This window comes from Luteimonas saliphila, from assembly GCF_016774335.1.
In the GTDB taxonomy this organism is placed as follows: Bacteria; Pseudomonadota; Gammaproteobacteria; order Xanthomonadales; family Xanthomonadaceae; genus Luteimonas; species Luteimonas saliphila.
Map to the genome: position 1 here is coordinate 1 of NZ_JAETWA010000026.1, position 57468 is coordinate 57468.

Genomic DNA, 57468 nt, shown 5'->3' on the forward strand with positions numbered 1-57468 from the left:
ACGTAGAACTTTGCGCCACACTTGGCCGTCGCGCCAGGACTTAAGAGCAGAAGAAAGAGAAGTGCTAGGGATGTTCGCATTGGGGGCTAACGCCTGAATTAAGCCGCGCCGCGAAGCGGCGTCGGCTTGAATAAATTGTTAGGGTGCAGCCCGTGCTGTCTCCGCCACTGTCGTGGCACAGATTGAACCTGGCCATTGGCCAAGATGTCCCTGGATGGTGTGCGTGAAGAATCCAGTGACCTCAACATGCTTGCCGGAGAAGCTGTCGTCCACGCCAAACAGCCAGATCCCCGTGCGAAAGTTCTGAGCGTAGAGCTCTCGCTCCGGGTGTGAGTAGATGGCAGAGTGCTCAAAGTAGGAGTAGTAGTATCCGGAGACTTGAACATACGCGCCTTCATACTGATCAGGGGCATCCGCGAGGGTCTTGATGGACAGCGCCACTGGTGTGCTAAGGGAGGTAGGACATTTTGCATACGGAAAGCCTGATAGGTCCGGTCCAGTCACAGTTTGCTCGTTGCTGCCGCTAGGTTGGCAAGCGGAGAGCGCGATGACGATTACAAGGGCGTGAAGTTCTCGCATGCACCCTAACGCCTGAGTTAAGCCGCGCCGCGTAGTGGAGCAAAGCACATGGCAAGCTGTACCTGCCATGTGCTTTGTGTAACGAAGCGGCGTCGGCTTGAACGAACTGTTAGGCGGCACGCTACGACGAAAATCGGGGTGCGGCAAGCTCTTGGCTTGGGATGTGGCCGGAGCCAACGGCGCCCGGGTGCGCCGGCCCGGAACCTGGCTCCGGACCTGGTCGAAGCCGGCGAGGGACGGTCCGATTGCAACGCCTGCATCCAGCCATCCGAAGGCTGCCGCGACGAACTATCCCGGCGTGCTTGTGACTACCTGGCTGAAGTCAAAGATGCTGGCAGCACGTTGACCGATCCGATTGCGACGACACTTAATGCCATGACATTGCAGCGTGCCGCCTAACGCCTGAGTTAAGCCGTGCCGCGAAGCGGCATCGGCTTGAACGAATTGTTAGGCCTCATTGAGAACGGCCTGCCGAAACTGCTGCACATACGCAGCGCCAAGCCTTGGTTCAAGCCGTTCCACAGCCTCTAGTGCTTGCGCCACGTCGAATGCTCGCCCATCAAGTGTTGAGAGTGCTTGATTGTGAAGAGAATACGCAAGCCAAGCTGCATCACTTGCGGGGCTTTTCTCCTCGGGGTCGAGGTGGCCTGCAAGCAGAACCCGCAGATTAAACAAGGCAGCAGCCAGAAGTCGCTTCTCTAGGTCGACGTGCTGATCATCTGACATGAGGCCTAACGCCAGAATTAAGCCGACCCGCGAAGCGGGTTCGGCTTGAATGATTTGTTAGGCCGCAGCATGCGACGACAGACAGGGGCGTGCAAGGCCTTTGCTCTGGATGCGCCCTAGGCTAGGACCGTGAGCGCGCGGCGAGGAACTAGCCGCAGGGAATCTACCGAAGCCAGGGCGTGCCCCGCGATGCAGGCTGCCCACTGCCTGGCCGGCGGCCAAGCACCCGAAGACCAACAACCGGACGGCGGATCTGTCCCGCGCGGCGACAGACCGACCGGAGCATAAGGATGCTCCCCGATGCGATGCGCTGTCCAAGCAGGTGCAAGCGCTACTGCTTGCCTTTGCTCTTTGCGGCCTAACGCCTGAGTTAAGCCGCGCCGCGTAGTGGAGCAAAGCACATGGCAAGCTGTACCTGCCATGTGCTTTGTGTAACGAAGCGGCGTCGGCTTGAACGAATTGTTAGGCGGAACGCTACGACGAAAATCGGGGTGCGGCAAGCTCTTGGCTTGGGATGGGGCCGGAGCCAATGGCGCCCGGGTGCGCCGGCCCGGGACCCGTCCCCGGACCTGGCCGAAGCCGGCGATGGACGGTCCGATTGCAACGCCTACATCCAGCCATCCGAAGGCTGCCGCGACGAACTGTCCCGGCGCGCTTACGAGTACTTGGCCGAAGCCAGAGATGCCGGCAGCACGTTAGCCGATCCGATTGCGACGACACTCAGTGACACGACATTGCAGCGTGCCGCCTAACACCTGATTAGTCCCCAAACCCGAGGAATAACACAACTTTGCGCGCGCCCATTCACAACGTCAATCCTTTGTGGATCAGATGCTTGCGATCCGCTTGGCCGCCTCGACGCAGGTTTAGCATGCGGAAACGGGTTGATATCTGATATTCCCCGCGAATCTGTCTGATAACCGGTCGACGCCGACCGCCGACCGCCGACCGCCGACCGCCGACCGCCGATCGCCGATCGCCGATCGCCGACCGCCGATCGCCGATCGCCGATCGCCGATCGCCGCTGGCCGGCGCCTGGCGTCCTCACTCGGCCAGCAGGTGCCGCTCCCAGAACAGCATCGACGCCGCGCCGAAGTAGTCGCTGTTGCTCTTCTTGCGGAAGCCGTGGCCTTCGTCGTTGAACATCAGGAACCACACCGGCTTGCCGTTGGCGCGCACGGCGGCGGCGATCTGTTCGGCCTCGGTGTAGGGCACGCGTGGGTCGTTCCTGCCCTGGGCCACGAACAGCGGCGCATCGATGCGATGGGCGTTCTTCAGCGGCGAGATGCGGTCGAACACGGCGCGCATCGCCGAGTCGCGTTCGTCGCCATACTCCGCGCGCCGCAGGTCGCGGCGGTATTCCTCGGTATTGGTGAGGAAGGTGGTGAAATCGGAGATGCCGACCACGTCGATGCCGGCACGGATGCGGTCGCTGTAGTGCATCATCGAGGCCAGCACCATGTAGCCGCCGTAGCTGCCGCCCATCACGCCCACGCGCGAGGCGTCGAGTTCCGGCTGCTGCGCGATCCAGTCGAGCAGGGCGCCGATGTCCTTCACCGAATCTTCGCGCTTTTCCGCATTGTCCAGGGTGAGCCAGGTCTTGCCGTAGCCGGAGGAGCCGCGCACGTTCGGCACCAGCACCGCCACACCCAACTCGTTGAGCATGTACTGGATGCTGGCATTGAAGCCGGGCAGCGCCTGCGATTCCGGCCCACCGTGGATGCTCACCACCACCGGGAACCGGCCGCCCGCCGCCGGTGTCGCCGGCTTGTAGTAGAACGCCGGGATCGTGCGCGGCGCGCCGTCGACCTGGTCGAAGGTGGGGTAGCGCACCAGGGTGGGCGCGATGAAGCGCGAAGTCTCCAGGCCGCCCACTTCGCTCCTGGTCCAGCGTTCGAGTGCGGGCGCGTCGAGGTCGATCACGTAGACGTCGCTCGGCGAAGTGGTGGTATTGAGCGTGACCGCGAGGCGCTTGCCGTCGGGCGAGAACGCCAGCCCGCCGACCAGGCCCACCGGCAGCGCGGGCAGGTCCAGCGGCCGGTGCGAGGGCAGGGCCAGTACGGTGAGGCGGTAGATGCCGTCCTCGTTGGTGACGTAGGCGAGGTGGCGCCCGTCGTCGGACACCTCGAAGCCGTCCACGTCCCATGGCGCGGTGCTCACCCGCACCGGCGCGCCCTGGCCCGGCTGGTGGTGGCGCAGTATCTGGAATTCGCTGGGCGCGCCGTCGACCGGTTCGTCGGACACGTAGTACACGCCCTCGCCATCGGGCGCGTAGCGGAAGCCGCCGAACGCGGCCTTGCCGCCGTCGATCGGGAACATCCGCAGCCTGCCGCTGGCCACGTCCACTTCGCCCGGGTAGGACTCGTTCGCCGAAACGTACCTCGATACCAGCAGGCGCTTGCCATCGGGCGAGAAATCGAGTGCGCTCCAGGTACCGCCTTCCTGCAGCAGCACGCGCGACTGGCCGCTGCGGGTGTCGCGCAGCCAGATGTCGCGGTCGGTCCCGTTGCGCGCCGTGCTGCTGTAAGCCATCAGGCCGCCGTCGCGGGTGAGCACGGTGCCGCCGTTCTGGCTGCGCTTGCCGTCGGTGAGCAGCGTCGACTCGCGCGTCTGCGCGTCGAACCAGTACAGCTGCGAGAACTCGTCGCCGCCCCTGTCCTTGCCGTAGACGAAGCCGTCGCGCCAGGCGCCCGGCGGCGCGACGGTCACGCCGGCGACGGGCTCGGGATGGAACGTGAGCTGTTCGCGCATGCCCAGCGGCTGGCAGACCCGGTGCACCTGGCTGGTCTCGGCGAAGCGGGTGGACACCAGCAGGCAACCTTCCTTCGTCCAGCCGCTGACGCTGGCGCCGCGGGTGTTCTGATAGCGGTTGAGGCGCTCGACCAGTTCCGCGGGGATCTCGGGGAGGTTCTCGGTGACGCGGTTGCCCTGTTCCTTGCGCTCCACGGCGGAAGGAGGCGGGCCGGCGCTGCGCTGCGCCGGAGGCGGGCCGGCGCTGCGCTGCGCCGGAGGGGTGGCGGTCTGCGCGAGCGCGGGCAGGGCCAGGCTCAGGCCGAGGGCGAGGGTGGCGAGTGGTGGGCTCAGGCGCATGGGGCGGCTCCTGCAAAGGGTGGGCACAGGCTAGTGCAGATTGCGGGGCGACGCAGGTGCCGCGGCAGGCTCGCGAGGTGGAGGCGGGCTGCATACGCGGGCGCCCCACCGCAGCTGGCAGATGCCCGGCGGTCGCACCCGCGTGCGCAACTAGGGAGTGTGCGACGGCGCTCGCGGGCGGGCGGAGCTGCCCGGGTGCCCCTGCGGAGGCGGATGTCCGGATGACCGGCGTGTCCATGGCACCAGCCCGCGGCAGGGCCGAGGGGTGAAGACGCGCTTCCGGTTCCGCAAAGACCGCATCCGGTTCAACCGCGCGGCGTGAGCACCATCAGCACGGTGGCGCCCTCGCTGCCGGCCGGCGGCTGCACCAGGGCGGCCGCTACCACGCGGGTACCGTCGGTCCAGGCTTGGCGTGCATAGCCGGTGCCCTGCGCGGAGAGGCTGGAATGCGCCTGCCAGCCTGCGACACGCGCCTCCGGCGCGCCCCCATCTGGCTTCGGCACCTTTTCCCGCAAGCGGGAGAAGGAAATCGGAAGTCGCGTCCGCCCATGGCCCGAAGCGTGCGCCGCTACCGCCGCTGCAACAGCTCCCGCAGCTCCGCCTTGTCCGCCTCGTCCAGCCCGCCGCTGCGCTGCTTCTCCTGCAGTTCGTCCACACGCTGCTGCAGCGTCTGCCGGTCGAGCTGGGCGATGGCGTCGAGGAACTCGTCGCGCCAGGCCGCCTCGTCGCCGGGCATGGTCTGGCTGGCGAGCTTCTGCAGCGCGGCGCCTTCCTCGCGGTCGGCGAAGTGTTCGAGCAGGGCGCCGATGGTGATCGCCGGGCGCATGCTCACCAGCGCGATCAGTTCGGTCAGCAGTTCGATCCCCGGCTGGCGCAGCGCCACGAAGCGGTACGGAGGTTGCAGTTCGAGCGCCAGCGCGGGGTTCTGCAGCAGCAGCGCTATCGCGCTGCGCACCATGCTGCGCTTGGGCGGCGCCAAGGGACGGCTGCCGTGGCGGCGGATCGGCGCGGTCGGCTCCGGCGCGGCCTGGCGCGCGCCGACGCCGGTGAGTTCGGTCAGCCGCTGCTGCATCAGGTCGCCAAAGGCGCCATCGGGGATCTGCGCCAGCAGCGGCTTCGCGCGCTCGGCCAGACGCGCCTTGCCGTCGAGCGTGGACAGCGCGATGCCGTCGGACAGCGTGTCGAACAGGAACCGCGACAGCGGCGTGGCCTCGTGCAGGCGCGCATTGAAGCCTGCCGCGCCTTCCTTGCGGACGATGCTGTCGGGATCCTCGCCCTCGGGCAGGAACAGGAAGAACCCCTGGCGCCCGTCGCGCATGCGCGGCAGCACCGATTCCAGCGCCTTCCACGCCGCTTTGCGGCCGGCGCGATCGCCGTCGAAACAGAAGTACACGTCGGGCGCGTTGCGGAAGAGCAGCTCCGCATGGTCGGGCGTGGTGGCGGTGCCGAGCGTGGCCACGGCCACGCTCACGCCGTGCTCGAACAGCGCGATCACGTCCATGTAGCCCTCGACCACCACCAGGCGCTCGATCTTCGCGTTCGCCTGTCGCACCTGCCACAGCCCGTACAACTCGCGGCCCTTGTGGAACAGCGGCGTCTCGGGCGAGTTGAGGTACTTCGGGCCGGCGTCGCGGCCATCGGCGGGTGCGTCCAGCACGCGTCCGCCGAACGCGATCACGCGGCCGCGGCGGTCGTGGATCGGGAACATCACCCGGTCGCGGAACTTGTCGTAGACGTGGCCGCGGTCGTTCTTGGAGAACAGGCCGGCGCGTTCGAGCAGGCCCATGCGCCGGGCGTCGGTGCCGAGCGCGTCCTTCAGCGCGGAGAAGCCGTCGGGCGCGTAGCCGACCGCGAACTGCGCGCGCACCGCCACGCCGACGCCGCGCCGGTCGAGGTAGGCGCGGGCCCTGTCGCTGGCGGCGAGCTGGCGCTGGAAGAACGCGGCGGCCGCGTCGAGCGCCTTGAACAGATCCTGCGTGTCCGGGTTGGCGTTGTGCTGCTGGGTGTCGCGCGGCACGTCCATGCCGGCGCGCCGGGCGAGCTCGTCGACCGCGTCGAGGAACTCGAGCCGATCGTAGTTCATCAGGAACGAGATCGCGGTGCCGTGCGCGCCGCAGCCGAAGCAGTGGTAGAACTGCTTGGTCGGCGAGACGGTGAACGACGGCGAGCGCTCGTCGTGGAACGGGCAGCGCGCCGAGTACTCCTTGCCCTGACGCTTGAGCGGCACGCGCGCGTGGATCAGTTCGACGATGTCGGTGCGGGCAAGGAGCTCGTCGATGAAGGCGTCGGGGATGCGGGCCATGTCAGTGGCCCCGGCCGCGCAGGCGCGCGACGCCACGACCGGGGCGCCCCGTTTTCGCGACGGCGCACGCGCAGTCGCAGTCGCACGGAACGGCGTTTCGGGCGGGAATGGTGTCGGGAAGCGGGCTCACCGCACCATGATCGCATCCGCGCGCGGACCTCGGGCATGCCTCGGGTGAAGCGGCGGCCCGCTGGGCCCCGGCTCGCCCTCGGAGCCAGGTCGGCGCGCTCGATGGCCGTCCAGTCCAGCCGGCAGGCGGGCATTCGGCGATCGCGACCGCCCCACCGGACCGACCCCGGAGACGGTCCGATCCCCCGGACTGCGCTCGCCGGTCGCCGCGCCAGCCGCGGCGGCCCCACCGCCGCATCGCAGCGACGTGCGGCGCCCTCGCAACGCGGGGTTGCGCCGTGGGTTCAGCCGCTGCCGCCGGTCGCGGACGCTTCGGAAGTGTGTTCGTCCTCGTCGCCCCGCTCCGCCCCGCGGGCGCGCTCGTCGATCACCGCGGTGATCAGCGCGCCGGTGTAGAACACCATCGCCGCGTAGTACATCCACACCAGCAGGATCACCAGCGTGCCCATCGAACCGTAGGCGCTGCCCGGTGCGGCATGCGCGATGTACAGGCCGATCGCCCAGCGCCCGAGCACGAACAGCAGCGAGGTGATCACCCCGCCCAGCAGCGCCTGCCGCCAGTGCACGCGGCGATCGGGCAGGTAGTGGTACATCAGCGCGAAGGCGAGCGTGTAGATCGCGAGCGCGGCGAGGTTGCCCAGCACCGGCAACGTCGGCGAACCGTCGAACGCGATTTCCAGCGCCGTGGTCAGCGCCGCCGACACCACCAGCAGGAAGCCCAGCGCGAACACCACGCCGAACGAGAACACGCGCTTGCGCAGCCACGCCAGCAGCCCGCCCAGCCGGGCGGCATCGGTGTGGAACACGAGGTTGAGCGTGTTCTGCAGCCGCGCGAACACGGCGGTGGCGCCGACGAACAGCAGCAGCGTGCTCCACAGCCCAGCCAGCGAGCCGACATCGGGCCGGGATTCGGCGTTGCGCAGCACGGTGGCGGCGACCTCCTGCGCGCCGCTGCCCGCCAGCCCGCCGAGCTGGTCCATCAGCGCCGCCTGCGCCGACGGATACAGCGACGCGGTCAGCCACAGCAGCAGCACCAGCAGCGGCGCCAGCGACAGCAGGGCGAAGAACGAGAGCGACGCGGCCTGGGTCAACAGGTCGATCTCGACGACGCGGCGCAGCAGTTCGGCCGGCAGACTCTGCTGCACGCGCTCGAGGTGCCTGCGGAGTGTCGGGGACAGGCGCATGCGTCCCATGATCGCCGTTGCGGCGTCGCCGTCGCGTCAGCACGCCTCGCGCGCCGACGGCTCCTCAGGGTCGCGGTGCCGGCGCCAGCACCGTGTCCGCGAGGGCACGGCCCAGTGCCTGGAACGCCCGCTCGGCCTGCGCCAGCTCGTCGAAGCCTTCGGCACAGGCGACCACCACGGTCGCGCCATCGGTCCCGCGCGCGGCATCGAGGATGCCGACGTTACAGGCGCGTCCGAGCTGGGTGCCGGTCTTCTGTGCGAAGTCGGTGCCGGGCGGCAGTTCGGCGGCGATCCGTCGATCGCCGGTGGTGATCGCGCGCATGTGCCGCAGCAGCAGGTCGGTGCCGTCCCGGGAGAGCAGTTCGCCGGCCACCAGCCGCTGCAGCAGGCGCGCGAACGCCGGCAGCGTCGCCGCGTTGCGGCCGGTGGCGTAGTAGTCGTCGAACACCGCCTGCAGCGAATCCGTGCGCAGCGCTTCGCGCTCCACGCCCAGCGCGTTCGCCAGCGCCCGCAGCCGCGGCTCGCCGGCCTCGGCGTTGCGCAGGGCGACGATCTGCATGTTGTCCAGGTCGGCCACGCCCGGATGCAGTGCGCCGTAGGCGTCGTAGCGCACCTGCACGATGGTGGTGAGCGGGCCGAAGCCCTCGCCCACCCAGTCGGCGAGGCGCGCGTTCAGGTGGTCTTCGCCGATGCGGCGGATCAGCATGTCGGTCGCGGTGCTGTCGCTGTCGCGCAGCGACTTCTCCAGCAGCGTCCCGATGCGCAAGCGCGTGCCCGGATCGTGCTGCAGCAGGTCGCCGGCGCCGTCGACGAAGTCGCTGCGCGCGAGTTCGATCTCTTCGTCGAGCGCGATGCGCCCGGCGTCGACCGCCTCCAGCACCGCGATCGCCACCGGCACCTTGACCGTCGATGACAGATACCAGCGCCGATCCGCGCCGCGGTCGAGCGTGCCGGCCTGTTCGCCGAAATGCGCGACGTGGACGCCGAACTCGCCCGGCATCGCCTCGTCGATCGTGGCGATGGCGGCGTCCAGCGGTGCGACCCAGGCCGGATCGGCGGGACGCGATCCGGCCTGGCGTTCGACCGGGCTCGCCGGCTCGTCGCGGCAGCCGCCCAGCAGCGCCAGCAGCGCCAGCGGCAGCAGCAGGCGCGTCGACAGGCGTGCGGTACGCGGCGTGGCGAGGCTCATCGGGTGGGGTCGATCGGCGACACCGTCGGGCGCGGCGGGGCGTCCACGAATACCCCGGACGCGGTGACGGCGGCGCCAACGTCGCGCAGGGCGCGTTCGCCGGCGGCAGTGCCGGTGCCGCGCGCGCAGGCGGCGATCACCACCCGCGCGGGCGGCGTGCCGGCGCGCGTGGAGGGCACGGTGGCGATGCCGAGGTCGCAGCTGCGCCGATGCTGGGTGCCGGTCTTGTGTTCGAAGCGCGTGCCCGGCGGCAATCCCGCGCGGATGCGGCGATGGCCGGTCTGCACGCGCGCCATCAGGTCGAGCAGATAGGCGGTTTCGGGCAGGTCCAGCGCGCGCCCCTCGGCCAGCGCGGCAAGGATGCGGCCGAAATCGACCAGCGTGCCGCTGTTGACGTGGGTGGCGTAGTAGGCCTCGAAGGCGCTGTCCAGGTCGGGCGCGCGCAGCTCCTCCGGGGGAATGGCCAGCATTCGCACGAGCGCGTCGATCCGCGCCTGGCCCGCGCCGCTTCGCCGCAGCGCCAGCAGGTCGCGCGACTGCAGCCGGGCGGCCGCCGGATGCAGCTGGCCGTACGCGAGCCGGCGCACGTCGGCCAGGGTGGTGATGCGCACGCCGGCCGCGTCGGTGAGTTCGGCGGCCACCGCATTGACCGCGTCGATGCCGACCGCGCGGATCAGCACGTCGCTGGCGGTGTTGTCGCTGTGCACGATCATCTGCTCGAGCAGCCACGACACGCGCAGCCGCGCGCCGGCGCGGAACGCATTGGTGCCGCCCGCGCCGTCGACGAAGTCGTCCTCGCGCAGCGTCAGCCGCGTGTCCAGCGCCAGGTCGCCGCGCGCGACCGCGCGCAGGACCGCGATCGCCACCGGCACCTTGACGCCCGAGGCGAGATACCACGGCTCGTCGGCGCGATAGGAGAAGGATTCGCCTCGCTCGAGATGGCGCACGTACACGCCGATGTCGCCGGCGTAGCGGGCATCGGCCTCCGCCAGGCGGCGCTCCAGGTCGAGCGTCCACGCCGGTACGCGCAGCCGCGAACCCTCCGCGGGCGCGGCCGCGGATGCCGGCGGCCACGACAGCAGCAGGACCGCGGCGAGTGCGGCGAGGGCGGGCAGGCGCTTCATCGCCGCCCGAGTCTGGCGTGAAGGCGCGCGACCTGCGCTGAACATCAGCCGCGAGGCGTGCCCGCTGCCGCTTCGCGGCGCGAGTTGCGCCATGCACGCGCCGCCGCCTGCCATAGCCGGATCCACAGCGCGGTGAACGCCACCAGCGCCAGCGACAGCCACAACGCGCGTTCATACGGCACTGCCTGGTACAGGCCGAGCGTGTGCCGCAGCAGGAGGAAGATCACGCTGATGTGAACGATGAACGCCATCAGCGCGTCGCTGCCGACGATCGCGACCGGTCGCAGCACGCGCGCCAGCAGGTTGCCGCCGGCGATGCACACGGCCAGCAGTCCCAGCGCACCGCCCACGCTGAACAGCGAGAACAGCAGCCCCGGCGGGTGCTTGCCGTCGTTGCGGCCGATCGCCACCAGCGCATCGGACAACCCGTCCCCCACGCGCAGCTGGAACCAGGCCAGCAGCGACAACGCCACCAGCGCGATGCCGGAAGCCAGCAGCAGGCGACGGCTGGCGCGCGCATGGCAGCGCAGCAGCAACCCGCCGATGAGCAGGCCGGCCAGCACCAGCGGCAGGCGCGAGAGCTGGCCCCAGGTGTAGTAGTCCGGATGCTCGACGAAGATCGCCTGCCGTTGCGGCACGCCGCCGAATCCGGCGTTGTTCAACAGCCACCACGACAGCCACAGCACCGGCAGGGGACTCAACCAGCGTAGCCACGCCGGTGCCTTCGCCCACAGCGGCAGCAGCCAGGGAATCCACAGCAGGGCGATGGCGTAGAAGCCGAGGATCTCGACGAACGAGGGGAAGTCGCGGTACAGCAGCGCGTCCGCGATCTCTTCGCGGCTGCGGTCCCACAGCTCCACCACCGTCAGCACCTTGTACCAGAACAGCACCACCAGCCCGCGCCACAGCAGCCGGTTGCGTCGCCGGGGCCAGTCCGGCGCCGTCGTCTTCGGTACGAACGCCACCGCCAGCGCCATGCCGAAGACGATGAAGAACAGCGAAGAGGAGAACTTGGTGAGCGCATGCACCGGCACCTGGCCCCAGTCGGGGAAATCGCCGTAGGGCATCAGGCCGTTGGTGCCGTGCGCGACGATCATCAGGCACACGGCGAGGCCGCGGGCGAGATCGATCGAGTCGATCCGCCCGCCGCGCAGGGGCTGTCCGTCGGCGGACTCGGCCGGACTCACTGCGCCGTTGCCGGCGCGCGGGCCGGCGTCGTCGCGGTCGTTCGCCGGCGCGCGTTGCCGGCGTCCGTCGCGACCGCCAGTCCGCCGTGCGCATCGACGAATGCCACGCGCATCGACGCGACCGGCGTATGGACCACCGGACGCCGGCGCCGCGGATCGTGGCCGGACGGGGAGCGCATGGGCAGGAGCCTCCTCTCGCGGGAGGCGCCATTGCAGCAAGCGTGCCGTGACGGCGCGGTCAGCGCGTGGCGTCAGCCTGCCGCCGCGGCGAGCCGCCGCAGCGCCTCGCCATCGACGCGCTGCACGGTCCACTCATCCATGCCCACTGCGCCGAGGCTGCGGTAAAAGGCGATTGCCGGCGCGTTCCAGTCCAGCACCGACCACTCGAAACGGCCGCAGCCGCGCGTCAGCGCGAGTTGCGCCAGGTGCGCCATCAGCCGCCTGCCGATGCCGTGTCCACGGAAGCGCGGTTGCACGAACAGGTCCTCGAGGTAGAGGCCGGGCCGGGCGAGGAAGGTGGAATAGTTGTGGAAGAACAGTGCGAAGCCGGCGGCCTCGCCTTCGGCCTCGGCGATCACCACTTCGGCGCAGGGCCGCTCGCCGAACAGTGTCGCCGCGAGTGCGGATTCGTCGGCCTCGACCTGGTGGGCGAGCTGCTCGTATTCGGCCAGCCCGCGGATCAGCGCGAGCAGAACCGGCACGTCATCGCGGCGCGCCGGCCGCAGGAGGATGTCGGGTGAAGGGGTCATGCCCCGGATTGTCCACACAACCCGGCCCCGCCTCCACCGCTCCCGCAGGAGCGCCTTCAGGCGCGACCACCCGACAGCGCCACGCCCCCAACCTGCGCCACCGCAGGTCCGCGCAGGTCGACCCCGCACCGCGGCCTCCGTAGGAGCGCCTTCAGGCGCGACCACCCAACACCGCCATGCCCCCAACCTGACCACCGCAGGTCCGCGCAGGCCCGCGAAGGTCGACCCCGCACCACGGCCCCGTAGGAGCGCCTTCAGGCGCGACCACCATCGACAGGCATTGCCCCTCATGCAGCTCTGCGGAGCGCGCCTGAAGGCGCCCCTGCACGGGCATCCTTCAGCCGGCGAGCTTCTTCCTCACCAGCGCCGACACCTGGCCCATGTCGGCCTGACCCGCCAGCTTCGGCTTGAGCACGCCCATCAGCCTGCCCATGTCGGCCGGGCCGCTGGCGCCGGTGTCGGCGATGGCGGCGTCGATCGCCGCGAGGATCTCCGCTTCGCCCAGCTTCGCCGGCAGGTAGGCCTCGATCACCACGATTTCGGCGCGCTCGATCGCGGCCAGGTCCTCGCGATCCGCGGCCTCGTACTGGCTCACCGAATCCCGGCGCTGCTTGACCATCTTCTCCAGCACGGCCAGCACCGCGGCATCGCCGAGCTCGACCCGTTCGTCGACCTCGCGCTGCTTGATCGCCGCATTGATCAGGCGGATCACGCCGAGGCGCTCCTTCTCGCCGCTCTTCATCGCGGCCTTCATGTCTTCGGTGAGCTGCTGTTTCAGGGTCATGGCGATCGGGTCCGGTCGATTGGGGCGGAAGGCACGGTCGTGGCCACCGGGGAAGAGGGCTCTGGATCGGGCGTGACCATTGTCACTTCCCGGTTCGCGGGGTGCCAGAAACACAAAAAGCCGGCAGCGCTCGCGCGCGGCCGGCTTCGGATGCGGCGTCGCCCCGGATCAGTACAGGCGCTGGCGCTTGGTGACGTCGCGCGAGGTGCGGCGGGCCTGGCGCTTCACGGCGGCCGCGGCCTTGCGCTTGCGCTCCTGGGTCGGCTTCTCGTAGAACTCGCGCTTGCGGGTCTCGGCGAGCACGCCGGCCTTCTCGCAGGTGCGCTTGAAGCGGCGCAGGGCAAACTCGAACGGCTCGTTTTCGCGGACTTTGACGCTGGGCATAGGAATCTCGGGGTTCTTGGGACGTCCGGCCCGGTGGCCGGCCTGTGCGAAGGACTCGCACCCGCCCGGCGGCGCTGCAGCCAGGGCGAGCCGCGTATGATAACTGCCCGACTTGCAACGGCGCAACCGGCGCCCCTCCGTCCCGCATGAAGGTCCTGGGCATCGAATCGAGCTGCGACGAGACCGGCGTGGCCGTGTACGACACGGCCCTGCCCGGCGCCGCCGGCCTGCGCGCCCATACGGTCTACAGCCAGGTGGCCCTGCATGCCGAATACGGCGGGGTGGTGCCGGAACTGGCCAGCCGCGACCACGTGCGCAAGCTGCTGCCGCTGGTGCGCCAGACCCTGGCCGAGGCCGGGCTGGGGGTCGGCGACATCGACGGCGTGGCCTATACCGCCGGTCCGGGCCTGGTCGGCGCCCTGCTGGTGGGGGCCGGGGTGGCGCGCTCGCTGGCCTGGGCGCTGGACGTGCCGGCGGTCGGCGTGCACCACATGGAGGGCCACCTGCTGGCGCCGCTGATGGAGGACGACCCTCCCGAGCCGCCGTTCGTGGCCCTGCTGGTCTCGGGCGGCCATACCCAGCTGGTCGCCGTGGACGCCATCGGCCGCTACCGGCTGCTGGGCGAGACCCTGGACGACGCGGCCGGCGAGGCCTTCGACAAGACCGCCAAGCTGATGGGCCTGCCCTATCCGGGCGGCCCGCAACTGGCCGCGCTGGCCGAGACCGGGACCGCGGGCGCCTACCGCTTCTCGCGACCGATGACCGACCGCCCGGGGCTGGACTTCAGCTTCAGCGGGCTCAAGACCCAGGTGCTGCTGGCCTGGCGCCAGTCAGACCAGTCCGGCGGGACCCGCGCCGACATCGCCCGCGGATTCGAGGATGCGGTGGTCGACACGCTCGCGATCAAGTGCGAACGCGCGCTGGATGCGGCCGGCAGCGACGTGATCGTGGTCTCGGGCGGCGTCGGCGCCAACCGCCGGCTGCGTGCGCGGCTGCAGGCCATGGCCGCGAAGCGCGGCGGCCGCGCCTGCTTCCCGCGTCCGGCCCTGTGCACCGACAACGGCGCGATGATCGCGTTCGCCGGCGCCCTGCGCCTGCAGGGTGGCCAGCATGACGATGCCGCGGTCCACGTGACGCCGCGATGGGACATGGCGTCGCTGCCGCCGGTGGCGGCAGCGACGTGATCCGTGATTCGTGATTGGTGATTCGAAAGGGAAGTAGCGCCATACCCTTGTCATCCCGAGCGCAGCGAGGGATCTTGCGGCCGATGCAACGCCGAGCAGATCCCTCGCTGCGCTCGGGATGACAGCCAGCGCCGCAACTTGCAACCCTCCAATCACCACCCCAATCGCCAATCACCAATCACGGCCCCTCATGGACAAAGTCTTCATAGAAGGCCTCGAGATCGAGGCACTGATCGGCATCTACGACTGGGAACGGCGGATCCGGCAGACCCTGGTGTTCGACCTGGAGATGGGCTTCGACAATCGCGTGCCGGCGGCCACCGATTCGATCGCCGACACCCTCGACTACAAGGCCGTGAGCAAACGCCTGATCGAGGTCGTGTCGCAGTCGGATTTCGGCCTGGTGGAAACGCTGGCGGAGCGCTGCGCCGGGATCGTGATGAGCGAGTTCAAGCTCGACTGGTTACGATTGAAGCTGAGCAAGCCGGGCGCGGTGCGCGGCGCGCGCGCGGTCGGCGTCATCATCGAACGTGTACGCACGCAGGACGGGAACGGGTAATTGCAGGCACATCTGGAGTCTTTTCGCACGGCGCTCGCGCCGTATCCCTGGGCCTACGCCGCGGTGGTGATCGCCGCGCTGCTGCTGGCGGCGTGGCTGGCGAACTGGCTGACCAAGCGCGTGCTGCTGCGCGGCATCCAGCGCGGCCTGCGCGCGACGGCGCTGGGCGGCGCGCATCACGACCGCGACGTGCAGTTGCGGGTGATCCCGCGCCTGGCCAACGTGGTGCCGGCGCTGGTGATCGCGGGCGGCGTGGCGGTGGTGCCGGACCTGCCGCCGCAGGTGGTCACGGTGGTGCGGGCGCTGTGCCAGGCCTTCATCGTGCTGACGGTGGCGCTGTCGGTCTCGCGCGCGCTGGACCTGGCGAACCAGTCCTACGAGCGGCGCCCGGACGCGCGCAACAAGCCGATCAAGGGCTACCTGCAGGTGGCCAAGATCGTGATGTTCGCGCTGGTGGCGATCTCGATCGTCGCCACCCTGATCGGCGCGCAGTTCCTGCACATCCTCACCGGCCTGGGCGCGGCGACGGCGGTGCTGATGCTGATCTTCCAGGACACGATCCTGTCGCTGGTGGCGAGCGTGCAGATCAGCAACGACGGCCGCGTGCGCATCGGCGACTGGATCGAGATGCCCTCGCAGAACGCCGACGGCGACGTGATCGACATCGCGCTGCACACGGTGACCGTGCAGAACTGGGACAAGACCATCACCACGGTCCCGACCAAGAAGCTGATCAGCGAATCGTTCAAGAACTGGCGCGGCATGACCGAGGCAGGCGGGCGCCGGGTCAAGCGCGCGCTGTACCTGGACCAGCACTCGGTGCGGTTCCTGGAGGACGACGAGATCGCGCGCCTGCGCCGCTTCGCGCTGATCGACGGCTACCTCGACGCCAAGGCCGGCGAACTGCGCGAGTGGAACGCGACCCTGGCCGAGCGGGGCACCGAAGCGGTGAACCGGCGTCGGGTCACCAACCTCGGCACCTTCCGTGCCTACGTCGAGCGCTACCTGCGCAGCCATCCGGGCGTCCACCAGCAGCTGACCCTGCTGGTGCGGCAGCTGCAGCCGACCGCCGAGGGCCTGCCGCTGGAGATCTACTGCTTCACCAGCGACACCGGCTGGTCGGCCCACGAGGCCATCCAGTCCGACATCTTCGACCACCTGCTGGCGATCCTGCCCGAGTTCGGACTGCGCGTGTTCCAGGCGATGGGCGATGGGCCCCTCGACGTCACCCTGCGCCGCGCCGAAGCTTCGCCGTCCGGCGACGATTGAGCCACGCCGCGACGGACGTGCGTTGACGGACGCGCGTTCCGGTGCCGCCGCCGATGCGCGATCATGGGCGCCCTCTCCGAGAGCGCGCCATGCCCACCGCCCACCTCAGCCTCGGCAGCAACCTCGATCCCGAGCGGCACCTGCGCGCTGCGATCGCGGCATTGCGCGAACGCTTCGACGAGGTGCGAGTATCGTCCGTCTACCGGTTCCCGGCGGTCGGCTACGATGGGCCCGACTTCCTCAATGCCGCGGCCTCGCTGCGCACCGACCTGTCGCCCGCCGCGCTCAACGCCTGGCTGCACGCGCTCGAGGACGCGCACGGGCGCGACCGCAGCGGGCCGCGCTACAGCGACCGCACCCTGGACATCGACATCGTCCTCTACGACGAGCTGGTCGCCGAAGGCGCAGGCAACCTGCGCATCCCGCGCGACGAGCTGCGCCACGCCTTCGTGCTCAAGCCGCTGGCGCAGATCGCGCCCGACGCGCTGCATCCGCTCGCGGGGAGGACGATCGCCGAGCTGTGGAGCGCGCATCCCGATCACGGCGTGGATTTCGAGCGGGTGGCGCTGGACTGAGCCGGCCGGGGCCGGGGCCGGGGCCGGGGCCGGCGCCAGTCGGAAGTCGGAAGTCGCCCCACCACTGTCATCCCGAACGAAGTGAGGGATCTTGCCTCCGATGCAACGCGGATCAGATCCCTCGCTGCGCTCGGGATGACAACTTCAATCTCGACGCTCTGCTCGGCGACGGTACTCCCCACGATTTCAACTTCGAACATCGCCGCGCAAGCAGGAACACCCGCTGCCTCCGCCCACCACCCGGATGTCGCCCTTCTGTCGAGACGACAGGCGGACCGATGTCCTTATCCCCAGTCGCCCGGACCCTGGCTCGGACGCTCGCACGGGCGCAGTGCGTTCCACGGTCACATCCGCCGCCCAACCCTGGTCGAGTAGGTGACATCCGTCAATTGCCGGCGCCGGGGCGTCCGGGCACGATGGCGGACATCCACGGAGGCGACACCATGTTCGACAAATTCTCGCGCAGTTGGGACCTGGTCAAGGCCAGCGCTTCGGTGCTGCGCTCGGACAAGGAGCTGATGCTGTTCCCGGTGATCTCCGGCCTCGTCACCCTGGTGGTGCTGGCGACCTTCCTGCTGCCGATGTTCGCGCTGCGGATCTTCGCCGACGGCTTCGGCGTCGGCGGCGTGGTGTTCGGCTTCGCGTTCTACTTCGTGCAGTACAGCGTGATGATCTTCTTCAACTGCGCGCTGGTCGGCGCGGCGATGATCCGCCTCGACGGCGGCGACCCGACCCTGGGCGACGGCTTCCGTGCCGCGCGGGCGCGGATCCCGGCGATCCTGGGTTACGCCGCGATCGCCGCGACCGTCGGCGTGCTGCTGCAGGGCCTGAAGCAGAAGGACAACTTCTTGGTACGCCTGATGGGCAGCGTGCTCGGCGCGGCGTGGACCCTGGCCACCTTCCTGGTGGTGCCGGTGCTGGTGTCGCGCGACATCGGTCCGATCGATGCGCTGAAGCAAAGCGTGTCGCTGCTCAAGCGCACCTGGGGCGAGAACGCGGTCGGGCAGGTCGGCATCGGCGCGGCGTTCGGTCTGATCACGGCGGCGGTGGCGATCGTCGGCTTCGGCCTGGCCTTCCTCGCGGCGCAGGCCTCGTTCGCGCTGGCGATCGTGGTCGGCGCGGTGGCGTTGCTGGCGGTGCTGCTGGTCGGCGTCTACCAGGCCGCGCTCAGCGGCATCTACTCGGCGGCGCTGTACCGCTACGCGGTCTCGCACGAGACCCCGGACGCATTCCGCGGGACCGACTTGGAGCACGCGTTCCTGCCGAAGGCCTGATTTCCGGAACCGAGGTCAGAGTATTCTCTGGCCCCGGTTTTCCCGATTCTCCCGGTCTTCTTCCGCATGTCATTTCGACCGGAGGAATAAATCTCCAGCCTCGGCCGCCCGGCTGCCTTTTCCTCGCCGGGTCGGCAGCAGCAGATTTCTCCCTTCGGTCGAAATGACAGTACGGGCTACAACGGCGTGCGTCCGCCGTCGACGGCGACCACCGAACCCGTGGTGTAGCCGGCGTCGCGCAGCAGCCACAACGCGGTGGCTGCGATCTCGTCGACCTGGCCGGTCCGCGCCAGCGCGGTATGGGCCAGGATCCTGTCCTGCATCGCCGGGTCGGGCGCGTCCTCCGGCCACAGGATCGCGCCGGGAGCGATCGCGTTGACCCGCACCGTGGGTGCCAACGCCACCGCCAGCGCGCGGGTCATCGCTTCCAGCGCACCCTTGCTGATCGCGTAGGCGGCCAGATCGGCGCGCGGCTGGCGGGCGTAGACGTCGCTGAGGTTGAGGATCGCGCCTTGCGTGACCGCCAGGTGCGGTGCCGCGGCCTGGGAGAGGAAGAACGGCGCGCGCAGATTGACGGCGAACAGCGCGTCCCACCGCGCCGGCGTCACGCTGCCCAACTGCGTCGGGAAGAACGTGGCGGCATTGTTGACCAGCGCATCGAGCCGGCCGAAGCGGCCGACGGCCTGCGCTACCAGTTCCGGCAGCCGGTCGAACTGCGCCAGGTCGGCTTGCAGCACGAGGGTGCTGTCCGCGCGTGCGGCCTCCAGCTCCGCGGCCAGCACGTCTGCTTCCGCACGCGAGTCGCGGCAATGAAGCGCGACCGCGTAGCCGGCTTCGTGCAGCCGGCGCGCGATCGCCGCGCCGAGGCGGCGTGCGGCGCCGGTGACCAGGGCGACGCGGGGCGGTACTGGCATGGCGTGCTCCGGAATGCCGTTATCCTGTGCATTGTCGCCGCTGCCGCCGCCCGATGCCCGATTCCCCGCTTTCCGACGAAGCGCTTGCGCACAGCGCACGCCTGCAGGCGCTGATCCGCGAACAGATCGCGGCCGCCGGCGGGGCGATCCCGTTCTGGCGCTTCATGGAGCTGGCCCTGTACGCGCCCGGCTTGGGCTACTACAGCGCGGGCGCCACGAAGTTCGGCGAAGCCGGCGATTTCGTCACCGCGCCCGAACTCGGCCCCCTGTTCGCCGGCTGTGTGGCGCAGGCGCTGGCGCCGGTGCTCCGAGAGCTCGGCAAGGACGCACGCCTGCTCGAGATCGGCGCAGGCAGCGGGCGGTTCGCCGAACACGCCATCGCGCGGCTGCTGGAGCTCGACGCGATGCCGGCGCGCTACGCGATCCTCGAACCCAGCGCCGACCTGCGCCAGCGTCAGCGAGAACACCTGTCGCGATGCCTGGCGCCGCCGGCGTTCGACCGGGTCGAATGGCTCGACGGGCCGATGCCGGACGACTGGAACGGCGTGCTGTTCGCCAACGAGGTGATCGACGCGCTGCCGACGCCACGGTTCGCGATCCGCGGCGGCGAAGTGTTCGAGGAGCATGTCGCGTTCGACGACGGCGGATTCGTGCGCAGCGAGCGGCCGGCCGACGCGCTGCTGGCCGCGGCGGTACGACATGTCGAGCGCCAGCTCGATGCGCCGTTCGCCGAAGGCTATCGTTCGGAGCTGCTGCCACAACTGCCGTACTGGCTGCAGGCGGTCGCGGGCGGCCTGAAATCCGGCGCGATGCTGTTCGTCGACTACGGCCATCCGCGCCGCGAGTACTACGATCCGCGCCGCGGCGACGGCACGTTGCGCGCGTTCCACCGCCATCGCGTGGTGGACGACGTACTGGCACGCGTCGGTCTGCAGGACATAACCGCCTCGGTGGACTTCACCGCGCTGGCCGAAGCCGGCACCGGCGCCGGCTTCGAGTTCGCCGGCTACTGCACCCAGGCCAGCTTCCTGATCGGCAACGGGCTGGAGCAGTGCCTGGCCGCGCACGAGGCGCGGGCCGCCGACGAGGCCGCGCGCTATGCGCTGCGCCAGCAGGCCAAGGCGCTGACGCTGCCGGGCGGGATGGGTGAGCGCTTCCAGGCCATGGGGTTCGCACGCGGGGCCGGGTTCGATGCGGCCTTCCTGCTCGGCGACCTGAGCTTCCGCCTGTGAGCGGGCTGCGCTTCGGCCGTTCGCTCAAGCCGCTGCGGCATCCGCGCGCCTGGTGCGCGCTGTGGTGTCTGGCGATCGCAGTGGTGGTGGTGGCTTCGCTGATGCCGCCGCCACCGATGCCGGACTTCGACCACAGCGACAAGTGGTCGCATTTTCTCGGTTACTTCGTGCTGGCCGCGTGCGCGGTGCAACTATTCCGCAACTGGGCGGCGCTGCTCGGCGCCGGGCTGGGGCTGGTGCTGCTCGGCATCGGCATCGAGCATGCGCAGGGCGCACTGTCCACCGGACGCACGTTCGACATGAAGGACGCGCTGGCGAACACGCTCGGCGTCGTCGCCGGCCTCGGCATCCGGCTCACGCCGTTGCGCGACCTGCTGCTGCGGATCGACGGAACGCCTGGCGGCACGGGTTGAGCGACGGCACGATCCGGGTCGCGGACAGCGGGAGCGCGGGATGGAGAAGATCGATTTCAAGCATGAGCTGAAACAGCTCTACCACGCGTCGGCGAAGGCGGTCGTGGAAGTGGATGTCCCGCGCCTGCGCTTCCTGATGGTCGATGGCGCGGGCGATCCGAACACCTCGCCCGCCTATGCGAGCGCTGTCGAAGCCTTGTATGCGTCGTCCTGGGCCGTGAAGTTCGCGGCGAAGAAGGCGCAGGGCATCGACTACGTGGTGATGCCGCTCGAAGGGCTCTGGTGGTCGGGGGACATGGGCGCCTTCGCCTCCGGCGACAGGGCGAAATGGCGATGGACGATGATGATCCTGCAGCCGGACGTCGTCGACGAGGCGACGATCCTCGCGGGCATCGCGCAGGCGGAGCGGAAGCGGCCCATTCCAGCGGCCAGCCGTCCCCGGCTGGAATCGTTCGAGGAAGGACGCTGCGCGCAGGTGCTGCACGTCGGGCCCTACCGCGAGGAGGGCCCCACCATCGAACGCGTGCATGCCTTCATCCGCGAACGCGCGGTGCTGGCAGGCAGGCACCACGAGATCTACCTCGGCGATCCGCGCCGCACGGCCCCGGCGCGGCTGCGGACCATCCTCCGCCAGCCGATGGCGTGAGGCGCGGCCGGACCGATGCCCTGCACGCGGTCGATCCGGCCGGCGGCGTAGCCCGGATAAGGCCGCAGGCCGCATCCGGGTTCCGGGCCCGGGACGTGACGCGCGATGGGAGGTGGAGATACGCCCCGGGTGCGCTGCGCTTACCCGGGCTACGCGGGGGGTCGGATTCGCGTAGCCCGGATAAGGCCGCAGGCCGCATCCGGGATCCGGGCTTCAGTGGGGCACGAGCGCGACGCGGTCGACCACCCACATCGCCGGGCGCGTGTCGCCGGTGGCGGTGAAGCACAGGTCGGTGCGGCCGCTGATCGCTTCGAACGGCACCTCGACCTCGATGAAGCCGTCGGCGCCGGCCGCGGCCGGCAGCGGCTGCCGTGCCACGGTCTGGCCATTGCAGCCGCCCGTCTGCACCAGCAGTTCGCCGTGCTCGGTCTGCGCCGCCATGAACTTGCGCGCCGGCTCGTCGTGGGCGAGCTGGAAGTAGTAGGGCATCCGCCCCAGCCGCACCTTGACCGATGCGATGCCGTCGAGATCGGCGTCGGTCCACAGCCAGCAGGGGTAGAAGATGGTCACGTTGTAGAGCGCGCGTTCGCCGTCGACCGGGCCATCGTCCTCCAGGCGCAGCAGCAGGCGGCCGGTGTCGGGACAGGTCGCGAGTTGCTCGTCGCTGCGCACCAGCAGGCTGGCGGCGTCGTAGGCGTGTCGCGTGGCCGCGGCCAGCGCCGTGGTGCCGGCGAATGCGGCGGCGCGGATCTCGACCGGCAACGGTGCCGCGACCGGCGCCTCGTACAGCGGCGAGTCCGCATCCGGCTCGCTGCCGTCGACGGTGTAGCGGATGGCGTAGCCCAGCGGGTTCTCCAGCGCCACCTCCACCATGCCCGCGCCACGATCGTCCTTCGCCGTGGCCAGCACCTCGAACGGCGTCTGCGCGTAGGCGATGCCGAAGGCGCGGTAGCGCGCCAGCTGCGCCGGCAGGCGGGTGAGGAAGTCGGCGTAGTCCTTGCGCCCGGCCGGGGACCATGCCGATTCGGCCAGCGCGGCCACGCGCGGGAAGAGCGCGTGCTGCACCCGCGGCCAGGTGCGCATGTGTTCGGTCCAGACATTGGCCTGCACCCCGAGGATGTGCTTGCGCTGTTCGGCAGTGAGCACCTCGGGCACCGGCTCGAAGTCGTAGACCGTCTGCAGCGTGACCTGGGTGGGCCGGCCCGGCGGCTCGTTCGGCGACATCGTCTGCAGATAGTCGAGGTAGAGCTTGTCCCACGGCGTCATCACCACGTCGTGACCGGCCCGGGCCGCGGCGATTCCGCCCTCGGTGCCGCGCCAGAACATCACCGTCGCCCGCGGCGGCAGGCCGCCGTCGAGGATCTCGTCCCAGCCCAGCAGGCGCCGGCCCTTGCCCTCGAGATAGGTCTCGAGCCGCTTGATGAACCAGCTCTGCAGCGCGGTCTCGTCGGCGATGCCGAGTTCCTTCATCCGCGCCTGCACGATCGGCGACTGCTGCCACTGGTCCTTGACCGCCTCGTCGCCACCGATGTGGATGTAGGTCGAGGGAAACAGGGCGACGATTTCGTCGAGCACGTCCTCGATGAAGACGAAGGTCTCCTCCTCGACGTTGAACAGGTACTGGTGCACGCCCCACTCGTTGGAGGCCGGCGGCGTGTCGCCGAGCGAGCCGTACTGCGGGTAGGCGGCGACGATCGCCTGCACGTGGCCGGGCATGTCGAATTCCGGCACCACGGTGATGTGGCGCTGCGCGGCGTAGGCGACGATGTCCCGGATCTGGTCCTGGGTGTAGTAGCCGCAGTAGGGGCGGGTTTCGCCGGTCGCCGGGTCGGTGCCGGCTTCGCCCGCGGGGATGCGGCACGCGGCGACTTCCATCAGCTTCGGATACTTCGGAATCTCGATGCGCCAGCCCTGATCGTCGGTCAGGTGCCAGTGGAAGACGTTGAGCTTGTGCCGGGCCATGGCATCGAGCAACTGCTTGATCTCGTCCACCGACTGGAAGTGCCGGGCGGAATCGAGCATCACCCCGCGCCAGCCGAAGCGCGGCGCGTCCTCGATGCGCAGCGCGGGGATGCGCACGGCCTGCCCCTGCGCCGAGGACAGCAGTTGCCAGAGCGTGACCGCGCCGTAGAACAGGCCGCGCTCGTTGGCCGCAGCCACGCGCACGCCCTGTGGCGCGACCTCGAGCGCGTAGGCCTCGGGCGCGTCGGCGGGCATGGACGGGTCGAGCACGAACGTGATCGCGGGCTCGGCACCGGCGCCGGCCAGCGCCGGCGTGACGCCCTGGGTGGTGGCCACCAGGCTCGCGAACGAGACCGCGACCCGGCGCGCGGCCTCGCCCTCCGCGACCATCTGCGTGCCGCGGTCGAAGCGAAAACTGCCCTCGCGCGTCTGCACCGAGGCCGGTGTCGGGATCAGCGCGGGGCGTGCCGTCGCTTCCGCCACCGAAGGCGCCGGCGGCGGCGCGGACTCGCGGTCGCAGGCGGCCAGCAGGGTGCAGCAGGACAGGGTCAGCGCCAGGCGCCAGTTACGTCGCATCGGGGTCATCTCGTTATTCCTGGATCACGGTCGGACGATAGCGAAAAAAAGCGGGCCTGGAGAGATCCAGGCCCGGGAGGTAAACGTCTCGTAGGAATCCGCCCGGCGGGCCCGCCCGATCGTCAGAACCGGAAACGCAGGTTGAGGTAGTACTGGCGGCCGTTGCTGTAGAACGCGTGCGGCAGGTAGCCCGGCACGGCGGCGTTCTCGGTGTAGTACTTGAGCGTCGGGTCGTTGAGGTTGAGCGCGTCCAGGCTGACGGTCAGGTAGTCGGTCGCCTTGAATCCGAGCGAGGCGGACAGGGTGGCGAAGTCGTCCTGGTAGAAGTTGTCCGCGCGGCTGACGCCCGCGTAGAACGAGCTGCGGTAGCTGTAGTTCACGCGTGCGTTGAAGCGGTCGTTCTCGTAGAACGCGGACAGGTTGAAGGTGTCCTTCGAGGTGCCGTTGAGTGGCTTGTCGCCGTCGGCCTCGCCATCGACATAGGTGTAGTTGGCGTTGATGCCGAAATTCTCGCCGATCGGCTGCTCGTAGGTCAGCTCGATGCCGCGCGCCTTGCCGTTGGAGTTGACCGGGATCGAGACCAGGTAGTCGCTGTACACGTCGGTGCCGGCCTCCTGGCTGGCCTGCTGGTCCTTGTACTGGATGATCACGTTGCCGAAGTCGACATAGCCGTCCAGGTCCATGGTGAACACGCTCGCCGCCAGCAGGGCGCGCGGTGCGAAGTACCATTCCAGCGAGGCGTCGAAGTTGGTCGACACCAGCGGGTCGAGGTTCGGATTGCCGCCGCTGCCCTCGTGGGTCAGGTCGTTGAGCGTCAGCGATCCCGCGAGCGCGGAGAAGTCCGGACGCGTCATGGTCTTGCTGCCGGATACGCGCGCAACCAGATCCTCGGTCAGTTCGAACTTGAAGTTCACGCTGGGGAGGAGCTCGTTGTAGTCGTTGTTGACCACCACCGGCAGGTAGTCTCCGAACGCCGAACCCGTCACCGCGCCCGGAACGCCGGAGTCGAGTGCCAGCGCCTGGTTGTAGTGGATGTCGGAGGTGGTGCGCACGTAGCGCAGGCCCGCGTTGCCGCTCCAGCGATCACCGCCGAAATTGAGCTGGGTGTATACAGCGTTGATGTCTTCCTGCACGCCGTACACGTCGGAGAAGTAGAACCGCTCGGGATTGTTGCGGTTGGCGAACGTGGCGTTGATCTGGGCGAGCTGCTCGGGCGTGTAGAACCAGATCCCGGACGGCACGTTGCCGCCGATGCCGCTGCCGAAATCGCCGGGATAGTATCCGCCCGCGTCCGGATAGGCGTTGATGTCCTGCCAGTTGCTGGCCCAGTTCGGACCCTGGGCGAGCGAGAAGTCGTTGCTGCGCTCATGGGTGGCGTAGCGGTAGCCGAAGTCCAGCGAGGACACGATACCGTCGAAGAAGAACTGGCCGTCGACCGAGGCCCAGTCCTCCTTGTCCAGCACGTCGATGCCCTGGGCGCCGAAGATCCAGCCGCTCTGCGGCAGGTGCGTGGCGGCGGTGTTGGTGCCGCCCAGCGACCAGTCGAGCGGGCTGTCGACGCCGTTCATGCGCCAGCTGGCGCCGCCGTTGCCGGCCAGGCCGGTCTCCAGCACGTCCTGGGTGGGGCTGCTGCCGTTGCCCTTGGTGGCGCCGACCTGGAAGGCGAAGCGCAGCGCGTCGCTCGCGTCCCACTCCGCGTCGAGCGTGATGTAGCGGGAGGTCGATTCCGCGCCAGGACGCGAGATCATGTCGTAGACGCCATAGGGCGTCACCGTGCCGCTAGTGACCGGATCGTAAGTGGCGCTGGTGAGCACGCCGTTCTCCACCGTGTAGGCGCTCGGCGTCTGCGAGTTGACGAACTGGCTGGCCCACATCATGTAGTTGCGGTTGTAGTTGTCGGCCTTCAGCAGCGAGTAGAACGCGTTGACGTTCAGGGTGAGGCTGTCGGTGGGCTTGACCTCGATGTTGGCGACGCCGCCCTGGCGCTTGCGTACCTGTTCGAACAGCACCGCGCCCAGCAGGTTGGGATACAGGACTCCGTCGAGTGCCGGATCGTCGGAGCTGATGGTGCCGTAGCCGCCAACCACTTCCTGGCCGTCGCGGCGCAGGCTCCGCTCCTCGTTGAACACCTGCACCATCAGGCCGGCGGTGCGCTCTTCGTTGCGCACGTTGAGCAGCGCGTCGAACTGCGGCTTGGTGTCGCCGGGGAGATCCGAATGCACCGCGCCGATGGAGCCCTGAATGGTGAGCGGGTCGGCGAACTGCAGCGGCCGCCGGGTGATGATGTTCACCGAGCCCGCGGTGCCGCCCTCGACCAGCTTGGCCTGCGAGGTCTTGTGCACCACGACCCGGTCGACGATCTCGGAGGGATACAGGGAATAGCTCACGCTGCGGCCGACGTTGCCCACCTGGCTGAGCACGAACCAGTCGCCCGTGCCGATGGTATGACCGTTGACCAGGGTCTGGGTGAGGCTGGGGTTGGTGCCGCGCAAGCTGACGCGGTCGGCCTCGTCGAACCCGCCTTCGCTGGCGCTGGAGGAGGCAATGTTCACGCCCGGCAGCTGGCGTAGCGTGTCGGCGACGTTCTTCGCCGGCAGCTTGCCCACGTCCTCGGCGGTGACTACCTCGACGTGGGTGCTGGCTTCGCGCTTGGCGTCGAGCGCCTTCTCGATGCTGCCGCGGATGCCGGTGACGACGACCGTGTCGAGATTGGTGGCCTCCTCGGAGGGCGGGGCGGCGCGCTCGTCCAGCGAGGAGTCCTGCGCGTGCGCGCTCGCGGCGAGGCCGATGCTCATGGCGATTGCGGCCGACAACATGGATCTGCGGTACTTCATGGCGGTACTCCCCTACTTGGAATGGGTTGGCTGCGTGCGGATGGGTGTCGTGGGAGGCGGGAATCCGTTCACCCGTTATCGTTCTGGGATTGGTCGAGGTACCAACCGGCGGCGCCGATCACGCCCAGTTGCCCGTGATCGACCAGGGTCACGGGGATGCGGAGCAACGCCTCGCGCATCGGTCCCTTGTCGAGGAACCGCTGCACGAAGCTGCTGTGTGCGAGGAAATCGCGGATCTGCGGCAGGATCCCGCCGGCGAGATAGACCCCGCCGTGCGCGCCGTAGAGCAGCGCCATGTCGCCGACGGCGCTGCCGAGCAGGCCGCAGAACAGCTCGAGGGCGTCGCGCGCGAGCGGATCGTCGCCGCTGCGGGCGGCGGCGGTGATCGCGGCGGGCGTGGCGTGAGCGGGTTGGATGCCGCGCACCCGCGCCAGCGCCGCGTGCAGCCGGACCAGGCCGGGGCCCGATAGCGCGTGTTCGATCGGAACGTGGCGCCGTTCGCGCAGGAACTCGCGCAGGATCTCGATTTCCGCTTCGGTGGAAACGGTCAGCGCCGCCTGCCCGGCTTCGGTGGCGAGCACGACGGCGTGCCCGCGGTCCGGAATCCGCACCGCGGCGCCGAGCCCGGTGCCAGGCCCGACCACCAGCACCGGTCCCGGCGGTGCACGCTCGGGGCCGGACAGGTGCAGCAGCGATTGCGCGCCCGCCGCTTCCACGGCGTGGGCGACCGCCTCGAAATCGTTGACCAGGCGCAGATCCTCGAAGCGCAGCTGCGTGCGGATGCGCTGCGGCACGACCGGCCACGGCAGGTTCACCGACAGCAGCGATCCGTCCTCCAGCGGGTGTCCGGCGCAGGCGATCACGCCGTGGCGGACCGGGGCGGAGGCCGGCAGCTCGGCGAGGTAGGCCTCGAGGATGGCCGCCAGTGCGGGGAAATCCGCGCAGGCGTACTTGCGATAGTGCCCGACCCGGATCGGGCCGTCGTCGTGCACCAGACCGACGCGCACGTGGGTGCCGCCGACATCGGCCGCGATGAACGGCGTGCGGGCCGGCTGGCGGCCGGCGGCGGGCAGGGGACGGGTCGTTGCTCCCACACGGGCTCCTGCGGATCGCCACCCGCGGGACGCGGCGGCGTTGGCGCAGTGTCGGCAGGTCGTGACAACGATGTCAAGAGAGGATGACATTACCGCGAACCGACCAGCGGGAATGCGTGCGTACCCAGAACGATGGGTCGTCTCGCGTCGATATCGTTCTTCATATCGTCGTAAAAACGGAACCGACGGTCGATGTCCAGCCCATGTCCCACGCCGCGCATGTTGCAGGACAACACCTGTCGACGCGCGATGGCTCCACTCGTGGAGGGCGTGTGCTCTGGCAATCCCGGCGAAACTATGACAACGTTAGTCACCCTGTCCGAGGGCAGGACAACGAGGGCAGGAAGGCAGATGAGCGAGGTATCGGCCAGTCCGCGCAAGCCGACGATCCGCACCGTGGCCGAGCGCGCCGGGGTGTCGCTGAAGACCGTCTCGCGCGTGATCAACAACGAGCCGTCGGTGCTGCCGGCGACCCGCGCCCGCGTGCTGCAGACCATCGCCGAACTCGACTACGAACCGGACCCCTCCGCGCGCAACCTGCGCAGCGCCAGCGCCTACGTGATCGGGCTGGTGTACGACAACCCGAACCCGTACCACATCATCGGCCTGCAGAACGGCGTGCTCTCCGCCTGCCGCGAAACCGGCTTCGGCTTGCAGATCCATCCCTGCGACGCGACCTCGCCGCTGCTGGCCGACGAACTGGTCGAACTGGTGCAGCGCTCGCGCCTGGCCGGGCTGGTGCTGACCGCGCCGATCTCCGAACGCGCCGAACTGATCGAGGCGCTGGAGCAGGCAGGCGTGCGCGCCACCCGCATCATCGCCGCAGCCGAAGACCCCGACGATGGCCATCCCTGCGTCTACGTCGACGACCGCGACGCCGCCTACGAGATCACCGAGCATCTGGTCCAGCTCGGCCACCAGCGCATCGGCTTCCTCTGGGGCGGCCAGGAACACCGCTCCAGTTCCGAGCGTTACCTGGGCTACGAGCAGGCGCTGAAGGATTACGGCATCACCCTCGACAAGCACCTCGTGGTCCCCGGCGACTACACCTTCGACGACGGTTTCCGCGGCGCGCGCCGGCTGCTGGCGCTGCGCGATCCGCCGACCGCGATCTTCGGTTCCAACGACGAGATCGCCGCCGGCGTGCTGGCCGCGGCCAAGTCCGCCGGCATGAACGTGCCCTACGACCTGTCGATCGCCGGCTTCGAGGACAGCCCGTTCTCGCGCCAGTCGTGGCCGGCGCTGACCACCGCCAAGCAGGCCACCGAGGAGATCGCGCGCCACGCCGCGCGGATGCTGATCGCCGGCCTGCGCCCGGATGCCGCCGCCACGCACAACCAGGGCTTCGTGCCGCAGCTGGTGGTGCGCGGCTCCACCGCGCCGGTGCGTCCGCGCGCGCAGCCGGCGAGCGAAGCATGAATGCGCTGATCGAAGCGGACGCGTTGCGCGCGCGCGCGGCATCGACCCGGATGTTCCGCGAAGCCGCGGAGGCCGCTGGCGTGGTGGCCTCGCAGTTCGTCGCCAACCGCGACGTGCTGGCCGGGCTCGCGGCCGACCTGCGGCGCCGCCCGCCGGCCTTCGTCGCCACCTGCGCGCGTGGCAGCTCGGACCACGCGGCGACCTATGCCAAGGCGCTGTTCGAGACCCAGCTGGGCGTGGTCACGGCCTCGGTGTCGCCGTCGATCGGCTCGGTCTACCGCGTCCCGCAGCGGCTGGGCGACGCGCTGTTCATCGCGATCTCGCAGTCGGGCCGCAGCCCGGACCTTCTGCGCAACGCCGAGGCCGCGCGCGCGGCCGGCGCGCGGGTGGTCGCGCTGGTGAACGTCGAGGATTCGCCGTTGGCGGCGCTGGCCGACGTGGTGGTGCCATTGCATGCCGGGCCCGAGCGCAGCGTGGCCGCGACCAAGAGCTACCTGGCATCGCTGTCGGCATTGCTGCAACTGGTTGCATTGTGGAGCGACGACTTCGCCCTGCTCGACGCGCTGGAGCGGCTGCCCAACGCGATGCGCGCGGCCTGGGACTGCGACTGGTCGTCGGCCGGCGACGGCCTGGTGGGCGCGCACAAACTGTTCGTGCTCGGCCGTGGCCTCGGCCTCGGCGCCGCGCAGGAAGCGGCGCTCAAGTTCAAGGAAACCTGCGGCCTGCATGCCGAGGCCTACAGCTCGGCCGAGGTGAAGCACGGGCCGATGGCGCTGGTCGGTCCTGGCTTCCCCGTGCTGATCCTCGACCAGCCGGACGAGACCGGCGCCGGCACCCGGGCGCTGGCCGGGGAATTCCGCGCGCGTGGCGCGCAAGTGTGGCTGGCGTCCTGCGGCGGCGAGGCGGATCTTCCGGTGTTGCCGGCGCCGCACGCGGCCTGTGCGCCGCTGCTGCTGGTGCAGAGCTTCTACCGGATGGTGAACGCGCTGTCGCTCGCGCGCGGCCACGACCCGGACACGCCGCCGCACCTGAACAAGGTCACGGAAACGGTCTGAGGACACGCGATGGCGACCGCACTGGTCAATGGCCGCATCCTCGGCGACGACGGATTCCACGACGGGCGCGTGGTGCTGGTCGACGGCGGGCGGATCGCCGCGGTGGTGGACGCGTGGGATCCGCACATCGCCGAGGCCGAACGCATCGACCTCGCCGGCGGCGCCCTGGTGCCGGGCTTCATCGACGCGCAGGTCAACGGCGGCGGCGGCGTGCTGCTCAACAACACGCCCACGGTCGAGGGTGTGCGCGCGATCGTCGCGGCCCATCGCCGCTTCGGCACCACCGGCCTGCTGCCGACCCTGATCAGCGACGATCGCGACACCATGCGCGCCGCGATCGCCGCGGTGCGCGAGGCGATCGTGCAGGGCGTGCCGGGCGTGCTCGGCATCCACCTCGAGGGCCCGTACCTCGCACCGACGCGCAAGGGCACCCACGATGCGCGCGCGTTCCGCGCGCCCGACGCCGCCGAGATCGCGCTGGCGACCTCGCTCGGCAATGGCGTCACCCTGCTCACCCTGGCGCCGGAGCAGCTGCCGTCCGCCACCATCCGCGCGCTGGTGGCGGGCGGGGCGGTCGTCGCCGCCGGGCACACGGCGGCCAGCTACGAACAGATCCGCGAAGGCCTCGACGCCGGGGTGCGCGGGTTCACCCATCTCTACAACGCCATGTCGCCGTTGCAGGGGCGCGAGCCGGGCGCGGTCGGCGCGGCGCTGGACGACCGCGACAGCTGGTGCGGGATCATCGTCGATGGCGTGCACGTGCATGCCGCCAGCCTGCGCGTCGCGCTCGCGGCCAAGCCGCGCGGCAAGTTGTTCCTGGTGACCGACGCGATGCCGATGGTCGGCGCCGACGATCCGGCGTTCGAGCTGTACGGCGAAACCATCACCGCGGTCGATGGCGTGGTGCGCAATGCGGCCGGCGCGCTCGCAGGCTCCGCGCTCGACATGGTCACCGCGGTGCGCAACGCCGTGCGAATGCTCGGCCTGCCGCTGGAGGAAGCCGCACGCATGGCCTCGCGCTATCCCGCCGAGTTCCTGGGGCTCGGCCACCGCCATGGCCGCATCGCGCCTGGTTACGCCGCCGACCTCGTGCTGCTCGACGCCGCGCTGGACGTGCGCGCGACCTGGATCGCGGGCGACATGGCGCGGCACGACGCTTGAGCGCGCCGGCGCCGAGGTTCGCATCGGTCGACGCGCTGCGCGGCCTGACGGTCGCGGCGATGTTGCTGGTCAACAATCCCGGCGACTGGGGCCATGTCTACACGCCGCTGCTGCATGCGACGTGGCACGGCTGCACGCCGACCGACCTGGTGTTTCCGTTCTTCCTGTTCGTGGTCGGCGTATCGATCGCGCTCGGCATCGTGCCGCGACTGGAACAGGGTGCGGATCCGCGCGCGCTGCATCGCGCGATCGCCTCGCGCGGGCTGCGCATCGTCGCGGCCGGGCTGCTGCTGCATGCGATGGCGTGGTGGGCCTACGACCAGGCGCATTACCGGCCCTGGGGCGTGCTGCAACGCATCGGCCTGTGCTTCCTGGTGGCCGCGCCGCTGGCGATGCATCTCAAGGCCCGCACCCAATGGGCCTGCATCGCGGTGTTGCTGCTCGGCTACTGGCTGCTGCTGGCGCCGGGCGGTTACGCACGCTTCGACAACCTCGCCGATCGCATCGACACCGCGCTGTTCGCGCCCCTGCTTTACCGGTACGACCCGGCGACCGGAGCCGGACACGATCCCGAGGGCCTCGTCAGCACCCTGCCCGCGATCGCGACCGTGCTGCTCGGGGTCCGCGGCGGGGACTGGCTGCGTCGCGGCGAGGTGCGACGCCTGCTGCTGGCCGCGCTGGCGATGCTGGCGGCTGGCGCGCTGTGGTCGCTGGCGATGCCGGTCAACAAGTCGCTGTGGACCTCGTCGTACGTGCTGTGGAGCGGCGGCTGGGCGGCGCTGGCGCTGGCCCTGGCGCACGTGCTGGTCGACCGGCGCGGCTGGCCTGCGCTGGGGCGCAGCTTCGGTGTCAACGCGATCGCCGCCTACGCCGGCTCCGCCCTGATGGTCTACCTGCTCGCGGCCACGGGTGTCTGGGGCGCCCTCTACCAGCATGGGTTCGCCGGCTGGATGACGCCACGTTTCGGCCCGACCCTGCCGTCGCTCGCGTTCGCGCTGGCCTTCGTCGCGCTGTGGTGGTGCATCGTGCGCGTCATGGACAGGTGCGGCTGGCACCTGAAGATCTGAAGCCGCGGCTGCCGCGCGAGGCCCCCCGCACCGGTTCACCGCCGCATCACGCCGGCTGGCTACGCTCCGCCGCATGCGCACGTCGACGCCGGCCAAGGGCCGCAGGAAGCCCCGGACCCCGCTGACGCCGGAACAGCGCGACGCGATCGAGGCCGGCCTGCGCTACGTGAGCGACGCCACGCCCGGCATCAGCCGCGTGCGCAACGGACGGGGTTTCGGCTACCGCGACCCGCAGGGCCGACCGGTGTGCGATGCCGACACGCTGCAGCGCATCCGCGCGCTGGCGATTCCGCCGGCGTACCGCGAAGTCTGGATCTGCAGCTCCGCGCGCGGCCACCTGCAGGCGACCGGGCGCGATGCGCGCGGGCGCAAGCAGTACCGTTACCACCCGGACTGGCGCCCGCTGCGCGACGCCAACAAGTTCGACCGCATCGTCGCCTTCGGCCGCGCCCTGCCGAAGCTGCGTCGCGGCGTACGCGTCGATCTCGCGCTGCCCGGGTTGCCGCGCGAGAAGGTGCTGGCCGGCGTGGTCGCGATCATGGCCACCACCCTGGTGCGCGTGGGCAACAGCAGCTACGCGCGCGACAACGGCTCGTTCGGCCTGACCACGCTGCGCAACCGCCACGCCAGGTTCCTCGGTGGCGAACTCCGGCTGCAGTTCGTCGGCAAGGGCGGGCGCCAGCACGAGGCCGGCATCCAGGACCGGCGCCTGCTGCGGCTGGTGCGCGCGGTGCACGAACTGCCCGGGCAACGCCTGTTCCAGTACCGCGACGCGGACGGCACGCTGGTGCCGGTCGAGTCCGCCGACGTCAACGACTACCTGCGCGAACGGATGGGCGCCGCGTTCACCGCCAAGGATTTTCGCACATGGGGTGCGACCGAGGTCGCGTTTCGGCTGCTGGCGGAGGTGCCGCCCGATGCCGACGCCAGCGTGGCGGTCGTGGGTGGTGTGCGCAGGCAGGTGATCGATGCGGTGGCGGCGATGCTCGGCAACACCGCCACCGTCTGCCGCAAGTCGTACGTGGATCCGCGGGTGTTCGACGGCTGGCAGGACGGCAGCCTGCATCGCGCGGCGAAGGGTGCGCGCGGGCCGCGGCAGTGGGAGGCGGCGGTGCTGCGCTTCCTGGCGCGTGCATCGCGAAAGAACTAGGCGGCGGAGCCCGCGCCTCGCGCCGCGTGGATCGCGGCCACGCGCGCCTTGCGCAACGCGTCGCCGATCGCCGGGCCGTCGAGGCCGTCACGGGCGAGGTCGCGCGCATTGATCGCGAGCGCGGCGGCGTGCAGGCGCTGCAGTTGCGCGGCCTGCGGATAGGGTGCGTCTTCGAGGCCGAGGCGGCCGCGCTTGTCGGCTTCGCAGACCAGGGCGAGCCTGGCGATGCGCCCGGGTTTGCGGAAGGCATCGCAGCGGACCAGCAGGTCGTGCACGGTGGCGTCGCGCAATTCGGCCAGGCGGTGCACGTTGAGGTGCTCGCGGCAGGCGACGATGGCCAGGTCGCGATGCTCCAGCGGCACCTTCAGGCGCTCGCACAGCGCGCGCAGCGGCGCCAGTCCGGCCTGCTCGTGGCCGATATGGCGCGGCAGTTCGTGCTTCGGCGTGCGGGCCTTGCCCAGGTCGTGGGTGAGCGCGGCGAAGCCGACCACGGTATCGCCGGGCGCGAGCCGCGCGGCCATGTCGCTGACCAGTTCCTGGTGGGTGCCGGTGTCGACCTCGGGGTGGTACTCGGCGCGTTGCGGCACGCCGTAGAGCGCGTCCACTTCGGGAAGCACCGCACGCAGCGCACCGGCCTCGCGCAACGTGCGCAGGAACGCGGAAGGCTGCCGCGCGGCGAGCGCCTTCGACAGTTCCTGCCAGACGCGCTCGGCAACCAGCGTATCGAGTTCGCCGCCGGCTGCCATCTGCTGCATCAGCGCCATGGTCTCCGGCGCGACGTGGAAGCCGAGCGGCGCGAGCCGCGCCATGAACCGCGCCGCACGCAGCACGCGCAGCGGATCTTCGACGAAGGCCGGGCCGACATGGCGCAGCACGCGCGTTTCGAGATCGCGCACGCCCCCGAGGGGATCGACGAGGTTGCCTTCGGCATCCTCGGCAATCGCGTTGATGGTGAAGTCGCGGCGCTCGATGTCCTGCTCCAGCGTCACCGACGGGTCGGCGTGCACCACGAAGCCGCGATGGCCCGGCGCGGACTTGCGTTCGGTCCGTGCGAGCGCGTACTCCTCGCCGGTGTCCGGGTGCAGGAACACCGGGAAATCGCGTCCGACTGGCCGGAAACCGGCGGCGCGCATCGATTCCGGTGTTTCGCCGACGACGACCCAGTCGCGGTCGCCCGGCGGCAGGCCGAGCAAGCGATCGCGCACCGCGCCGCCGACGAGGTAGGTCTTCATACGGGCATGATGCCTGAAGGCTGATGCGGGGCTGGTGGGGGACGCTGCGATCCGTTTGCTCCCTCCACGTGGAACGGGGGAGGGCTGGGGGCGGCGACTCGCCGGAAGCTCGACGCCGCGCGTCTCGTGCCCATCCCGACCCCGCAACAGGTGCGGGACAGGCTCTTCCACCCGTGAAGGGCGCAATGCCCCGCAAGGAGGAAGGAGCAGGGTTCGGCGTCGAAAGGGGCCCGGGCTACTTCGTCGCGGCGGCGGTCGTTGCGCGCAGCGGGGCGAGTGCGCCGGGGTCGTCGGAGAACAGGGCGTCCACGCCGGCGTCGGCCAGGGCGCGGGCTTCCGCCAGTGCGCCCTCCAGGCAGCGGGTGCGCGCGTCGCCCTCGCAGCGCAGGGCGGGCGGCAGGAAGTGGTTTTCGGGGCGCAGGGTCCATACGTGCACCGCCAGTCCGGCGGCGTGCGCGGCCTGCACCAGCGGCGAGGGTGGGGCGAGCGCGCCCGACGCGTCCAGCGGCAGCACGTAGCGCAGGTGCGGGGCGAGTACCTCGGCGTAGCCGGCGATTTCCGCCAGCGCGGCGGGCGAGGACACCATTTGCAGGTAGGGCAGTGGTTCCCCGGCGAGCGCGCGGTCGTACGGCGATTCCTCCGGCCCGCCGATCAGCTGCACGAGGAACACGTTGTCCAGCCCGGCAGTATCGAGCAGTCCGCGCAGTCGCCGCAGGTTGCCGATCTCGAACGACTGCACGCCCACCGGCACGCGGCGCGTATAGGCGTGGTGCCGCAGGCGCTCGACCAGCGTCGCTTCCGGGTCCAGCCCCAGCGCGTGGAAGTGGCTCGAATGCTTGATCTCGGGCACGAGGCCGATGTCGCGGCCCGCCTCCTGCGCCAGGCGCTCGACATGCTCGACGATCTCGTCCAGCGTCGGCACTGCGTGGCGGCCGTCGTGCCCGGTGCCGCGCAGTTCCGGCAGGCGCTCGATGGTGCGCAGTTCGCGCAGTTCGTCGAGGCTGAAGTCCTCGACGAACCAGCCCTCGGCTTCGACGCCGTCGACCTGCTGGCGACGCTTGCGCGCGGCGAACTGCGGACGCTCGGCGACGTCGGTGGTCGAGCCGATCTCGTTCTCGTGGCGCGCCACCAGCGCGCCGTCGCGCGTCATCACCAGATCCGGCTCGATGAAATCCGCGCCGTCCGCGATCGCTTTCGCATAGGCTTCGAGGGTGTGCTCGGGGCGCAGCGCGCTGGCGCCGCGGTGGGCGATGATGCGTGGTCCGTGCGCGTCGGCGCGGATGGCTTGCCGCATGGTCGGCTCCTCGCCCCAGGGGGCCGCCGGCCCGACGACGGGATCGGAGGCGATGCACGGCGCCACGAGCAGCGCCGCGCAGAGCAGTCCCATCTGGCCGCGGGCGTGATGGTCGCGCATCGTCACTTGAAATCGTACGCGAACCGCACGCCGTACTGGCGCGGGGAACCGGGAACGAAGGTCGGGATGCCGAACGCCGCGCCGGTGTTGCCGGCGTCAATCAGGTACTCCTCGTCGGTCAGGTTGCGGGCGTAGGCCTGCAGGTCCCAGCCGCCGGCCAGGCGCACGCCGAGGTTGAGGTTGAACAGGCCGTAGCCGTCCTGTTCGATGCCCGGCGAGTTGTCGTCCTCGAAGAACACCTGCGAGCGCCAGGTGTAGTTGGGGCGCAGGTAGAACGTATGCCCGTCGCCGACCGGGAACTGCCAGTCGAGGCCGATGGCGGCGGTGCGCTCGGGCGTGAGCCGGAAGCGGTTGCCTGCGAGCGCCTGCGGGTTGCCGTCGTCGTCGACGGCGTTGAACTTCGCGTCGATCCAGCCGTAGTTGACGAAGCCGGTGAGGCGGTCGCTGAAGCGGTTCATCAGCGAGATCTCGACGCCGGCCGCATGCGCGTTGCCGCCGTTGGCGGTGACGAAGAACGGCGGCGGATCCGGGTTCTCGATCTGCGCCTGGAAGTTGCTGTAGTCGTAGTAGAACGCGGCGAGGTCGTAGACGAAGCGTCCATCGTTCGCCGCGCCCTTCAGGCCGATCTCGTAGCTCTCGACGATCTCGGCGTCGACTTTCTCCATGGCGCCGTTGTTGAACTGGATCAGGTTCGGGCGACGGCCGCGCGAAACGCTCGCGTAGCCGTTGATGTCGTCGCTGAACCGGTAGCTGGCGACCGCGCGGCCGACCACCGACGAGTACGAATCCGAAGCGGTCACGCGGCCCGCGGTGGGCGGGAAGAGGGCATTGGGGAATGCGGTGCTGTCGGGGAACGAGGGCAGGAACAGCCCCAGCACGCTGGGCGTGCCGTGGAACAGCGCCTCGTAGCCGGACTCGATCTTCTCTCGCGTGTAGCGCAGTCCGAGGGTGAGGTCGAGGCGGTCGGTGGCCGACCAGGTGCCGTCGGCGAACAGCTCCACCGCGCGCACGTCGCCGAGGTTGGCGTATTCCTCGGTGTGCATCGGCTTGAGCGGCAGCAGCGGCGGCAGTCCGAGCATCTGCTGCAGGGCCGGGTGCACCTGGATCAGCGACAGGCTGGTGTTGGGCGTGCCGTCGGCGTTGAGCAGCGGCACCACTGGCATCAGGCCGCCGGTCATGCCCGAGAGCAACGGCGAAAGCAGCGCGTACAGGCTGCGCTCGTCGGTGCTGAACGGCACGCGCTGTGAGCCGGATTCGTCGAACCAGCTGCCGCCGAAGAAGCCGCGGAAGCGGCCACCGCCGTCGTAGTTGAAGCGCACGTCCTGGCTGAGCTGGCGGCCTTCGGCGATCTCGGCGAACTCCAGCAGGTAGGCCTGCGAGCCGTCGGCGTCGAACTGCTCGGTCGAGTCGAAGCGGCGCCAGCCGCCGATGACGTCGAGCGTCCAGCTGTCGCCGAGGCGGAAGCCGCCGAGCACGGTGGCGCTGTCGACGGTCCGGTCCAGGCCCAGCTCGCGGCCGCGGGTGAGGTCGGCGGCGGCGTCGAAGAAGTCGATCCTGCCCTCGCGTGTGGGGATGTTGCCGCTGCGGAACGCGGTGCCGGGCGGCGTGTCCTTCTGGTGGTTGAGGATCAGGTCGAGGCCGGCGTCGTCGCCCAGGTCCAGGCGCAGGCTGGCGCGGATGGCCTGGGTGTCGCGGCCGTTGAGCTCGCCGCCGGAGAGGTTGTCGACGCTGCCGTCGCGCTTGTGGTGGAACACCGCGAGGCGGCCGTACAGCGTGTCGTCGACGAGCGGCGCGTTGACGTGGCCGGTGTAGTAGCTTTCGTCGTCGCTGCCGAAGCCGAAGCGGAAGCCGCTGTCGAACGCATTACGGGCCTTGTTCTGGATCAGATGGATGGCGCCGATCTGCGCGCCGCGGCCGAACAGCGTGCCCTGCGGGCCGCGCAGCACCTCGACGCGTTCCATGTCGAACAGTTCCACCACCGATCCGCGCGAGCGGCTGATCGACACGCCGTCCTGGAACACCGACACGCGCGGCTCGCTGGTGGCGTCGCCGCTGTCGGAGGTGATGCCGCGGATCACGAAGCCGGGATTGTTGGGGCTCTGTACCTGGGTTTGCAGGCCGGGCACGTAGTGGCCGAGCTGCTCGAAGCCGTCGATGCCGAGGTTCTCGAGGAACTCGCCCGAGTAGGCGGTGATCGCGATCGGAACGTCCTGCACCTGCTGCTCGCGCTTCTGCGCGGTGACGATCATCCGGTCGAGCTGGACGATGCTGCCGTCGGGCGCATCGGCTTCCTGCGCGGAGGCGCCGGCGCAGGACACGGCGAGCGCGATCGCGAGCACGCTCCGGCGAAACATGATGTTGCGCATCGGGCGGGGTGCGGGGCGGAGGCGGGGTGCGGGGGCGGGGAAAGGCATCGGGAGTCGACTCCATGGAGAAAAGGCCGCGCGAGCGGTCAACCGGAGAAGGGTTCCACGCGCAAATTGCAGGGCAGTGACTGCCGCCGCGTCACCGTGGCGTCACCTGCGCGCGCTGCACTGGACAGTTCCGGCGCGGCGCGGACCCGTGGCGCCGGCCTCCCCATCCTTCCGTTGCGAGCCCCACGTGCAGACTTCCCTCACCCGACGCCGGTTCCTCCGCACCATCTCCCTGAGCGCCGCCGCGCTGGCCGTCCCCGCCATCGCGTTCCCGCCCGCCGAACGCGGGCCTTCGGGGCCGTTGCCAGCAGACCGCGGCCGCTTCCCGCAGTCGGTCGCGTCCGGCGATCCGCGCCCGGACAGGCTGCTGCTGTGGACACGCGTCTCCAGCGCCGCGCCGCGCGAGACACTGTTGCTGCAGCTGGCGACGTCGGACGACTTCTCGCAGATGCTGTTCGAGCGCGACGTGGCGTGCATGGCCAGCCATGACCACTGCGTGCGCGTGCGCGTGATCGACCTGCCGCCACGCACGACGCTGCACTACCGCTTCCTGCTGCGCGAAGACGAGCGCTGGGTCGCCTCGCCCGCGGGACGCACGTGCACCGCGCCCGCGCCCGGCGACGACGCGCCGCTGCGCTTCGCCTTCATGAGCTGCCAGGACTACGGCGGGCGCTGGTACAACACCCTGCTGCCGCTGCTCGACGAGGACCTGGACTTCGTCCTGCACCTGGGCGACTTCGTCTACGAGACGGTGGGCGATCCCGGCTTCCAGTCCACCGACGGCGGGCGCCGCATCGCATTCGACGATCTTTCCGGGGCGCTGGCGCTCGGCGATCCGGACGCGCCGTACTTCGCCGCGCGCAGCCTGGACAACTACCGGCAGTTGCACCGCACCGTGCGTACCGATCCGGTGCTGCAGCGCCTGCTTGAGCGCGCGCCGCTGGTGGCAATCTGGGACGACCACGAGTTCGCCGACGATTGCTGGCAGGACAACGCCACGCATTTCGACGGCCGCTTCGGCGAGTCCGACCGCGAGCGTCGGCGCAATGCCGAGCAGGCGTACCTGGAATACATCCCGATCGACATCGATGACCGCATGCCGGGCGAGGCCCAGGTGCCGCGCGAGCGGCTGTTCCCGCAACTGCGGATTTGGCGCAACCTGCGCTTCGGCCGCCACCTCGACCTGCTGCTGACCGACACGCGCAGCGAGCGCCCGGACCACCTGATTCCGGAGGACGCCTTCCCCGGCCGCGTGCTGCACGACGCGGAGGAACTGCACGCGCGCCTGCCGCAGCTGGGCATCGATCCGGCCACGCTCGACGGGTTGCTGGTGCCGTGGATCGACCTCGACGCGCCCGCGCACGCGGCCTTGCGCGCGCCGCTGCACGCGGTGGTGGAGTCCGCCTGCCTGCGCGATGGACTGGACGAGACACAGGCGCGGCAGTACGCCGACACAGCGGTACACGGACGCATCGCGTGGCCGGTGGTGGGCGAGCTGCTCGCGCAGTGGAACGCGCAGGCGCCGGAAGCGGCGCGCGTGACCGTTCCCGACGCGGCGCAGGCGGACGGCTTCGGCTTGGCGTGGCTCAGCCTCGGCAAGAGCCGGCTGTTCAGCAGCCTGGGCGCGCGCTACATGGTGCCGGAAGCGTCCTATGCCGCACTGGCCGCGCTGCTGCGCGGGCCGGTTCACCGGCCGATGTCGGACGCGCAATGGCAATGGCTCGGCGACCGCCTGCGGCAGTCGGATGCGGGTTGGAAGCTCGTCGCCAGCTCGATCTCGCTCACGCCGATCCTGCTCGACCTGTCGCGACCGGAGCTGGAGGCGCCGGCCGCGCTGCGGCACCGCTTCCTGCTCAACGTCGACCAGTGGGACGGCTTCCCGCAGGCGCGCGCCGCGCTGGTCGATGAGGTGTTCGCGCCGGCCGGCAACGTGGTGGTGCTCAGCGGCGACATCCACGCCGCCTTCGTCAGCCAGCACGGGCCGCGGGTGAGCGAGTTCACCGTGCCGGCGGTGTCCTCGACCACGCTGGGCGACATCGTCGCCGACGAAGTCGAGCGCGATCCCGCCTCCGCCGCGACCGGACGGCGACTGGTCGAAGGCCTGGACGCGCTGGTGGCGGCCGGTTCATCGCGATTGCGCCACGTGTGCACGCGCAGGCATGGCGTGTGCCTGGCGCGCGTGGACGGCGGCGTGTTCGAGGTGGAGCTGCTGACGCTGCCGCCTGCGTTGGCGCGACAGTCGTTCTACGAGCGGCCGGAAGCGCTCGCCGGGCAGTTCGAGCGGCGGACGTTCCGGGTCGCGGCGGAAAGCGGGCAGGTGGCGGCAACCGGCCACAGGTTCTAGGCAGTCGGCGCCGGGCCGGCGGACTTCTTGCGGTGCGTGCGAGCGTATATTCCTCGCCCGTGTCCGGATGCAGGAACACCGGGAAGTCGCGGCCCACCGGCCTGAAGCCGGCGGCCAGCATCGACTCCGGCGTTTCGCCGACGACCACGAAGTCGCGGTTGCCGGGGGCTGGCCCAGCAGCCGGTCGCGGACTGCGCCGCCGACGAGATAGCTCTTCATCCGCGCATGATGCCTGAAGGCAACCCCGGGGTCGGAGCCGCTCTCCCCGTCGGGGTTTGCGGTATCCATGCCGCATGCAGAACAGGCGACGCTGGCCCGGTCTTCCGGTGCGCGTGAATCCGGCGTACGCAAGGGTCCTCCTACACTGCAGTCATGAAGCCAAAGACATTCGGGCGGGTTGGACGCTTGGTCGCAATCGCGCCGGCCCTATGGCTGCCGATGGCCGCCCTCGCCGCCGCTGCGCCGGCGCCGGGCGAGACGCCCGCAGCCGGGACGACGCTCGACGTGGTGCTGATGCTGTCGTACCTCGGCGCCGCGATCGTGCTGTCGTTCCTGTGTTCGATCGCGGAGTCGGCGCTGCTGAGCATGACGCCGTCCTACATCGCAGGCCTGCGCAGCGCGCGCCCTCGGCTCGCGGACCAGCTCTGGCGCCTGCGGCTGGGCAATATCGACCGCTCGCTGGCCGCGATCCTGACCCTGAACACCATCGCCCACACTGCCGGCGCCGTCGGCTCCGGCGCCAAGGCGACCGTGGTGTTCGGCAGTGCGTGGGTCGGCGTGTTTTCCGCGGTGGCGACGCTGCTGATCCTGTTCCTGTCGGAAATCGTGCCCAAGACGCTGGGCGCGCTGTACTGGCGCCGGCTCGCGGTACCGACGATGTGGTTCATCCGGGTGCTGATCGTGCTGCTGTATCCGCTGATCCGGGTCTCGGAACTGCTGACCCGGCTGCTGGCGCGCGGGCACGAGGGCGAGGGTTTCAACCGCGAGGAGTTCCTCGCGATGGCGGGCATGGGCGAGGCCAGCGGCGATCTCGATCCGCGCGAGTCGCGGATCCTGCGCAACCTGTTCGGCATGAGCACGCTGCGCACCTGGAACGTGATGACGCCGCGCACGGTGATCGCCTCGCTGGCGGCGGACACGACCGTGGAAGCGGCGCTTGCCGACGCGCGCACCGCGCCGTTCTCGCGCATCCCGGTGTTCACGCGCGACATCGACGATGTGGCGGGTTTCGTACTGCGCGACGAACTGCGCCAGGCCGAAGCGACGGGGCGCGGACGCGAACCGGTGTCGGCACTCGCGCGGCCGCTGCTGACGGTCGCCGACAGCATGCCGCTGAGCGGGTTGCTGGAGTTCCTGCTGGAGAAGCGCCAGCAGTTGGCCCTGGTGGTCGGCGAGTACGGCGACACCGTCGGACTGGTGACGCTCGAGGACGTGGTCGAAACCCTGCTGGGCGACGAGATCGTCGACGAGCGCGACCGTGTCAGCGACATGCAGCGACTGGCGCGCGAGCGCTGGGAGCGGCGCGCGGCGCGGCACGGCATCGTCTGGCAACAGGAAGACGAGGAATCCGGCTCACGCCGCGCATCGCCGCCGGAGTAGCGCGATGGGGTCCGTCGCCCGGTCCGCGTTCCGGGGCACGACGACGCGTCCGGGCTCGCTCGCCCCGCTTCCCACGATGGACTGCCCGCAACGCAGGTGCGCTGCCCCCGGCGAGCGGTGCCCGGCTACGAAGCGGCCGGGCAGGCGAACCTGCGGCGCGGCGAACCGGCGATGCCGAGCATGCGGTCGCTGACCGGCGTCGCCACGCCGTACATGCGCCAGTCGTAGATCACGCTGAAGGCGAGGATGCGGGCGATGTACTCGCGCGTTTCCTTGTAGCTGATCGTCTCGATCCACAGGTCCGGATCCATCGTCGGCCGCTGCGAGAGCCAGCGCGAGGTCGGCGTCGGCCCGGCGTTGTAGGCGGCGATGGCGACGTAGGGCTTGCCATACATCTGCTCCTTCTCGCGCAGGTAGGCGGTGCCGATGACGATGTTGGTTTCCGGATCGTAGAGGCTCTCCGCGCCGCTCCAGGGCAGGCCGAGCCGACGCGCGACCGCGGCGCCGGTACCGGGCAGCACCTGCATCAGGCCGCGCGCGTCGGCGGGCGAGCGCGCTCGCGGGTTGAACGTGCTCTCGGCGCGGATCTCTGCAGCGATCCAGGCGGGGTCTAGCCCGTTCTTCTTCGCCTCGCGCTGGATCACGTCGGCGTGGTGGATCGGGAAGCGCAGCGTGTACAGCCGCAGTTCGCCCGGGGCCTTGCCGAGGCCGAACACGCCGCGGTCGAACCAGCCGTGGTCCTGCGCGACCTCGACCGCGATGCGTCGCTGCGCATCGTCGAACCGCGACAGCGCGTCGTTCCATTCGCGGACCGCCCAGCCGCTGCGGTCCGCGCGCTGCAGCGCCATCGCGCGCACGATCGCCGGGTCGGCGGCGACGGCCGCCTTCTGCGTCGGCGTCCAGTCGGGCATCCACGGACACAGCGCGTAGGGTTGCTGCAGTCTGTCGGCGGCGAGGAAGCCATGGAAGTCGGCACTGGTGGCGACCTGCGCATACAGCGCCTGCGCGCCGGCGCGGTCGCCGGTCAGCTCCCGCATGCGCGCCTCGAACCATTGCCAGCGCGAGTTGCCGCGCTGCTCCGCACCCATCTTCTGCAGCGCCGCGAGCGCGGCGCGCCAGTCCGAACGCGCGAGCGCCTCGCGTACGCGCCATTCGTGCAGGCGCTCGTCGTACGCGCTGTCGGGCACCAGGGCCAGCAGGCGCGCCGAGTCGGGCAGGTAGGAGGCCACCGTCCACAGCGCGGCCTGGTACAGCACGCGGCCTCGCTCTTCCTCGCCGAAGCCCAGCGCATCGGCGATCGCGGACAGTCGCGCTTCCGCGGCGAGCGGATCGGCCTTGGCGAACTTCGCCAGTCCGTGCGAGGCGACCAGGCGGCTGCGTGCGGTCCTCGGCCATCCTGTCGCGCGTGCGTGCGGCGCCTGCACGAAGGCTGCGTAGTCGTTCGCCTGCGCGAGCTGTTCCGGCGGCAGGCCGCGCGCGGCGACGCGCATCACGCCCGGCTCCCATTCGGCGGCGGCGAGTTCGATCCGTTCCCAGCGCAGTTCGTCGCCAAGGCCGCCGCGTGCCGCGAGCGCGACGAACACCGGATCGCATGCGTCGGGCAGCGACTTGCCGCTGCTGCGCCACATGTCCTGCGCATCGCGGGTCCATTGCGCGTCGGCGGCGCCGGTGCGATGGCGCGCGTCGAGTTCGGCGCAGCGCAGTGCAACACTGCTGACCGATGGCGACCATGCGGCGCGCAGGCCGCTCCAGTCCTCGCGCTTGAGCAGGGCGCGCAGCCACGCGTCGCGGAACACCTCGGCGACCGCTTCGCCGCGGTAGCGCGACAGGAAGGCCTGCGCCTGCGCCGCCGGCAGGGCGTCGATGTCCCGGCGCAGCGTGGCCATCTCCACCCAGCGCCGGGCGGGATGGCTGTCGGCGAGCGCGGGTGCCGGCAGGCCGCGTTCGGCGGCCTCGATCGCGGTTCGCAGCGCCGCATCGGCATCCTGGGCCTGCGCGGCGGGCGCCAGCAGCAGCGTGGCGAGTACGATGGACAGGCGTGGCTCGAACATGCGCGGACTATAACGAAGGGCCCATGAACTCCGATTCAGACTGCTCCATCACCCGCGAAGGGGCGCGCGCGTGATCGAAGGCTGGTGGATATTTCCGTTGCTCGGCGTCGCCGCCGGCGTGCTCGCGGGCCTGCTCGGCATCGGCGGCGGCCTGGTACTGATCGGTGCGCTGGTGTGGCTGCTGCCTGCGTATGGCGTGCCGCAGGACGCGGCGATGCACGCGGCGCTGGCGAGTTCGCTGGCGAGCATCGTGCTCACCGCGGCCTCGTCCGCGCGCTCGCACCACCGCCGCGGCGGCGTGCTGTGGCCGACGGTGGCGTGGATGGTGCCGGGACTGCTGCTCGGGGGCTGGTTGGGCAGCCTGGTGGCGGTCGCGCTGGACGGCGACGTGCTGCGCTGGTGCGTGGCGCTCTATTGTTTCCTGGTCGCGGCGCAGATGGCCTTCGGCGGCCCGCGCGGCGACGCGGCGCGCCCCGGCATCGTGCCGACGGGGTGGCCGATGTCGCTGGCAGGCGGCGGCATCGGCGCGGTCTCGGCGGTGGTCGGCATCGGCGGCGGCAGCATGACCGTGCCGCTGCTGGTCTGGCGCGGCGTGGTACCGGTGCGCGCGGTCGGCACCTCGTCGGCTTGCGGCATCTTCATCGCGATCGCCAGCGCGGCGGGCTACGCGGTGCATGCGCCCGCGGGCGCACTGCCGGCGCATGCGGTCGGCTATGTCTATCTGCCGGCGGCGATCGGCATCGCGCTGGCCTCGGTGCTGGCGGCGCCGCTGGGCACGCGCCTGGCGCATGCGATCAGCGGCACCGCACTGCGGCGCGTGTTCGCCGGGTTCATGGTGCTGGTGGGGATCAGCATGCTGCTCTGAAGCGAACCGGAGAAACCGGGGTCAGAGTCGACTTTTCGCCGGCGGCGCCTGGGCGGAATCGGCAGAAGGTCGAAAAGTCGACTCTGACCCCGGTTCTGGTTTCACTCCGGCGCGATCGCAGCCTCCGCGTGCCGCAGGAAGTCGCTGACATACCAGCGGCCCTCGCGGCGTTCGAGGTTGACGATGGTGTCGACCGGGGTGCCGGCGAGCGTGTACTGCAGCCGCACGCGGGCGAGGTCGCCGGTCTGCGACTGCAGCTGGACCTGCATCCCGCCCAGGTCGGCGTCGAGATCGAAACCGTAGGACGCCAGCACCTGCTTGCCGGTCGCCAGCACCTTCGACATGCGCCGCAGGCTTTCCTCCATGCCGGCGTCGGCGAAGGCCTGCTCGCTGTCGAGCGCGGCCTCGCGGGCGGCGGTCGCCATCGTCGCGATCGCGGCCTGCGCGCGCGCGCGGTCGCCGATCGGCGCCTGGCCGGCCCACGCCCCGAGGGCCTGCACCAGTTGCGGGTAGTGTTCGCGCTCGGACGGGCTGAAATCGCCCTGCTGGGTGATGTACTGCACGGTGAACACGGTGAGGAATTCCGCGGCCGAAGCCAGGCTGGCGTTGGCGAGCTGGCGGTCGAAGCCCTGCTGCAGGGTCTTCTCCGCGTCCGGCGCCGACAGCGCCGCCATCGCCCGCGGCAGGTGCTGGGCGAACGGCAACTGGTCGAGCGGCCACCGGGTCCGGCCCTCGCGCCACGCTACCTCGAGCTGCCCGTGGATCGCGGGTGTCACCGCGTCGCGGGCGAAGGCTTCGAGGTCGTTGCCGCGCAGGTGTGCGGTGAGCAGGCGTACCGTATCGCCCGGGGTCGGCGCCTCGGCGGGCGGTGCGGTGGGCGCGTCGCCGCGACAGCCCGGCAGCGCCAGCGCGGCAGCCACCAGCGGCGCGACCCACGCGACGATTCTGCGGTTCCCCATGGCAGGACCTTTCCCCAGGATCCGTCCGCATCTTGGCCGTTGGGGCCGCAGCCGGCAACCGGACGCGGCGCGAACCGGGCCGGCGTCGGCTTTCACCGACGGCCTGTGGTCCCCGCAGGGGCGAACCTCGGCGCGGATCGCGATCGCCGGCGTGCGACCGCTACAGGTCGCGCACCACCCAGCCCGGCGGCAGGTCGGCATGGGCGGCGTCGATCGCCGCCTGGGCGACGGCCTCCGGCGACTCCCCCGCCCGCCAGGCGCGGGCGATCGCCGCCAGCCGCTCGCGGGTGGCGCGGGTGTAGGCGCCTTCCAGCTCGTTCAGCGCGTCGGCCGCGAGCTTCTGCGGGTACAGCGCGCGTGCCTCGTCGCTGTGGTTGAGCAGGTCGACCAGCAAGGCGAGCTGCCGGCGGAAGGTGTCCACGCCCAGGGAGGTGCGCTGGGTGCGCTGCAGGTGCCAGACCAGCAGGTATTCGACCGGACCCAGCATCCTTCGCGGCGAGGCGCCGAAGAAGTGGCCGGACAGCGCACCCACCGGCAGGCCGGTGACGTCGTCCGGCAACCGGGTCGCGCCCCAGGAACTCAGCGCGCCGCCGGGCAGGTCGGCACGGCGCAGCGCGGTGGCGACGGTGTCGGCGAGCAGGCGCTTGGCGACGTGGTCGTCGCTTTCGGCGACGACGCCCAGCAGCCGCAGGAACATCGGGTAGTGGTCCTCGCCTAGCCGTCGCGACAGCCGCTTGAGCACGGCCAGGCGGTATTCCGGGTCGTCGTGCGCGGCCAGGGCCGAGACCAGGCGCCCGGCGGCGTCGCGCAGTTGTTCGGCGGTGGGCGTGGACGGATTCATCGGCGCGTCGCGAGCGAAGTGGCGGCCATTATCGGCCCGATGCCGCGAGGCGCCGGCATCGCGCCGTCACGCGGTGGCACGCGTGCGGCGGGCGCCCCGCGGCAGCCCGCCCGGATCGCCCGGCCAGGGATGCAACAGGTCGCGTATCCGCCGGCGGGCCGATCTGCCGGTTTCGAGCGTCGGGAAGGCTCGCCCCCGGGTCGCGCTGCGACCGCATCAGGTGGACATGGGGTGCGGCGGACCGGGCCCGCCCTGCGGAGGGGAAGCTGTCTGCGCGGGGCGCCAACCGCAGCCGCCCCGCATTCGCGCCTCGACCGTGCCGGCGAGGCCAGCGGCGGCTGACGCGGAACGAAGGGCCGGATTCAGAGCGCCGAGAAGATGTGGTCGACCGCCGCGTTCGCGGCGTCGGCCCGATCCATCTGCGAAAGTTGCGCGGTCAGCGCATCGGATCTCGGCAGGGTGCGCGCCGCGCCGGCATCGTCCCACGCCGACAGGTTCAGCACCGTCTCGCCCGCGTCGACCAGCGGTGCTGGAGCGGCCTCCGGTGCCGCGCTTCCGGCCCCGGTATCGGCGCGCAGCAGGCCCTGCTGGCGCGCCTCGTCGAACGAGACCTGCCCGCCGGCCGGATCGAATCCGGTCGTACCCAGTCCAGGCGGCGTGGAACCGATGGCGCTCATGTCGAGGGGAGTGGTCCGGCGGGTGCTGGCAAGCCGCGGCTGCGGCGACATGCACACTCTAGCGAGGCTGTCATCGCACTGTCACCTCGGGTCGACCCTAGGACACGGCCCCCGCTGCGGCCGCATTCATGCACGGCGCCGCGGCGGCCTCGACCGCGGTCGCCGCGGCGCCGTGCTAGCCTCGGGCGGACGCGAACCAGGCACGGGACGACGTGGCATGGCCGACAAGGACCAGGGCGCCGACAAGACCGAAAAGCCGACCCCGAAGAAGATCCGTGACGCGCGCAAGGAAGGCAATGTCGCCAAGAGCAGGGAGCTCACCGGCACCGTGCTGCTGCTCGGCTGGGTCGCGCTGGGCGGCATGCTGTCCACGTTCATCTTCGGGCGGGTCAAGGCGCTGTTCGACCAGAGTCTGCAGGCGGTCGGCCAGCCGTTCCACGAGGTGCTGCCGCGATTGGGGCAGCTCGCGTTCGAGACCCTGCTTTGGATCTGCCTGCCGCTGATGGGAATGGCGCTGGCGCTGGGCGTGCTGATCGAGTTCCTCCAGGTCGGGCCGGTCACCTCGATCAAGAAGGTGACGCCGAAGATGGACAAGATGAATCCGGTCGAGGGCATCAAGAAGATGTTCTCGATGGACAACCTGGTCGAGCTGGTCAAGTCGATCCTCAAGTGCGTGGCGCTGATCGGGATCGGCTACATCGTGCTGCGCGGGATGATGGAGTGGCTGCTCAAGCTGCCCTACGCGCCGCCCTCGGCGATGGCCGCGGCGTTCTGGCACGGGGTGAAGTGGATCGCGGTGTGGACGATCGCGGTGTTCTTCTTCGTGTCCGCGCTGGACGTGTGGTACCAGAAGTTCTCCTACACCAAGAAGCTGCGCATGAGCCGGCGCGACATCCGCCAGGAGGTGAAGGAGAACGAGGGCGACCCCTACGTCAAGCAGCGCCGCCGCCAGTTGCACCAGGAGTGGGCGCAGCAGAACATGCTCACCTCCGTGCGCAAGTCCAACGTGGTCGTGACCAATCCCACCCACATCGCCGTCGCATTGCAGTACGAACCCGGCGAAACCGACCTGCCGGTCGTGGTGGCCAAGGGCGAGGGCGCCTTCGCCGAGCTAATCAAGAAGACCGCCGAGGAGGAAGGCATCCCGATCCTGCAGAACGTGCCGCTGGCGCGCGGGCTCAACGAGCAGGTCGAGCTGGACGACTACATCGGCAACGAGTTCTTCGACGCGGTGGCCGAGGTATTGCACTGGGCCGAGAACGTGCGCCGCGAGCGCGGCGACGACATCGAGACGGTCTACCGCGAGCCGGAACCGGAATAGGGCGGATCAACCGGGTCTTTCGATGTGTCGGTGGGTCCTTCCGGTTGTCATTTCGACCGAAGGGAGAAATCCTCCTCAATCACGCAGATTTCTCCCTTCGGTCGAAATGACAGACTGAAAAGGCGCGCCGCCGCCTACTTCACCCGCCGCTTCTCCAGCTTGCGCGCCAGCGTGCGCCGGTGCATGCCGAGCTGGCGCGCGGCTTCGGAGATGTTGAAATCGGCCGCGGCCAGTGCCTCGTGGATGTGCTCCCATTCCAGCGTCTTGATCGAGGTCTGGCGCCGGGTCAGTTCCACCCCGGCGTCGCCGCCCTCGCGCGCGAACGCGGCCTCGATGTCGTCGGTGTTGGAGGGCTTGGCGAGGTAGTGCCGGGCGCCGAGCTTGATCGCCTCGACCGCGGTGGCGATGCTGGCGTAGCCGGTCAGCACCACGACCAGCATCTCCGGGTCGTGCGCGTGCAGCGCCTTGACGCAGGCCAGCCCGGAGTCGCCGCCGGCCAGCTTCAGGTCGACCACGGCGTGGGTCGGCGCGAACTCCGCGAGCGTCTGCTCCAGCGCGTGCAGGTTGGCGGCGTCGCGCACGTCGTAGCCGCGCCGCTCGAACGAGCGCGACAGCGTGCGCGCGAATGCGGCGTCGTCCTCGACGATCAGCAGCCTGCGGGGGTCAGTCGTCATCCTCGTCCGGTTCCAGGGCCAGCGCCTGCAGCGGCAGGGTGATGGTCACCGTGGCGCCGCCGCCTTCGTTGCGTGCGTCGATGGTACCGCCAAGCGTGCGCGCGACGTTGACCGCGAGGAACAGCCCCAGCCCGCGCCCGGGGGCGCCCTTGCTGGACTGGTAGGGCTTGCCGATGCGGTCGAGCATGTCCGGCGCGAAGCCCGGGCCGTCGTCGCTCACGCGCAGCACCAGCGTGTCGTCGACCTCCCCGGCGTCGAGCACCACCCGCGAGCGCGAGGCTTCCAGCGCGTTGTCCAGCACGTTCCACAGCATCTGCTGCAGGCCGGCATCGGACACGATCGCGAGTTCGCCGTCGATCCGGTCCCGGTACTCGAAACCGCGCACCGGGCGGCTGCGCTTCCATTCGTCGACCAGGCCATCGAGGAACGCGCGCAGCGTGGTCCCGCGTGGCGCCTCGCCGCGGGTCTCGCCGGCCGAGGCGAGAATGCCCGAGACGATCGCCTTGCAGCGCTGGACCTGGGCCTGCATTTCGGCGACGTCCTCGAGCAGTTCGGGCTCCGCGGCGAAATGCGGCAGTCGCCGCCAGTCGCCGAGGATCACCGCCATCGTCGACAACGGCGTCCCCAGCTCGTGCGCGGCGCCGGAGGCGAGCAGGCCCATGCGCACGATGTGCTCCTCTTCCGCGGCGCGCTGGCGCATCGCGGCGAGGCCGGCATCGCGCGCGCGCAGGGTGCGTCCGGTGCGGATGACCGACACCACCAGCAGCGCCGCGATCAGCACGAAGCACAGCAGCAGGCCCTGCACGTAGGGGTCGGAAAGCCCGCCGTCGGGGCTGGCCGGCAGCGTCACCGGCCCCGGGAACAATGCCAGGCCGACGATGCAGGCACTGGTCAGCGCGACGATCAGCCAGGTCGACCAGGGCCTGAGCAGGACCGCGGCCAGCACCACCTGCAGCAGGTACAGGAACGCGAACGGATTGGTGATGCCGCCGCTGAGGTAGAGCTGCACGGTCAGCGCGGCGACGTCCACCAGCAGTCCCAGCAGCAGCGACGCATTGCTGACCCGTCGCTGACCCCGCCAACGCAGCATCGCCCCGAGATTGAACGCCGCAAGCGCGGCCAGTACCGCCAGCATCGGCGGCAACGGCAGCGCGATTCCCATTGCCGCGTGCACCACCACGATGGTCGGCAGCTGGCCGACCACGGCGATCCAGCGCAGCTGGATGAGCTGGCGCATGTGGTTGCTGCCCGCGCTTGCGCCGATGGCGTCGGCGACCGGTCGGGTACCTGGGGCGGGCGGGTCCAGGGGCGGTGGCGGCAGCGGAGGGGGCATGGGGGCACAGGAGGTCGGAACCGGAAGTCGCCGGACCCGGGCCCGCCCGGGCGACGCGCCGTGCGACGACGCCATCGGCCGCCCGCACGGACCACGCCAGCGCGGCCGCCGCGGCTTGCCGAACCGTACCACGGCCATGAAGCCTGCACCGCGCGGGTCGTGCACACGACCGGCTCCCGGCCGCCAGGCGGCGACGCGTTACCGACCTTGGTCGGGTCGGGCCCGGCCGGCCGCCCCGGAGCGCTAGTATCCGGGCATGGACAGCCCGCTGGCCGATGTCGAACGCTTCCTGGCGCAGACCCCGCCGTTCGACGGCCTCGAACCGGCCGCGCTGCGGCGCGCGGCGGCATCGTTCGAGGCGGTGTACCGGCGCAGCGGCACCGAGATCCTGCGCATCGGCGAACGCAACGACACCCTGTTCCTGATCCGTCGCGGCGCGGTCGAGACCCACGACGGCCAGGGCAACCTGATCGGCCGCTACGGCGAGGGCGAGAGCTTCGGCCTGCAATCGCTGCTGGGCGGGCGACCGACCCGCTTCCGCGCGACCCTGATCGAGGACAGCCTGCTCTGGCTGATGCCCAAGGCGGATTTCGACGACCTGCGCGCCGGATCGCGCGCATTCGACGATTTCTACATTCGCAGCCTCGAGGAGCGGCTGGTCGGCGCGCTGCAGGAGAGTGCGGCGGGCAAGCAGTCGGCGACGCTGTTCCTGGCGCCGTTGTCGGAGCTGTCCAGGCGCGCGCCGATCAGCGTGCCGCGCGGCACGCCGGTCGCGGATGCCGCGCGGGTGATGTCGGAGCACGGCGTGTCGTCGCTGCTGGTGGGCGAAGGCGGCGAGGTCGAAGGCATCCTCACCGACCGCGACCTGCGCAACCGCGTGCTCGCCCGGGGCCGCGAGCCGACCACGCCGGTGCAGGAGGTGATGACGCCCGCGCCCCTGACCCTGGACGCCGACAGTCCCGTGCTGTCGGGCATCGTCGCCATGGCCGGGCGCGGCATCCACCACCTGCCGCTGACCCGCGACGGCGGCGTGGTCGGGATGGTGACCACGCGCGACCTGCTGAGCCTGCAGACCCACCATCCGCTGTACCTGGCCGCGCAGATCCAGAAGCAGGACACGCGCGAGGGCGTGGTCGAGGTCTGCCGCCGGGTGCCGAAACTGTTCGAGCTGCTGCTGGCCTCGGGCCTGCGGGCCGAGGAGGTGCCGAAGGTGATGAGCACGATCACCGATGCGGTGACGCGACGCCTGGTGCACCTCGCGCAGGCCGGACTCGGGCCGGCGCCGGCGCCGTGGGCGTGGCTCGCGTTCGGCTCGCAGGCGCGCGAGGAGCAGAGCCTGCGGACCGACCAGGACAACGGCATCGTCTACGCCGACGACGCGCCGCCCGGTGCCGACGACTACTTCGCCGCGCTGGCGCGCACCGTCAGCGATGGCCTCGACGCCTGCGGCTACGTCTACTGCCCGGGCGGGATCATGGCCACCACGCCGCAGTGGCGGCAACCGCTGTCGGGCTGGCTGCGCCACTTCGCGCACTGGTCGACCCTGCCCGATCCGGAAGGCGTGCTGCGGGTGAGCATCTTCTTCGACCTGCGCGGCATCGACGGCGACGCCGTGCTTGTGTCGCGGATCCGCACGGCGATGGTCGACTGCGCCAGCGGACGCGGCAAGGCGGTGTTCCTGACCGCGCTGGCGCGACAGGCGGTGCAGTACGAAGTGCCGCTGGGCTTCTTCCGCCGCTTCGTGCTCGAAAGCCGCGGCGAGCATCGCGAGACGCTCGAGATCAAGGGCGCCGGCCTGCTGCCGCTCACCGACCTGGTGCGGGTGCGCGCGCTGGAGGGGGGCGTGACCGTCGCCTCCACCCGCGAACGGCTGACGGCGCTGGTCGCGCGCGGCGCGATGAGCCGGTCCGACGGCGACCGCCTGGATGGCGCCTACCGGCTGTTGTGCGGCCTGCGCGTGCGACTGCACGCCGAACTCGCGCGTCGCGGCGAGGCCCCCCACAACCACCTCGACGTTCGCCGCATCAGCCACGCCGAGCGCGCCGCGCTGCGCGACGCCTTCCTGGTGATCCGCGAGGCGCAGGCCGCGCTGGCGCAGGATTTCCCGTGAGCGCGTGGCAGTCGTGGCGCCAGGCGTGGGCGCGCCGGCGCTCGCGGCTGCCGGCGCAGGTGGCGGCGCTGGCGCGGCCGCTGCCGGCGCGCGGCACGCGGTTCGAGGCGTTGGAACTCGTGGTCCTCGACTTCGAGACGACCGGCCTGGATCCCACGCGCGACCAGGTGCTGTCCGCCGGCTGGGTCCCGATCGGGCGCGGGCGCCTGCGCATGGGCGGCGCCCGCGAAATCCGCGTGCGTCCGCGCGGCGCCGCCGGCGTCGGACAGAGCGCCACCATCCACGGCCTGTTCGACAGCGACCTGGCGCAGGCCACCGACGAGGCCGGCCTGCTGGCCGAACTGCTGCCGGCGCTGGCGGGGCGCGCGATCGCCGCGCACGCCGCATCGATCGAGCGCGGCTTCCTGCGCGCACTGCTGCGGCGCCACGGCGGCGTGGCCCCGCCCAATCCCTTCATCGACACGCTGGCGCTCGAGCGCATGCTGCTCGAGGGCGCCGGCGAGCGCATCGACGAACACGGCGGTGCGCTCATGCTGGGCTCTGCGCGCCAACGCCGCGGCCTCGGGGCGCACGCGCAACATTCCGCGGTCGCCGATGCGCTGGCCTGCGCCGAGCTGCTGCTGGCCCAGGTGGAGCACCTCGGCGGCGTCTCGCGGGTGCGCCTGCGCGACCTCGACTAGCGCGCCCGAGTAGGTCAAAGTCCGCATATCGACGGCAACGACGGGCGCGCTCGCAGGATGATCCAGGACCACGACGACGGCGACGGATCGCGCTCGCGCCTCGCCGGATTCCTCGCGATGGCGCGCGACTACCTCGGCATCGGCGGGCGGGTGCGGCGCGAGCCGCTGCGCGATGCGGAGGCCCTGCGCGGCTTCCTGTCCTCGCGCGCGAGCTTCATCGCCCAGACCAGCCTGTACGGCTACCTGCGCACGCGCGCCGGGCAGCGCTATCCGGAACTGTTCGAGAACGACGGCTTCGTCGAACTGCTCAACGCCGCCAAGTGGCACATGTGGCTGGCCTGCCTGTCCGACATCACGGTCTACGCGGGAGGACTGCTGGCCCGCGGCGGGATGCCGCCCGAACGGGTCGGCATGCTGATGCGGCGCCTGCTCGACGCCACCCTCGACGAGACCGGCGTGCCGCAGGAGGCCGACGCGGGATTTCCCGAGCACGCCGCGCGCGTGCGCGCGCGCATCGCCCTGACGCCCTGGACCCGCATCGGCGACGACGAAGGCTGTTTCCACGAAAGCCCCTCGGCGCTGGTCAAGCACGCGCCGATCGTCGAGAGCCTGATGCGGCTGGACGAGGAGATCGTGCGCAACTCGGTGAGCTTCCACTGGCAGGAAGTACGGCGCGATCTGCGCGAACTGCTCGAGGTCGAGTCGGTGGCGCAATCGTTCGAGGAGCTGACGTCCGGGGAATGAGTGCGTTCGGATGAGCGCCGGATTGTCGCCGGCTCGCTGGACAACGCGCGAGCCGGTAACTCCCCGCGACTTCCGCGCGAACGCGGTCAGCCGCCCAGCAGCTTCTGCGTGATCCAGTACAGCCCCTGCGCGATCTGCCCTTCCAGCGGGAACGACAGCATCCCGACCACCGAGTAGCCCAGCACCCAGGGCATGACGTAGAAGCGGGCCAGGAAGAAGAACCAGGCCACGTACAGCGGCACCATCGGCTGCACCAGGAACCCGGGGGTGATCGGCTCGAACAGCTTGAGCAGCGGGTCGGTGACCCGGACGAAAAAGCGGCTGAAGAAGAACTTGCTCTCCTCCGGCAGGAACAGGCGCATGCCGAAGCGTCCGATCAGGGTCCACATCACCATGCCCAGCAGGTAGTCGATCACGACTGCGTACAGCGGTACTCCGGTCACCATGCGTTGTCGCGGCTCCTCGCCCCAGGCCTCGACGGCCATGCTCTCACAATCAAAAGGATGCCGGGGGAGTCGCCTCGCCCCGGCATCCGGTTTCCGAACTTGTCTACCGTCGGGTCAGTGGTGGCGCACCAGCGATTCGCCGCGCGGCACGCGCACTGCGTCGACCATGCGCTGGGTCTCCTCGTCCGGCGCCGGAGTCAGCAGCGACACCGTGATCATCGCGATGAAGCTGGCGACCACGCCGACCACGCCGAAGCGCAGGTGGTCGAGGCCCAGCCACGGCGTCATGCCGTTGCGCACCGCGATCAGGTAGCCCCAGCCGGCGATCAGGCCGACCACCATGCCCGCGACCGCACCGGCACGGTTGGCGCGCTTCCACCACACGCCCAGCACCAGCGGCGCGAACAGGCCCGACATCGCGAAGCAGAAGGCCCAGGCCACCGCGCCGAGGATGCCTTCCAGCCGCATCGAGGCCACCGCCGCACCGGCCGCACCGATCACCAGCAGCAGGACGCGGGCGGTCAGCAGGCGCTTCCGGGTTTCGGCCTTCGGGTCGATGATCTTGTAGTACAGGTCGTGCGACAGGGTGTTGGCCATGGCCAGCAGCAGGCCGTCGGCGGTGGACAGCGCCGCCGCCAGGCCGCCGGCGGCCACCAGGCCCGAGATCACGTAGGGCAGACCGGCGAACTCCGGCGTGGCCAGCACGATGATGTCGGGGTTGAGGAAGAACTCGTTGATCTGCAGGATGCCGTCGCCGTTGGAATCGCGGATCGCCACCAGGCCGATCTCGCCCCAGTTCCGCACCCAGCCCAGCGCCTCGACGTCGGCGATCGCCTTGCCGAAGATCGAGCTGGCCAGGGTCGGGTCGAACAGCGAGAGCTTGCTCAGCGTGGCCAGGGCCGGCGCCGAGAAGTACAGCAGGAAGATGAAGAACAGCGACCAGGCCACCGAGCTGCGCGCCGCCTTGACCGACGGAGTGGTGAAGTAGCGCATCAGGATGTGCGGCAGCGATGCGGTGCCGACCATCATGCAGAACGCCAGGGTCACGAACTGCCACGCGGCCAGGGCCCCGTCCGCCGGCGAGGCGTGCAGGGTGGTCAGCGCCGAGAGGCCGGCGACGGTATCGACCGGTGCGGTGCCCACGCCGAGCAGCGGCTCGAGTTCCTGGATGCGTTCCACCGCGGGGCCGTACTGCAGCTGCGGGAACCAGCCGAAGCCCTGCGCGCCCGACATCCACACGATCGGCAGGATGTAGGCCACGATCAGCACGATGTACTGCGCCACCTGGGTCCAGGTCACCGCGCGCATGCCGCCGAGCATCGAGCACACCAGGATGCCGACCAGGCCCAGCCAGCAGGCGAGCTCGAACGGGATCAGGAAGGCGCGTGCGGCGATCGTGCCGGTGGCGGTGATCTGCGCGGTGACGTAGGTGAACGAGGCCACGATCAGCACCACGATCGCGCAGAACCGGGTCAGCTTGCCGCCGTAGCGCGTGCCGATGAAGTCGGGCACGGTGTAGCAGCCGAACTTGCGCAGGTACGGCGCCATCAGGGTCGCGACCAGGATGTAGCCGCCGGTCCAGCCGACCACGAAGGCCAGGTACGGATAGCCGGACATGAAGATGCCGCCGGCCATCGCCACGAACGACGCGCCCGACATCCAGTCCGCCGCCGTCGCCATGCCGTTGAACACCGGCGGCACGCTGCGGCCGGCGAGGTAATACGCATCCGCTGCCGCGGTCCGCGACAGCACGCCGATGAAGGCGTAGATGCCGATGGTGAAGGCGACGAAGCTCAGGCCGATGGCGCGCGCGCTGAGCCCGAACTGCTCCAGTACCGCCATCAGCGCGAAGAACGCGAGGAACCCGCCGGTGTAGATCGCGTAGATCTTCGGCAGGCTTTGTGTGAAGGACTTGCCTTCGAATTCCAGTGCCATGACGTATCCCCTAGGTTG

47 protein-coding genes and 1 pseudogene are annotated in these 57468 nt (G+C 70.4%); 20 read left to right on the top strand and 28 right to left on the bottom strand.

All coding sequences use genetic code 11. The annotated features are described in order from the left end of the window. Positions 1-138: 138 nt before the first annotated feature. From JMO03_RS05770 to rpsU, 12 genes are all read right to left on the bottom strand, one after another. Complete coding sequence (locus JMO03_RS05770; protein WP_202841312.1) at positions 139-441, bottom strand: hypothetical protein; 303 nt, start codon at positions 439-441, stop codon at positions 139-141. Positions 442-2349: 1908 nt separating this feature from the next. Next, positions 2350-4395: a S9 family peptidase gene (locus JMO03_RS05775; protein ID WP_202841314.1), complete on the bottom strand. Its 2046-nt coding sequence runs from the start codon at positions 4393-4395 to the stop codon at positions 2350-2352. A 305-nt stretch (positions 4396-4700) separates the two neighbouring features. Continuing rightward, a complete protein-coding gene (locus JMO03_RS05780) occupies positions 4701-4898 on the bottom strand; it encodes a hypothetical protein (protein WP_202841315.1) in 198 nt (65 codons plus the stop codon). Positions 4899-4963: 65 nt separating this feature from the next. Then, positions 4964-6697: a DNA primase gene (gene dnaG, locus JMO03_RS05785; RefSeq protein WP_202841317.1), complete on the bottom strand. Its 1734-nt coding sequence runs from the start codon at positions 6695-6697 to the stop codon at positions 4964-4966. Positions 6698-7110: 413 nt separating this feature from the next. Beyond that, the gene (locus JMO03_RS05790; protein ID WP_337926367.1) at positions 7111-8010 is read right to left on the bottom strand and encodes a YihY/virulence factor BrkB family protein; all 900 of its coding nucleotides are present in this window, start codon (positions 8008-8010) and stop codon (positions 7111-7113) included. Between the two features lie 64 nt (positions 8011-8074). Beyond that, positions 8075-9199 carry a serine hydrolase gene (locus JMO03_RS05795; protein ID WP_202841321.1) on the bottom strand — a complete coding sequence of 375 codons (1125 nt, stop codon included), beginning with the start codon at positions 9197-9199 and terminating at the stop codon, positions 8075-8077. Further along, positions 9196-10323, bottom strand: coding sequence for a serine hydrolase (locus JMO03_RS05800; protein WP_202841324.1), 1128 nt, complete (start codon positions 10321-10323; stop codon positions 9196-9198). The genes JMO03_RS05795 and JMO03_RS05800 overlap by 4 nt, the downstream gene beginning before the upstream one ends. A gap of 44 nt (positions 10324-10367) precedes the next feature. Next, the gene (locus JMO03_RS05805) at positions 10368-11510 is read right to left on the bottom strand and encodes an acyltransferase family protein (RefSeq protein WP_337926368.1); all 1143 of its coding nucleotides are present in this window, start codon (positions 11508-11510) and stop codon (positions 10368-10370) included. After that, positions 11507-11689, bottom strand: a complete 183-nt coding sequence (locus JMO03_RS05810) for a hypothetical protein (protein WP_202841326.1) — start codon at positions 11687-11689, stop codon at positions 11507-11509. Before JMO03_RS05810 ends, JMO03_RS05805 begins: the two co-directional genes overlap by 4 nt. A 72-nt stretch (positions 11690-11761) precedes the next feature. Continuing rightward, positions 11762-12259: a GNAT family N-acetyltransferase gene (locus JMO03_RS05815; protein WP_202841327.1), complete on the bottom strand. Its 498-nt coding sequence runs from the start codon at positions 12257-12259 to the stop codon at positions 11762-11764. Positions 12260-12596: 337 nt separating this feature from the next. Beyond that, on the bottom strand, positions 12597-13043 hold the full coding sequence (locus JMO03_RS05820; RefSeq protein WP_202841329.1) for a GatB/YqeY domain-containing protein: 447 nt from the start codon (positions 13041-13043) through the stop codon (positions 12597-12599). A gap of 168 nt (positions 13044-13211) precedes the next feature. After that, entirely contained in the window at positions 13212-13427 is a 216-nt protein-coding gene (gene rpsU, locus JMO03_RS05825; protein WP_036170822.1) for a 30S ribosomal protein S21, read from the bottom strand. A gap of 146 nt (positions 13428-13573) precedes the next feature. On the opposite strand from rpsU, the gene tsaD reads away from it, so the two are divergent. The 5 genes from tsaD to JMO03_RS05850 all read left to right on the top strand — a co-directional run bounded on the left by tsaD (position 13574) and on the right by JMO03_RS05850 (position 18288). Further along, on the top strand, positions 13574-14611 hold the full coding sequence (gene tsaD / locus JMO03_RS05830; RefSeq protein ID WP_202841338.1) for a tRNA (adenosine(37)-N6)-threonylcarbamoyltransferase complex transferase subunit TsaD: 1038 nt from the start codon (positions 13574-13576) through the stop codon (positions 14609-14611). A gap of 190 nt (positions 14612-14801) precedes the next feature. After that, positions 14802-15170 (top strand): dihydroneopterin aldolase, encoded by a 369-nt coding sequence (gene folB, locus JMO03_RS05835; RefSeq protein WP_202841340.1) that lies wholly within the window; start codon positions 14802-14804, stop codon positions 15168-15170. Continuing rightward, the gene (locus JMO03_RS05840) at positions 15171-16439 is read left to right on the top strand and encodes a mechanosensitive ion channel family protein (protein ID WP_202841342.1); all 1269 of its coding nucleotides are present in this window, start codon (positions 15171-15173) and stop codon (positions 16437-16439) included. It abuts the gene before it with no gap. An 89-nt stretch (positions 16440-16528) separates the two neighbouring features. After that, complete coding sequence (gene folK / locus JMO03_RS05845; protein WP_202841344.1) at positions 16529-17014, top strand: 2-amino-4-hydroxy-6-hydroxymethyldihydropteridine diphosphokinase; 486 nt, start codon at positions 16529-16531, stop codon at positions 17012-17014. A gap of 443 nt (positions 17015-17457) precedes the next feature. Then, complete coding sequence (locus tag JMO03_RS05850) at positions 17458-18288, top strand: DUF6159 family protein (protein WP_202841346.1); 831 nt, start codon at positions 17458-17460, stop codon at positions 18286-18288. 176 nt (positions 18289-18464) lie between these two features. On the opposite strand, the gene JMO03_RS05855 is transcribed toward JMO03_RS05850, so the two are convergent. Then, positions 18465-19202 (bottom strand): pteridine reductase, encoded by a 738-nt coding sequence (locus JMO03_RS05855; protein ID WP_202841348.1) that lies wholly within the window; start codon positions 19200-19202, stop codon positions 18465-18467. A 53-nt stretch (positions 19203-19255) separates the two neighbouring features. Between JMO03_RS05855 and JMO03_RS05860 the strand changes: the two genes are divergently transcribed. Genes JMO03_RS05860 through JMO03_RS05870 form a run of 3 tightly spaced genes read left to right on the top strand, consistent with a single transcriptional unit; the run spans position 19256 to position 21493 of the window. Then, complete coding sequence (locus JMO03_RS05860; protein ID WP_202841350.1) at positions 19256-20434, top strand: class I SAM-dependent methyltransferase; 1179 nt, start codon at positions 19256-19258, stop codon at positions 20432-20434. Continuing rightward, on the top strand, positions 20431-20847 hold the full coding sequence (locus JMO03_RS05865) for a VanZ family protein (protein WP_425491791.1): 417 nt from the start codon (positions 20431-20433) through the stop codon (positions 20845-20847). Before JMO03_RS05860 ends, JMO03_RS05865 begins: the two co-directional genes overlap by 4 nt. A 40-nt stretch (positions 20848-20887) precedes the next feature. Beyond that, entirely contained in the window at positions 20888-21493 is a 606-nt protein-coding gene (locus JMO03_RS05870) for a GyrI-like domain-containing protein (RefSeq protein ID WP_202841352.1), read from the top strand. A gap of 213 nt (positions 21494-21706) precedes the next feature. On the opposite strand, the gene JMO03_RS05875 is transcribed toward JMO03_RS05870, so the two are convergent. From JMO03_RS05875 to JMO03_RS05885, 3 genes are all read right to left on the bottom strand, one after another. Then, positions 21707-24040 (bottom strand): family 20 glycosylhydrolase, encoded by a 2334-nt coding sequence (locus JMO03_RS05875; protein ID WP_202841354.1) that lies wholly within the window; start codon positions 24038-24040, stop codon positions 21707-21709. 113 nt (positions 24041-24153) lie between these two features. Continuing rightward, positions 24154-26826, bottom strand: a complete 2673-nt coding sequence (locus JMO03_RS05880) for a TonB-dependent receptor (RefSeq protein ID WP_425491792.1) — start codon at positions 26824-26826, stop codon at positions 24154-24156. A gap of 107 nt (positions 26827-26933) precedes the next feature. Continuing rightward, on the bottom strand, positions 26934-27959 hold the full coding sequence (locus JMO03_RS05885; RefSeq protein WP_337926369.1) for a glucokinase: 1026 nt from the start codon (positions 27957-27959) through the stop codon (positions 26934-26936). A gap of 351 nt (positions 27960-28310) precedes the next feature. On the opposite strand from JMO03_RS05885, the gene JMO03_RS05890 reads away from it, so the two are divergent. The 5 genes from JMO03_RS05890 (at position 28311) to JMO03_RS05910 (ending at position 33811) form a co-directional block, all read left to right on the top strand. Then, on the top strand, positions 28311-29378 hold the full coding sequence (locus JMO03_RS05890) for a LacI family DNA-binding transcriptional regulator (protein WP_202841372.1): 1068 nt from the start codon (positions 28311-28313) through the stop codon (positions 29376-29378). After that, positions 29375-30433 carry an SIS domain-containing protein gene (locus tag JMO03_RS05895; RefSeq protein ID WP_425491793.1) on the top strand — a complete coding sequence of 353 codons (1059 nt, stop codon included), beginning with the start codon at positions 29375-29377 and terminating at the stop codon, positions 30431-30433. The genes JMO03_RS05890 and JMO03_RS05895 overlap by 4 nt, the downstream gene beginning before the upstream one ends. Before the next feature lie 9 nt (positions 30434-30442). Beyond that, the gene (gene nagA / locus JMO03_RS05900) at positions 30443-31594 is read left to right on the top strand and encodes an N-acetylglucosamine-6-phosphate deacetylase (RefSeq protein WP_202841378.1); all 1152 of its coding nucleotides are present in this window, start codon (positions 30443-30445) and stop codon (positions 31592-31594) included. After that, on the top strand, positions 31591-32661 hold the full coding sequence (locus tag JMO03_RS05905) for an acyltransferase family protein (RefSeq protein ID WP_273544229.1): 1071 nt from the start codon (positions 31591-31593) through the stop codon (positions 32659-32661). The genes nagA and JMO03_RS05905 overlap by 4 nt, the downstream gene beginning before the upstream one ends. Positions 32662-32734: 73 nt before the next feature. Further along, positions 32735-33811 (top strand): DNA topoisomerase IB, encoded by a 1077-nt coding sequence (locus JMO03_RS05910; RefSeq protein ID WP_202841380.1) that lies wholly within the window; start codon positions 32735-32737, stop codon positions 33809-33811. On the opposite strand, the gene JMO03_RS05915 is transcribed toward JMO03_RS05910, so the two are convergent. From JMO03_RS05915 to JMO03_RS05925, 3 genes are all read right to left on the bottom strand, one after another. Next, on the bottom strand, positions 33808-35043 hold the full coding sequence (locus JMO03_RS05915; RefSeq protein ID WP_202841385.1) for a multifunctional CCA addition/repair protein: 1236 nt from the start codon (positions 35041-35043) through the stop codon (positions 33808-33810). The genes JMO03_RS05910 and JMO03_RS05915 overlap by 4 nt on opposite strands. 235 nt (positions 35044-35278) lie before the next feature. Next, a complete protein-coding gene (locus JMO03_RS05920) occupies positions 35279-36337 on the bottom strand; it encodes a glycerophosphodiester phosphodiesterase family protein (RefSeq protein ID WP_202841774.1) in 1059 nt (352 codons plus the stop codon). A 122-nt stretch (positions 36338-36459) separates the two neighbouring features. Next, a complete protein-coding gene (locus JMO03_RS05925; protein WP_202841387.1) occupies positions 36460-38811 on the bottom strand; it encodes a TonB-dependent receptor in 2352 nt (783 codons plus the stop codon). A 247-nt stretch (positions 38812-39058) separates the two neighbouring features. Here JMO03_RS05925 and JMO03_RS05930 point away from each other — a divergent pair, with 247 nt between their 5' ends. Then, positions 39059-41215 carry an alkaline phosphatase D family protein gene (locus JMO03_RS05930; RefSeq protein WP_202841389.1) on the top strand — a complete coding sequence of 719 codons (2157 nt, stop codon included), beginning with the start codon at positions 39059-39061 and terminating at the stop codon, positions 41213-41215. Between the two features lie 25 nt (positions 41216-41240). On the opposite strand, the pseudogene cca reads toward JMO03_RS05930, so the two are convergent. Further along, positions 41241-41434: pseudogene (gene cca / locus JMO03_RS05935) on the bottom strand (multifunctional CCA addition/repair protein); the annotation flags it as partial. Positions 41435-41653: 219 nt separating this feature from the next. Here cca and JMO03_RS05940 point away from each other — a divergent pair. Further along, positions 41654-42814 carry a CNNM domain-containing protein gene (locus JMO03_RS05940; protein ID WP_202841391.1) on the top strand — a complete coding sequence of 387 codons (1161 nt, stop codon included), beginning with the start codon at positions 41654-41656 and terminating at the stop codon, positions 42812-42814. A gap of 125 nt (positions 42815-42939) precedes the next feature. Here the strand turns inward: JMO03_RS05940 and JMO03_RS05945 are convergent, their stop codons facing one another. Further along, the gene (locus JMO03_RS05945) at positions 42940-44865 is read right to left on the bottom strand and encodes a lytic transglycosylase domain-containing protein (protein ID WP_202841393.1); all 1926 of its coding nucleotides are present in this window, start codon (positions 44863-44865) and stop codon (positions 42940-42942) included. A gap of 70 nt (positions 44866-44935) precedes the next feature. Here JMO03_RS05945 and JMO03_RS05950 point away from each other — a divergent pair, with 70 nt between their 5' ends. Beyond that, the gene (locus JMO03_RS05950; RefSeq protein ID WP_337926370.1) at positions 44936-45730 is read left to right on the top strand and encodes a sulfite exporter TauE/SafE family protein; all 795 of its coding nucleotides are present in this window, start codon (positions 44936-44938) and stop codon (positions 45728-45730) included. A gap of 101 nt (positions 45731-45831) precedes the next feature. Here the strand turns inward: JMO03_RS05950 and JMO03_RS05955 are convergent, their stop codons facing one another. The 3 genes from JMO03_RS05955 to JMO03_RS05965 form a co-directional block, all read right to left on the bottom strand. Further along, positions 45832-46689 carry a hypothetical protein gene (locus JMO03_RS05955; RefSeq protein WP_202841395.1) on the bottom strand — a complete coding sequence of 286 codons (858 nt, stop codon included), beginning with the start codon at positions 46687-46689 and terminating at the stop codon, positions 45832-45834. Positions 46690-46849: 160 nt separating this feature from the next. Beyond that, complete coding sequence (locus tag JMO03_RS05960; protein WP_202841397.1) at positions 46850-47530, bottom strand: hypothetical protein; 681 nt, start codon at positions 47528-47530, stop codon at positions 46850-46852. 362 nt (positions 47531-47892) lie between these two features. Continuing rightward, complete coding sequence (locus tag JMO03_RS05965; protein ID WP_202841399.1) at positions 47893-48207, bottom strand: hypothetical protein; 315 nt, start codon at positions 48205-48207, stop codon at positions 47893-47895. Between the two features lie 217 nt (positions 48208-48424). Here JMO03_RS05965 and sctU point away from each other — a divergent pair, with 217 nt between their 5' ends. Further along, entirely contained in the window at positions 48425-49528 is a 1104-nt protein-coding gene (gene sctU / locus JMO03_RS05970; protein ID WP_202841408.1) for a type III secretion system export apparatus subunit SctU, read from the top strand. A gap of 134 nt (positions 49529-49662) precedes the next feature. Here sctU and JMO03_RS05975 read toward each other — a convergent pair whose 3' ends face one another. Together JMO03_RS05975 and JMO03_RS05980 are read right to left on the bottom strand one after the other, a co-directional pair. Beyond that, on the bottom strand, positions 49663-50202 hold the full coding sequence (locus JMO03_RS05975; protein WP_202841410.1) for a response regulator transcription factor: 540 nt from the start codon (positions 50200-50202) through the stop codon (positions 49663-49665). Further along, on the bottom strand, positions 50192-51439 hold the full coding sequence (locus JMO03_RS05980) for an ATP-binding protein (protein WP_202841413.1): 1248 nt from the start codon (positions 51437-51439) through the stop codon (positions 50192-50194). The genes JMO03_RS05975 and JMO03_RS05980 overlap by 11 nt, the downstream gene beginning before the upstream one ends. A gap of 352 nt (positions 51440-51791) precedes the next feature. Here JMO03_RS05980 and JMO03_RS05985 point away from each other — a divergent pair, with 352 nt between their 5' ends. The 3 genes from JMO03_RS05985 to JMO03_RS05995 are packed head-to-tail and all read left to right on the top strand — an operon-like array spanning position 51792 to position 55069. Further along, positions 51792-53645, top strand: coding sequence for a DUF294 nucleotidyltransferase-like domain-containing protein (locus JMO03_RS05985; RefSeq protein ID WP_202841415.1), 1854 nt, complete (start codon positions 51792-51794; stop codon positions 53643-53645). Further along, positions 53642-54325 (top strand): exonuclease domain-containing protein, encoded by a 684-nt coding sequence (locus JMO03_RS05990; RefSeq protein ID WP_202841417.1) that lies wholly within the window; start codon positions 53642-53644, stop codon positions 54323-54325. The genes JMO03_RS05985 and JMO03_RS05990 overlap by 4 nt, the downstream gene beginning before the upstream one ends. 57 nt (positions 54326-54382) lie before the next feature. Further along, a complete protein-coding gene (locus JMO03_RS05995) occupies positions 54383-55069 on the top strand; it encodes a hypothetical protein (protein WP_202841418.1) in 687 nt (228 codons plus the stop codon). A gap of 86 nt (positions 55070-55155) precedes the next feature. Here the strand turns inward: JMO03_RS05995 and JMO03_RS06000 are convergent, their stop codons facing one another. Both JMO03_RS06000 and JMO03_RS06005 read right to left on the bottom strand, forming a co-directional pair. Beyond that, positions 55156-55554 carry a YggT family protein gene (locus JMO03_RS06000; protein ID WP_202841420.1) on the bottom strand — a complete coding sequence of 133 codons (399 nt, stop codon included), beginning with the start codon at positions 55552-55554 and terminating at the stop codon, positions 55156-55158. A 75-nt stretch (positions 55555-55629) separates the two neighbouring features. Next, on the bottom strand, positions 55630-57450 hold the full coding sequence (locus JMO03_RS06005) for a sodium:solute symporter family protein (RefSeq protein ID WP_202841422.1): 1821 nt from the start codon (positions 57448-57450) through the stop codon (positions 55630-55632). Between the last annotated feature and the right edge of the window lie 18 nt (positions 57451-57468).

What these genes read in the sequence shown, in the direction of transcription:
- JMO03_RS05775 (WP_202841314.1), bottom strand. Translation starts at nt 4,395, where the DNA reads ATGCGCCTGAGCCCACCACTCGCCACCCTCGCCCTCGGCCTGAGCCTG.
- dnaG (WP_202841317.1), bottom strand. Translation starts at nt 6,697, where the DNA reads ATGGCCCGCATCCCCGACGCCTTCATCGACGAGCTCCTTGCCCGCACC.
- JMO03_RS05790 (WP_337926367.1), bottom strand. Translation starts at nt 8,010, where the DNA reads ATGCGCCTGTCCCCGACACTCCGCAGGCACCTCGAGCGCGTGCAGCAG.
- JMO03_RS05795 (WP_202841321.1), bottom strand. Translation starts at nt 9,199, where the DNA reads ATGAGCCTCGCCACGCCGCGTACCGCACGCCTGTCGACGCGCCTGCTG.
- JMO03_RS05800 (WP_202841324.1), bottom strand. Translation starts at nt 10,323, where the DNA reads ATGAAGCGCCTGCCCGCCCTCGCCGCACTCGCCGCGGTCCTGCTGCTG.
- JMO03_RS05810 (WP_202841326.1), bottom strand. Translation starts at nt 11,689, where the DNA reads ATGCGCTCCCCGTCCGGCCACGATCCGCGGCGCCGGCGTCCGGTGGTC.
- JMO03_RS05815 (WP_202841327.1), bottom strand. Translation starts at nt 12,259, where the DNA reads ATGACCCCTTCACCCGACATCCTCCTGCGGCCGGCGCGCCGCGATGAC.
- JMO03_RS05820 (WP_202841329.1), bottom strand. Translation starts at nt 13,043, where the DNA reads ATGACCCTGAAACAGCAGCTCACCGAAGACATGAAGGCCGCGATGAAG.
- rpsU (WP_036170822.1), bottom strand. Translation starts at nt 13,427, where the DNA reads ATGCCCAGCGTCAAAGTCCGCGAAAACGAGCCGTTCGAGTTTGCCCTG.
- tsaD (WP_202841338.1), top strand. Translation starts at nt 13,574, where the DNA reads ATGAAGGTCCTGGGCATCGAATCGAGCTGCGACGAGACCGGCGTGGCC.
- folB (WP_202841340.1), top strand. Translation starts at nt 14,802, where the DNA reads ATGGACAAAGTCTTCATAGAAGGCCTCGAGATCGAGGCACTGATCGGC.
- folK (WP_202841344.1), top strand. Translation starts at nt 16,529, where the DNA reads ATGCCCACCGCCCACCTCAGCCTCGGCAGCAACCTCGATCCCGAGCGG.
- JMO03_RS05850 (WP_202841346.1), top strand. Translation starts at nt 17,458, where the DNA reads ATGTTCGACAAATTCTCGCGCAGTTGGGACCTGGTCAAGGCCAGCGCT.
- JMO03_RS05855 (WP_202841348.1), bottom strand. Translation starts at nt 19,202, where the DNA reads ATGCCAGTACCGCCCCGCGTCGCCCTGGTCACCGGCGCCGCACGCCGC.
- JMO03_RS05860 (WP_202841350.1), top strand. Translation starts at nt 19,256, where the DNA reads ATGCCCGATTCCCCGCTTTCCGACGAAGCGCTTGCGCACAGCGCACGC.
- JMO03_RS05870 (WP_202841352.1), top strand. Translation starts at nt 20,888, where the DNA reads ATGGAGAAGATCGATTTCAAGCATGAGCTGAAACAGCTCTACCACGCG.
- JMO03_RS05875 (WP_202841354.1), bottom strand. Translation starts at nt 24,040, where the DNA reads ATGACCCCGATGCGACGTAACTGGCGCCTGGCGCTGACCCTGTCCTGC.
- JMO03_RS05880 (WP_425491792.1), bottom strand. Translation starts at nt 26,826, where the DNA reads ATGAGCATCGGCCTCGCCGCGAGCGCGCACGCGCAGGACTCCTCGCTG.
- JMO03_RS05890 (WP_202841372.1), top strand. Translation starts at nt 28,311, where the DNA reads ATGAGCGAGGTATCGGCCAGTCCGCGCAAGCCGACGATCCGCACCGTG.
- JMO03_RS05895 (WP_425491793.1), top strand. Translation starts at nt 29,375, where the DNA reads ATGAATGCGCTGATCGAAGCGGACGCGTTGCGCGCGCGCGCGGCATCG.
- nagA (WP_202841378.1), top strand. Translation starts at nt 30,443, where the DNA reads ATGGCGACCGCACTGGTCAATGGCCGCATCCTCGGCGACGACGGATTC.
- JMO03_RS05910 (WP_202841380.1), top strand. Translation starts at nt 32,735, where the DNA reads ATGCGCACGTCGACGCCGGCCAAGGGCCGCAGGAAGCCCCGGACCCCG.
- JMO03_RS05915 (WP_202841385.1), bottom strand. Translation starts at nt 35,043, where the DNA reads ATGAAGACCTACCTCGTCGGCGGCGCGGTGCGCGATCGCTTGCTCGGC.
- JMO03_RS05920 (WP_202841774.1), bottom strand. Translation starts at nt 36,337, where the DNA reads ATGCGGCAAGCCATCCGCGCCGACGCGCACGGACCACGCATCATCGCC.
- JMO03_RS05925 (WP_202841387.1), bottom strand. Translation starts at nt 38,811, where the DNA reads ATGTTTCGCCGGAGCGTGCTCGCGATCGCGCTCGCCGTGTCCTGCGCC.
- JMO03_RS05940 (WP_202841391.1), top strand. Translation starts at nt 41,654, where the DNA reads ATGGCCGCCCTCGCCGCCGCTGCGCCGGCGCCGGGCGAGACGCCCGCA.
- JMO03_RS05945 (WP_202841393.1), bottom strand. Translation starts at nt 44,865, where the DNA reads ATGTTCGAGCCACGCCTGTCCATCGTACTCGCCACGCTGCTGCTGGCG.
- JMO03_RS05955 (WP_202841395.1), bottom strand. Translation starts at nt 46,689, where the DNA reads ATGGGGAACCGCAGAATCGTCGCGTGGGTCGCGCCGCTGGTGGCTGCC.
- JMO03_RS05960 (WP_202841397.1), bottom strand. Translation starts at nt 47,530, where the DNA reads ATGAATCCGTCCACGCCCACCGCCGAACAACTGCGCGACGCCGCCGGG.
- JMO03_RS05965 (WP_202841399.1), bottom strand. Translation starts at nt 48,207, where the DNA reads ATGAGCGCCATCGGTTCCACGCCGCCTGGACTGGGTACGACCGGATTC.
- sctU (WP_202841408.1), top strand. Translation starts at nt 48,425, where the DNA reads ATGGCCGACAAGGACCAGGGCGCCGACAAGACCGAAAAGCCGACCCCG.
- JMO03_RS05975 (WP_202841410.1), bottom strand. Translation starts at nt 50,202, where the DNA reads ATGACGACTGACCCCCGCAGGCTGCTGATCGTCGAGGACGACGCCGCA.
- JMO03_RS05980 (WP_202841413.1), bottom strand. Translation starts at nt 51,439, where the DNA reads ATGCGCCAGCTCATCCAGCTGCGCTGGATCGCCGTGGTCGGCCAGCTG.
- JMO03_RS05985 (WP_202841415.1), top strand. Translation starts at nt 51,792, where the DNA reads ATGGACAGCCCGCTGGCCGATGTCGAACGCTTCCTGGCGCAGACCCCG.
- JMO03_RS05995 (WP_202841418.1), top strand. Translation starts at nt 54,383, where the DNA reads ATGATCCAGGACCACGACGACGGCGACGGATCGCGCTCGCGCCTCGCC.
- JMO03_RS06000 (WP_202841420.1), bottom strand. Translation starts at nt 55,554, where the DNA reads ATGGCCGTCGAGGCCTGGGGCGAGGAGCCGCGACAACGCATGGTGACC.
- JMO03_RS06005 (WP_202841422.1), bottom strand. Translation starts at nt 57,450, where the DNA reads ATGGCACTGGAATTCGAAGGCAAGTCCTTCACACAAAGCCTGCCGAAG.